General features: G+C 43.1%; 58 protein-coding genes (1 of these 58 only partly in view). 24 read left to right on the top strand and 34 right to left on the bottom strand.

Annotation, left to right across the window (positions count from 1 at the left end; genetic code table 11):
- Positions 1-1,073: 50S ribosome-binding GTPase (locus KAU88_02010; GenBank protein ID MCK4477287.1), on the bottom strand; the 1,073-nt coding region annotated here is incomplete at its 3' end.
- Between the two features lie 331 nt (positions 1,074-1,404).
- Between KAU88_02010 and KAU88_02005 the strand changes: the two genes are divergently transcribed.
- Positions 1,405-1,947, top strand: a complete 543-nt coding sequence (locus KAU88_02005; GenBank protein ID MCK4477286.1) for a hypothetical protein — start codon at positions 1,405-1,407, stop codon at positions 1,945-1,947.
- Here the strand turns inward: KAU88_02005 and KAU88_02000 are convergent.
- From KAU88_02000 to KAU88_01990, 3 genes are all read right to left on the bottom strand, one after another.
- The gene (locus KAU88_02000) at positions 1,944-2,345 is read right to left on the bottom strand and encodes a hypothetical protein (protein ID MCK4477285.1); all 402 of its coding nucleotides are present in this window, start codon (positions 2,343-2,345) and stop codon (positions 1,944-1,946) included. The genes KAU88_02005 and KAU88_02000 overlap by 4 nt on opposite strands.
- Positions 2,346-2,428: 83 nt before the next feature.
- Positions 2,429-4,390 carry a hypothetical protein gene (locus tag KAU88_01995; GenBank protein MCK4477284.1) on the bottom strand — a complete coding sequence of 654 codons (1,962 nt, stop codon included), beginning with the start codon at positions 4,388-4,390 and terminating at the stop codon, positions 2,429-2,431.
- A gap of 175 nt (positions 4,391-4,565) precedes the next feature.
- Entirely contained in the window at positions 4,566-5,162 is a 597-nt protein-coding gene (locus KAU88_01990) for a hypothetical protein (GenBank protein MCK4477283.1), read from the bottom strand.
- A gap of 563 nt (positions 5,163-5,725) precedes the next feature.
- Between KAU88_01990 and tuf the strand changes: the two genes are divergently transcribed.
- The 5 genes from tuf to KAU88_01965 all read left to right on the top strand — a co-directional run bounded on the left by tuf (position 5,726) and on the right by KAU88_01965 (position 9,171).
- Positions 5,726-7,030, top strand: coding sequence for a translation elongation factor EF-1 subunit alpha (tuf, locus tag KAU88_01985; protein ID MCK4477282.1), 1,305 nt, complete (start codon positions 5,726-5,728; stop codon positions 7,028-7,030).
- A 117-nt stretch (positions 7,031-7,147) separates the two neighbouring features.
- The gene (locus KAU88_01980) at positions 7,148-7,852 is read left to right on the top strand and encodes a hypothetical protein (GenBank protein ID MCK4477281.1); all 705 of its coding nucleotides are present in this window, start codon (positions 7,148-7,150) and stop codon (positions 7,850-7,852) included.
- 480 nt (positions 7,853-8,332) lie between these two features.
- The gene (gene rpl7ae / locus KAU88_01975) at positions 8,333-8,713 is read left to right on the top strand and encodes a 50S ribosomal protein L7Ae (GenBank protein MCK4477280.1); all 381 of its coding nucleotides are present in this window, start codon (positions 8,333-8,335) and stop codon (positions 8,711-8,713) included.
- A 1-nt stretch (position 8,714) separates the two neighbouring features.
- Positions 8,715-8,948, top strand: a complete 234-nt coding sequence (locus tag KAU88_01970; protein MCK4477279.1) for a 30S ribosomal protein S28e — start codon at positions 8,715-8,717, stop codon at positions 8,946-8,948.
- A gap of 25 nt (positions 8,949-8,973) precedes the next feature.
- The gene (locus tag KAU88_01965) at positions 8,974-9,171 is read left to right on the top strand and encodes a 50S ribosomal protein L24e (protein ID MCK4477278.1); all 198 of its coding nucleotides are present in this window, start codon (positions 8,974-8,976) and stop codon (positions 9,169-9,171) included.
- Between the two features lie 169 nt (positions 9,172-9,340).
- On the opposite strand, the gene KAU88_01960 is transcribed toward KAU88_01965, so the two are convergent.
- Positions 9,341-9,538, bottom strand: coding sequence for an SPASM domain-containing protein (locus tag KAU88_01960; GenBank protein MCK4477277.1), 198 nt, complete (start codon positions 9,536-9,538; stop codon positions 9,341-9,343).
- A gap of 238 nt (positions 9,539-9,776) precedes the next feature.
- Between KAU88_01960 and infB the strand changes: the two genes are divergently transcribed.
- Positions 9,777-11,558 carry a translation initiation factor IF-2 gene (infB, locus tag KAU88_01955; GenBank protein ID MCK4477276.1) on the top strand — a complete coding sequence of 594 codons (1,782 nt, stop codon included), beginning with the start codon at positions 9,777-9,779 and terminating at the stop codon, positions 11,556-11,558.
- 72 nt (positions 11,559-11,630) lie between these two features.
- On the opposite strand, the gene KAU88_01950 is transcribed toward infB, so the two are convergent.
- Genes KAU88_01950 through KAU88_01940 form a run of 3 tightly spaced genes read right to left on the bottom strand, consistent with a single transcriptional unit; the run spans position 11,631 to position 12,846 of the window.
- A complete protein-coding gene (locus KAU88_01950; GenBank protein MCK4477275.1) occupies positions 11,631-12,482 on the bottom strand; it encodes a class I SAM-dependent methyltransferase family protein in 852 nt (283 codons plus the stop codon).
- A 24-nt stretch (positions 12,483-12,506) separates the two neighbouring features.
- Positions 12,507-12,692, bottom strand: a complete 186-nt coding sequence (locus KAU88_01945) for a hypothetical protein (protein ID MCK4477274.1) — start codon at positions 12,690-12,692, stop codon at positions 12,507-12,509.
- Positions 12,676-12,846: a DNA mismatch repair protein MutT gene (locus KAU88_01940; protein ID MCK4477273.1), complete on the bottom strand. Its 171-nt coding sequence runs from the start codon at positions 12,844-12,846 to the stop codon at positions 12,676-12,678. Before KAU88_01940 ends, KAU88_01945 begins: the two co-directional genes overlap by 17 nt.
- 286 nt (positions 12,847-13,132) lie before the next feature.
- Here KAU88_01940 and KAU88_01935 point away from each other — a divergent pair, with 286 nt between their 5' ends.
- Positions 13,133-13,303, top strand: a complete 171-nt coding sequence (locus KAU88_01935; protein ID MCK4477272.1) for a DNA-directed RNA polymerase subunit P — start codon at positions 13,133-13,135, stop codon at positions 13,301-13,303.
- On the opposite strand, the gene KAU88_01930 is transcribed toward KAU88_01935, so the two are convergent.
- From KAU88_01930 to KAU88_01920, 3 genes are all read right to left on the bottom strand, one after another.
- Positions 13,300-14,262, bottom strand: coding sequence for a 2-phospho-L-lactate transferase (locus tag KAU88_01930; protein MCK4477271.1), 963 nt, complete (start codon positions 14,260-14,262; stop codon positions 13,300-13,302). The genes KAU88_01935 and KAU88_01930 overlap by 4 nt on opposite strands.
- Before the next feature lie 56 nt (positions 14,263-14,318).
- The gene (locus tag KAU88_01925) at positions 14,319-14,609 is read right to left on the bottom strand and encodes a hypothetical protein (protein MCK4477270.1); all 291 of its coding nucleotides are present in this window, start codon (positions 14,607-14,609) and stop codon (positions 14,319-14,321) included.
- A gap of 104 nt (positions 14,610-14,713) precedes the next feature.
- A complete protein-coding gene (locus tag KAU88_01920; protein MCK4477269.1) occupies positions 14,714-16,846 on the bottom strand; it encodes a hypothetical protein in 2,133 nt (710 codons plus the stop codon).
- 219 nt (positions 16,847-17,065) lie between these two features.
- Here KAU88_01920 and KAU88_01915 point away from each other — a divergent pair, with 219 nt between their 5' ends.
- The 5 genes from KAU88_01915 (at position 17,066) to KAU88_01895 (ending at position 21,752) form a co-directional block, all read left to right on the top strand.
- Entirely contained in the window at positions 17,066-18,247 is a 1,182-nt protein-coding gene (locus KAU88_01915; protein ID MCK4477268.1) for a hypothetical protein, read from the top strand.
- A 431-nt stretch (positions 18,248-18,678) separates the two neighbouring features.
- Entirely contained in the window at positions 18,679-19,623 is a 945-nt protein-coding gene (twy1, locus tag KAU88_01910; GenBank protein MCK4477267.1) for a 4-demethylwyosine synthase TYW1, read from the top strand.
- A gap of 65 nt (positions 19,624-19,688) precedes the next feature.
- Positions 19,689-20,327, top strand: coding sequence for a hypothetical protein (locus KAU88_01905; protein MCK4477266.1), 639 nt, complete (start codon positions 19,689-19,691; stop codon positions 20,325-20,327).
- 12 nt (positions 20,328-20,339) lie between these two features.
- Positions 20,340-21,050 (top strand): deoxyribonuclease V, encoded by a 711-nt coding sequence (gene nfi, locus KAU88_01900; GenBank protein ID MCK4477265.1) that lies wholly within the window; start codon positions 20,340-20,342, stop codon positions 21,048-21,050.
- A gap of 30 nt (positions 21,051-21,080) precedes the next feature.
- Positions 21,081-21,752: an HDIG domain-containing protein gene (locus KAU88_01895; GenBank protein ID MCK4477264.1), complete on the top strand. Its 672-nt coding sequence runs from the start codon at positions 21,081-21,083 to the stop codon at positions 21,750-21,752.
- Here KAU88_01895 and KAU88_01890 read toward each other — a convergent pair whose 3' ends face one another.
- From KAU88_01890 to KAU88_01860, 7 genes are all read right to left on the bottom strand, one after another.
- Positions 21,753-22,250 carry a metallophosphoesterase gene (locus KAU88_01890; protein MCK4477263.1) on the bottom strand — a complete coding sequence of 166 codons (498 nt, stop codon included), beginning with the start codon at positions 22,248-22,250 and terminating at the stop codon, positions 21,753-21,755.
- Between the two features lie 84 nt (positions 22,251-22,334).
- Positions 22,335-22,895, bottom strand: coding sequence for a 2-oxoacid:ferredoxin oxidoreductase subunit gamma (locus KAU88_01885; GenBank protein ID MCK4477262.1), 561 nt, complete (start codon positions 22,893-22,895; stop codon positions 22,335-22,337).
- Entirely contained in the window at positions 22,880-23,749 is an 870-nt protein-coding gene (locus KAU88_01880; GenBank protein MCK4477261.1) for a 2-oxoacid:ferredoxin oxidoreductase subunit beta, read from the bottom strand. The genes KAU88_01885 and KAU88_01880 overlap by 16 nt, the downstream gene beginning before the upstream one ends.
- Positions 23,746-24,903: a 2-oxoacid:acceptor oxidoreductase subunit alpha gene (locus tag KAU88_01875; protein ID MCK4477260.1), complete on the bottom strand. Its 1,158-nt coding sequence runs from the start codon at positions 24,901-24,903 to the stop codon at positions 23,746-23,748. Before KAU88_01875 ends, KAU88_01880 begins: the two co-directional genes overlap by 4 nt.
- Positions 24,887-25,183, bottom strand: a complete 297-nt coding sequence (locus tag KAU88_01870; protein ID MCK4477259.1) for a ferredoxin family protein — start codon at positions 25,181-25,183, stop codon at positions 24,887-24,889. Before KAU88_01870 ends, KAU88_01875 begins: the two co-directional genes overlap by 17 nt.
- A 13-nt stretch (positions 25,184-25,196) precedes the next feature.
- Positions 25,197-27,605: a hydrogenase iron-sulfur subunit gene (locus tag KAU88_01865; protein ID MCK4477258.1), complete on the bottom strand. Its 2,409-nt coding sequence runs from the start codon at positions 27,603-27,605 to the stop codon at positions 25,197-25,199.
- A complete protein-coding gene (locus KAU88_01860) occupies positions 27,595-29,028 on the bottom strand; it encodes an FAD-dependent oxidoreductase (protein ID MCK4477257.1) in 1,434 nt (477 codons plus the stop codon). Before KAU88_01860 ends, KAU88_01865 begins: the two co-directional genes overlap by 11 nt.
- A 177-nt stretch (positions 29,029-29,205) precedes the next feature.
- Between KAU88_01860 and KAU88_01855 the strand changes: the two genes are divergently transcribed.
- From KAU88_01855 to KAU88_01840, 4 genes are read left to right on the top strand one after another with little or no spacing between them, the layout of a single operon-like run.
- Positions 29,206-30,234: a hypothetical protein gene (locus tag KAU88_01855; GenBank protein ID MCK4477256.1), complete on the top strand. Its 1,029-nt coding sequence runs from the start codon at positions 29,206-29,208 to the stop codon at positions 30,232-30,234.
- 17 nt (positions 30,235-30,251) lie between these two features.
- The gene (locus KAU88_01850; GenBank protein MCK4477255.1) at positions 30,252-31,025 is read left to right on the top strand and encodes a LamB/YcsF family protein; all 774 of its coding nucleotides are present in this window, start codon (positions 30,252-30,254) and stop codon (positions 31,023-31,025) included.
- Positions 31,026-31,034: 9 nt separating this feature from the next.
- The gene (gene pxpB / locus KAU88_01845) at positions 31,035-31,748 is read left to right on the top strand and encodes a 5-oxoprolinase subunit PxpB (protein ID MCK4477254.1); all 714 of its coding nucleotides are present in this window, start codon (positions 31,035-31,037) and stop codon (positions 31,746-31,748) included.
- On the top strand, positions 31,726-32,682 hold the full coding sequence (locus KAU88_01840) for a biotin-dependent carboxyltransferase family protein (protein ID MCK4477253.1): 957 nt from the start codon (positions 31,726-31,728) through the stop codon (positions 32,680-32,682). Before pxpB ends, KAU88_01840 begins: the two co-directional genes overlap by 23 nt.
- A gap of 167 nt (positions 32,683-32,849) precedes the next feature.
- Here KAU88_01840 and KAU88_01835 read toward each other — a convergent pair whose 3' ends face one another.
- The 3 genes from KAU88_01835 to KAU88_01825 all read right to left on the bottom strand — a co-directional run bounded on the left by KAU88_01835 (position 32,850) and on the right by KAU88_01825 (position 36,690).
- The gene (locus KAU88_01835; protein MCK4477252.1) at positions 32,850-33,155 is read right to left on the bottom strand and encodes a hypothetical protein; all 306 of its coding nucleotides are present in this window, start codon (positions 33,153-33,155) and stop codon (positions 32,850-32,852) included.
- 255 nt (positions 33,156-33,410) lie between these two features.
- On the bottom strand, positions 33,411-34,976 hold the full coding sequence (sdhB, locus tag KAU88_01830; GenBank protein ID MCK4477251.1) for a succinate dehydrogenase iron-sulfur subunit: 1,566 nt from the start codon (positions 34,974-34,976) through the stop codon (positions 33,411-33,413).
- A 13-nt stretch (positions 34,977-34,989) separates the two neighbouring features.
- Positions 34,990-36,690 carry a succinate dehydrogenase/fumarate reductase flavoprotein subunit gene (locus KAU88_01825; GenBank protein ID MCK4477250.1) on the bottom strand — a complete coding sequence of 567 codons (1,701 nt, stop codon included), beginning with the start codon at positions 36,688-36,690 and terminating at the stop codon, positions 34,990-34,992.
- A 285-nt stretch (positions 36,691-36,975) separates the two neighbouring features.
- Here KAU88_01825 and KAU88_01820 point away from each other — a divergent pair, with 285 nt between their 5' ends.
- Together KAU88_01820 and KAU88_01815 are read left to right on the top strand one after the other, a co-directional pair.
- Entirely contained in the window at positions 36,976-37,224 is a 249-nt protein-coding gene (locus KAU88_01820) for an Lrp/AsnC ligand binding domain-containing protein (GenBank protein MCK4477249.1), read from the top strand.
- An 80-nt stretch (positions 37,225-37,304) separates the two neighbouring features.
- Positions 37,305-38,636, top strand: coding sequence for a DUF1743 domain-containing protein (locus KAU88_01815; protein MCK4477248.1), 1,332 nt, complete (start codon positions 37,305-37,307; stop codon positions 38,634-38,636).
- Between the two features lie 339 nt (positions 38,637-38,975).
- Here KAU88_01815 and KAU88_01810 read toward each other — a convergent pair whose 3' ends face one another.
- The 10 genes from KAU88_01810 to KAU88_01765 all read right to left on the bottom strand — a co-directional run bounded on the left by KAU88_01810 (position 38,976) and on the right by KAU88_01765 (position 48,188).
- Positions 38,976-39,746 carry a hypothetical protein gene (locus tag KAU88_01810; GenBank protein MCK4477247.1) on the bottom strand — a complete coding sequence of 257 codons (771 nt, stop codon included), beginning with the start codon at positions 39,744-39,746 and terminating at the stop codon, positions 38,976-38,978.
- A 7-nt stretch (positions 39,747-39,753) separates the two neighbouring features.
- Positions 39,754-40,152: a hypothetical protein gene (locus KAU88_01805; GenBank protein ID MCK4477246.1), complete on the bottom strand. Its 399-nt coding sequence runs from the start codon at positions 40,150-40,152 to the stop codon at positions 39,754-39,756.
- A gap of 13 nt (positions 40,153-40,165) precedes the next feature.
- Positions 40,166-41,242, bottom strand: a complete 1,077-nt coding sequence (locus tag KAU88_01800) for a hypothetical protein (GenBank protein MCK4477245.1) — start codon at positions 41,240-41,242, stop codon at positions 40,166-40,168.
- Positions 41,243-41,260: 18 nt separating this feature from the next.
- Positions 41,261-42,769, bottom strand: coding sequence for a type II secretion system F family protein (locus KAU88_01795; protein ID MCK4477244.1), 1,509 nt, complete (start codon positions 42,767-42,769; stop codon positions 41,261-41,263).
- Between the two features lie 11 nt (positions 42,770-42,780).
- Positions 42,781-44,361, bottom strand: a complete 1,581-nt coding sequence (locus KAU88_01790; protein ID MCK4477243.1) for a type II/IV secretion system ATPase subunit — start codon at positions 44,359-44,361, stop codon at positions 42,781-42,783.
- Positions 44,358-44,816, bottom strand: coding sequence for a hypothetical protein (locus tag KAU88_01785; protein MCK4477242.1), 459 nt, complete (start codon positions 44,814-44,816; stop codon positions 44,358-44,360). Before KAU88_01785 ends, KAU88_01790 begins: the two co-directional genes overlap by 4 nt.
- Positions 44,817-44,818: 2 nt before the next feature.
- The gene (locus KAU88_01780; GenBank protein MCK4477241.1) at positions 44,819-45,661 is read right to left on the bottom strand and encodes a hypothetical protein; all 843 of its coding nucleotides are present in this window, start codon (positions 45,659-45,661) and stop codon (positions 44,819-44,821) included.
- A 177-nt stretch (positions 45,662-45,838) separates the two neighbouring features.
- Complete coding sequence (locus tag KAU88_01775; protein MCK4477240.1) at positions 45,839-46,411, bottom strand: hypothetical protein; 573 nt, start codon at positions 46,409-46,411, stop codon at positions 45,839-45,841.
- 169 nt (positions 46,412-46,580) lie between these two features.
- Positions 46,581-47,132, bottom strand: a complete 552-nt coding sequence (locus KAU88_01770) for a hypothetical protein (GenBank protein ID MCK4477239.1) — start codon at positions 47,130-47,132, stop codon at positions 46,581-46,583.
- A 138-nt stretch (positions 47,133-47,270) separates the two neighbouring features.
- On the bottom strand, positions 47,271-48,188 hold the full coding sequence (locus tag KAU88_01765; protein ID MCK4477238.1) for a TrmB family transcriptional regulator: 918 nt from the start codon (positions 48,186-48,188) through the stop codon (positions 47,271-47,273).
- 245 nt (positions 48,189-48,433) lie between these two features.
- Between KAU88_01765 and KAU88_01760 the strand changes: the two genes are divergently transcribed.
- The 4 genes from KAU88_01760 to KAU88_01745 all read left to right on the top strand — a co-directional run bounded on the left by KAU88_01760 (position 48,434) and on the right by KAU88_01745 (position 52,938).
- On the top strand, positions 48,434-50,650 hold the full coding sequence (locus KAU88_01760) for an AAA family ATPase (GenBank protein MCK4477237.1): 2,217 nt from the start codon (positions 48,434-48,436) through the stop codon (positions 50,648-50,650).
- Positions 50,651-50,902: 252 nt separating this feature from the next.
- Entirely contained in the window at positions 50,903-51,556 is a 654-nt protein-coding gene (locus tag KAU88_01755) for a hypothetical protein (GenBank protein MCK4477236.1), read from the top strand.
- A gap of 30 nt (positions 51,557-51,586) precedes the next feature.
- Positions 51,587-52,135 (top strand): hypothetical protein, encoded by a 549-nt coding sequence (locus tag KAU88_01750; GenBank protein ID MCK4477235.1) that lies wholly within the window; start codon positions 51,587-51,589, stop codon positions 52,133-52,135.
- Positions 52,136-52,254: 119 nt separating this feature from the next.
- A complete protein-coding gene (locus KAU88_01745) occupies positions 52,255-52,938 on the top strand; it encodes a hypothetical protein (protein MCK4477234.1) in 684 nt (227 codons plus the stop codon).
- 7 nt (positions 52,939-52,945) lie between these two features.
- Here the strand turns inward: KAU88_01745 and KAU88_01740 are convergent, their stop codons facing one another.
- Together KAU88_01740 and KAU88_01735 are read right to left on the bottom strand one after the other, a co-directional pair.
- The gene (locus tag KAU88_01740; GenBank protein MCK4477233.1) at positions 52,946-54,664 is read right to left on the bottom strand and encodes a hypothetical protein; all 1,719 of its coding nucleotides are present in this window, start codon (positions 54,662-54,664) and stop codon (positions 52,946-52,948) included.
- 33 nt (positions 54,665-54,697) lie between these two features.
- Positions 54,698-55,606 carry an AAA family ATPase gene (locus KAU88_01735; protein ID MCK4477232.1) on the bottom strand — a complete coding sequence of 303 codons (909 nt, stop codon included), beginning with the start codon at positions 55,604-55,606 and terminating at the stop codon, positions 54,698-54,700.
- 334 nt (positions 55,607-55,940) lie between these two features.
- Between KAU88_01735 and KAU88_01730 the strand changes: the two genes are divergently transcribed.
- Positions 55,941-56,462 carry a hypothetical protein gene (locus KAU88_01730; protein MCK4477231.1) on the top strand — a complete coding sequence of 174 codons (522 nt, stop codon included), beginning with the start codon at positions 55,941-55,943 and terminating at the stop codon, positions 56,460-56,462.
- Between the two features lie 77 nt (positions 56,463-56,539).
- On the opposite strand, the gene KAU88_01725 is transcribed toward KAU88_01730, so the two are convergent.
- Positions 56,540-56,996, bottom strand: partial view of an MFS transporter gene (locus KAU88_01725; protein ID MCK4477230.1) — the end only. The gene runs 743 nt beyond the window's last position; the window shows 457 of its 1,200 coding nt (coding positions 744-1,200); its start codon lies beyond the right edge, outside the window — the gene reads right to left on this strand; the stop codon is at positions 56,540-56,542.

Genomic DNA, 56,996 nt, shown 5'->3' with positions numbered 1-56,996 from the left:
GAAAGGCGTCTATAAAAGTCGCTATGAATCTGCTTCGCCAATTCCGCAACTGTAGAGTTTTTCTTCAAAATAAATGGTGCAGGAGAGGGCTTCTTGCTGTTTGGCTCTTTAGTATAAACACGGATTATTTCAAGCGAATTAAACAGTTCTATACCAAGCCTTTTCAATCCGAACCCCGTTTTGCAGGATACTGGAATTATATTAAGGCGACCGCCAACAAACTTTTTCAATCTGCTCAGACTTTCTACGGCTCCTTCAACATCGAACTTATTTGCTACTATGATTGCTGGACGAAACACAACGCTCTCAAAAATCGAGTCTTCAACATCGTCAAGTGTGGCATTGCCATATATTTTTACAATGGCGTTGGAAATTCTATAACTCTTCAGCAACGTCTCAACATCTTTGAGAGTGCAATCGACAAGTTTGCCGATTACGAAAATTCTTAGGCCAATCCCCATATGTCTCCGTTCTACTTCTACCTTGGCGCCAGGTCTTTTAACAAGAATGCGAGCGTTGTCAAGTTCATTCAAGATAAGAGAAAACTGCCCACAAGGATCTTTGACTAAGTCAACCATCAAAATCAAGCCATCTGCGTTCCGAGCCAACGCCAATGTTTGTTGTCCCCATGCCTTTCCTTCGGCAGCACCTCCAATTATTGCTGGAGCCTCAACGATTTGAATTTGAAGGTCTTCAAAAGAAAGCATGCCAGGAACCGGTTCACGTGTTGTGAAGGGGTAGTTTGAGACTTGAACTTTCGCGTTTGTGCCAGAAGCTAGAAGGCTGCTGCGTCCCACATTCGTTTGCCCTAAAATAACAATCTGAGCAGCTCCTTCTTTCTCAATAAAAAACTTCGGTCCTCGCACACCGACTTTTCTGTGTTTTGCCTCTTCTACTTCTCTCCGCAACGTAGCCATTTTGGTTTTAATTTGTGCACGAAGTTTTCCAGTACCCTTGTGTTTAGGAACCAAGCTCAGAAATTCTTGGAGGAGTTGAAGCTTCTCTCTTGGGTTTCTGGTCATCGAAGCCTCGTTCCACTTCTTTTTTGCTTCTGGGGGCAAATTGGTTGGCATTATGGTGTTACTCCTTATGCTCAGGAAAGCGGGCTAATATCTATGTGTTTGGGAGAAAAAATGGTTTTGCAAGTTTTTATTGTTTGCCAAGACAAGTCTAGTCTTGTTCATATTAGTGTATTCTAGAAAAGCAGTCTGCTAGAAGAAGTCTCTTTTACGAGAGAAAAAGAGGAAACTGTATTGCCACGTGTATTTCTCTTCTTCTGCCTTTGGAGAAGAGTCAGCTATCTCTAGTTGGCGACTTAGTGTTTGCAATTAGGATGGACGTTTTTTAGCGTGTGTCAATATTGTTGCTGCACAAGGTAGTTATATCGGCGTTGGCAAGTTTAGTATGTCTGATGACGTTAGATATTGGATATTTGGGGAGTGTGACTCTGTGATTGAGAATTGGATTGCCTCGTTTGTTTCGTTCCTGTTGTCAGTTGTTGGAGTATCATCAGTGACAGAAGGCACGATAATATATGTGCCTTCACTTGGTCACAGGTTTGTTGTTACGTTGTCGTGTGTGGACTTGGTTGGGGTAAGCTTATGGGGGTTCATGTATGTGTTTCTAGTTTGGGTTTACGTCAACCTTGAAGGACGACCTATGACTAGGCGAAAATATGCGGCTCTTGGTGTCGTCGGTTTTGTCGCTTTCTTTCTCGCAAACATTTTGAGAATGTTTGTTGAAATTTTCTATTTGTCATCGATGGGCGCCGGGTATGTCAATATTCTTTCGCAGTGGCAGGCATTTGAGGAACAAGTTGGAATTGGTTTAATGTTTGCCACTTTTTCAATCTTGCTACTAGGTTCTTATGGGATGCTCAGAAAACTCCCACGAATTACGCCGGTAGACTTGCGATCTAGTGGATTGAAGGGTACGGTTTCAAATTAGCTCTCTAATCTTGAAATTAGAATCCCTAGGATGCCGCTTACAGGAGCTGGGACAAGCAATAGATAGCCAGTTGGGCCCAGTTCCACAAGTAACGGGAATTTCCACCTTGCAGTATAGTATACATAAATGATTATCGTTATCGCTCCTGCGAGTATGTTTAATATGCCGCCATTTTTTGGTTGGCCCTTGTAGATGAGGATGGAACCGAAGAGCAGTATCGCGGTTGATGTGACTGCTGCAATTGCGGCGATTATTGCTTCTGTGAGAAAGCTTGGAATCAGTGTTGCGACACGTAGGCAAAAAATGGTTATGTACATCCCTAAAATGACTACGTCTGCTATGCCGATGCAGCCTGTAATGATACTAATCAGAGTTAATATTTTGTCTCCTTTTGACATTAAATTGCCTCGTTGATTGTTGCCAGGGTGTTGTTTGTCTAGAAATTATAAAAAAAGGGGGGGTTTGTTTCTTTTTTTGGCGTTTACGCGGCAACTTTGAGTCTTCTTAGTACTACTACGACTGCGGTAATTGCTGCAATCGCAGAGATGGCGGACAATACTGTGGCAATATATGTGGTCAATTGGGTAGGTACGCCCTCCATTGAAGAAACGATGTCTGTCACTTTGTTAAAGATTTCGTTTACAGTGCCATCCGTATTGTTGAGAGCTGTCTTTAACTCATCCACATCGATTTTGATATCACCGATATCAGTCTTAATTATGGCTACGTCGTCTTTGATTTGCTCAATCCACCCATGGATTTCTTGCTCCCATTCTGTCTCTCCGGAGTGAACGTCGTCGTCTACTCTTGCAAGGATAGTAACTGTCGTTCCGTTGATTTCATCGATCGTTAGTGTAAAGTCGTCTATCTTCCCCTCAACTCTGCCAAGTGTTGTTCTGACCCAAACTACGTTATCATCGATTCTCTCAATCATTGGTTTGAGATAATCAAGCTTGCCTTCGATCCTGAAGATTTCATCTATGGCGTCGGATAAGTCTTTGAAGGAATTGACAACATGCAGAACATTAGATATCGAGTCTCCATCCTGGAAATCTAGACCAATCTCGTATGTTCCAGGTTCAAGGACAGGCATCTGGAAGCCTGGTTTCTCAGCCATTGAACTGAAGAGAACTCCATCTGCGTCAGTTTCCCAGTCAATGACATGCCGGTTGGTTCCCAGCAAGGCGTCTGTGCCATCGATTGTAAAGCCATCTACATAATCGTCCGATTCCAGTCCTGTAGCCATAACCTCGATGACTGCAGGTCCGATGACCACAACAGGTTTGTAGATAATCTCAGGCTTTACAGTAAACTCTTCACTTGCGAAGCGAATTGGTTCTGAATCGTCTTCAGCATAGACTGTATGGCCTCCACCAGGAAGTGTCGGAAACAGAAATGATGTAATGAATCCGCCAGTCGAATTCGTGGTTAGCTCCTTCACTAGCAATTCGCCCGCATATATGCTGACTATAGAGCCCTCGTTAAAGCCGACGCCCTCAACGGTCACACTCGTCCCAAGTTGCTTGCTTTCGTAACTTGTCATGGTTCCTTTGTACCAACCTGTCTCTGAATCCAGCTCTGTTGTGAGCCCCACTGTCCCTTCTTTCGGTGTAAGTTCTATAATGGTTTTAGTAAGGCAATATTCGAAATCGTGAGGAACTGCAGATGCGGGGTTGCCCGACATGTCTTCAGCTCTTGCATCAACTGTGTATAAATATGGTGGAGATCCAGCTGGAACCTCGTCATTATACCATTGATAATACCAGTGATCGTTTTCTATCGCAGCGAAAACCCAATCAGTGTCAAATGTTTCATTGTATACTCTAACTTCAACGTTTTTCACCCCAGATAGGGCGTCACTTACTGTTCCGTTTGTCCAGAAAAAGTATGGCGTAGGGTAATCCTCATTTGTTGCATATACGTCTGAATTGTGCTCTGGATAATCAATCGTTATGTCAGGTTCTGTTAGATCAATCCACTGCGATCGATAATAGGTGCGTCCAAATTCAGCGTTATCACTAGTTGTTATGATCCATTCATATTCACCTTCATAGGTCGGACCGTCTTCAAAAATGATCTTAAACTCAAAGAGCTCACCTGCACCAATATTGGCATTATTAGGGTCCAAGGATTGGAAAATGACTTGCCGAAGCATTACTTCGTATGTAGCTTTCCAACCATCGGGGAAAACGTATCCCACAGGTTTGAAGTCAACGTCACCTGTTTGAGTTGGACGTAAAGGAAACGATACAACAACTTCTACAATAGCGTCAGGTCCATTATTGCTTATATTGAAGATCTTCGTCTCTTCACCGCCGCCATAATATTTTGGCAACACATCAACATCTGCATTGTGATCTGCGCGCACGGATTGTGTGTCTAGCAAAATGCCTACAGTGCTCATTGATAGTAGTAGCATCATCAGTAGTGTAGCTTTTCTCATATCTTCTATTCTCCCTTTAATTTTTTAATACAGCGAGACAAATAATGGGTATATTCAGTATAAATGCTTGCAGCTTACATTATCAAACTAAAAGATACAAAACTTGCCACTCATTAACTCCTGTTAACAAAAATTTATTCCGGAAAACTTAAGAGCGCACGCTTATGAGGCATTGTTAGGAAGAACCTTTCTTTCTGAATTCCAATACAATTAACCCTTTTGAAACATCGTTCTTAACAGTTTCATAACCTAAAACGTGAATTATACCCTCCAAAAACTTAGAGGCCAGCTCAGTATACTCTTTGGAACTCCATAAAGACACGCAATTCAAAACAAGAGACTCACCATTTTCGCGAAGCTGAATTTCGCTGGAATCCCAAGTACAAGCATCCAACAACCTTTCAAGCATGCCCAATTTCCCTCCATCAAGAAACTTAATCTGCAAATACTTCCCATACCACCGCCCAGAAGCATACCACCTCTCCAAAAGTGCCTCTTTCTCCAACGGATAAAGCTTCTCAATCAAAAATAGCAAATTATCCTTAGCGGTAATAACAGCCCCGCTTTCCTTCTCCACTTTAAGGAGTTTATGAAACTCGACAATATTCTTAAGAGAATTATCCATATAATCCGCCTCAATAGCCTGTTCAATAACCTCATTAACAAAACTATAAACAGTTCGTCCTTTCCTATTCGCAATACCGATGACTTGCTCCGCCAAATCACCTCGAACTGCCATCAGTTTCTTTTCCTTTCTCGATTTTTCAGACAAAACCTTCATCCACCCTTAAAATAAGAATCCAACGTCTTCCCTTTCACCCAAGACATTAAAGCACATATATTTGAGGGCCATAAGACAATAAAAATGTTTCCGTGCATTGTATCCCTAACCAATCAGTGTGTGTACGTGAATAAACAATTCACAATGAAGGAGCTTCTCCTATTGCATATTCAGAAGCCTCATTGCGAGAACATAAAATCAGTTCAGACCTGAATCAAATGCAAGCTGGCAGAGGAATTTCGCAAGATGTTCAAAAAACTCTAGCCTTCGCGTTTGCGATAGAATATGCGCACGCGTTGCCCCTACGGACAATTTGTGGACACTGCGCCACTACTTCAACATCAAAAGCCGAGCAGTATCCATATATTAAGCCCACGCGAGGGAACATATGATTTTTTTTCATAGCTCATGGTGTTTAGCAACGCTTAAGTTCTGAATATTGTCAAAGTTGATTCTTTGAAAGTAAACTTAATATTGCCGAAAGAACAGTGGTGTAAATCGAATTTCACCAATAAATTAGAGGAAAAGTAAAAACAATATATGGAGGAGAAAAAATGAGCAAATCAGAGAAACCACACCTAAACCTAATCATTATCGGTCACGTTGACCATGGAAAATCCACAACCACTGGACACTTGCTCTATGAAGCCGGAGCCATCGACGAGAGGGTAATGAAATCTTACGAAGAAGAAGCAAGAAAATTGGGCAAAGAAACTTTCAAGTTTGCATGGGTCCTAGACAACCTTAAAGAAGAACGAGAGAGAGGCTTAACAATCGACCTCAGATTTCTCAAATTTGAAACCAAAAAATACTTCTTCACAGTCATTGACGCTCCAGGTCACAGAGATTTTGTCAAAAACATGGTCACAGGTGCAAGTCAATCTGACGCTGCAATACTGTTTGTTTCGGCGAAGAGGGGAGAATTCGAAGCGGGCATCGGTCCAGGCGGACAAACACGAGAACACGGCTTCCTAGCCTTCACACTAGGTTGTCATCAGCTGATAGTAGCAGTTAACAAAATGGATGACCAAACAGTTAACTGGAACCAAGAACGCTACGAAGAAATCAAAAGTGAGATCGGTCGCATGCTTAAAATGGTTGGCTTCAAAGTTGAGAAAATTCCGTTTGTACCAACATCTGGCTGGACAGGGGATAACTTAGTCAAGAAAAGCGACAAAATGCCCTGGTACAAAGGACCAACACTCTTTGAAGCTCTAGACGGTTTCGATGTTCCACCAAAACCACTCGATAAACCCTTACGTTTGCCAGTGCAAGATATTTACACGATTAGAGGCGTAGGCACAGTACCAGTAGGACGCGTTGAGACAGGAATCTTAAAAGAAGGTGACACCGTTATCTTTATGCCATCGAACGTTAAGGCTGAAGTTAAATCTATGGAAACGCATCACACAAGGGTTCCAAAAGCTGAGCCAGGAGACAACATAGGTTTTAACGTGAGGGGTATAGAGAGAGATGACGTGCACCGAGGAGACGTATGCGGGCATCCAGACGATCCACCAAGCGTCGCCAAAGAGTTCATTGGACAAATTATAGTAATCTACCATCCCACCGCAGTTGCAGCTGGCTACACGCCTGTCCTTCACTACCACACAGGACAAGTCGCATGTCGATTCACCGAGCTCATCAAGAAAATTGACCCTCGAACCGGTCAGACAGTTGAAGAAAAACCAACATTCTTGAAGACAGGAGACGGCGCCATTGTCCGTTTAGAACCTCTACATCCAATCGCTGTAGAGACTTACAACGACTTTCCGGAGTTGGGACGATTTGCGGTGCGAGACATGGGCACTACAGTCGCTGCGGGTGTAATCAAGGAAATCACAAAGAAAGGTCCTTAAAAACTGTAAATTCTTCCTTTTTTTCTTTTTTCACAGAAAGCACAATACTAATTCTTCTCAACATTTTATTAGTCAGTGAACACACTTTTGATTATTATTTACGATTGAGTTGAGAGAATGTCTGGAACCGAAACACTAGTGCCGTATATTAGAGAGCCGAAAAAAGAACCGCAACCTATGATAATAGTTGATAGCCACGAAGCAAGTAGCGCTTCAAAAATCGTCAAAGGATTGGTAGAGCGGGGAGCCAAAGTTCAAAGCCTTCCGCTGCCAAAAGGCGATTATGTTCTCTCAGACCGTTGCGCTGTCGAGCGAAAAACAGTCCATGACTTTGCGTATACTCTAACACGCCGCTACTTATTTGACCAGCTTTTTGGGTTAAAAGAACTATATCCAACCGCCATTGTTCTGCTTGAGGGATATCTACCGATAATTTACAAGTTCACCCGCATCAACCCGTCAGCAGTTTGGGGCGCCATGTTTGCTTTGGCAAAACAGGGAATTGCGTTGGTTCATACTTCAAACTATAAGGAAACAGTTGACTTTCTGTACACTGCTGCTAAACAAGAACAAATAATTGAAAAGCGGATTCCCGTGGTACATGCTGCAAAGAAAATTACAACGTTGGCTGATGCACAGCTTTACCTCATTGCAAGTCTTCCCAATATCGGTCGCGAAAAAGCGTTAGCTATCCTTAAATCTTACCAAACTCCCATAAACGCTCTAATTAATGTGGATGGTTGGGCAAAAGACGTGCATGGTCTCGGACCTATAATCAGCAAAAAGGCAAAGAAAGTTCTAAACACACCATTTAAGGAGTAGAAAAGCGTTTTGACGGTAAAAATCGCACCCACAAAGAAAGTTGTTGTTTTGGGACTTGACAAACGCCCATTAGACGATCTTATCTAGTGTGCATCAACCTATAGCATAAATCGTTTGATTTGGATAGACGGACATCTTATATGCGCTGAAGTTTACGAAAAAGCTTTCGAACACGAAATAGCCAAGCGTGAGTTCCCAATCAGCCAAGTCTGTTATACGGAATTTCCGAAATACAAAAAATTTTACGAAGTTGAAAAAAGGGGTACATCTTCCAATAGTTAACGTTACAGGAGTAAAGCTTTTCATAAATCTGCTGAAAGCAATTCTCAAACTCGATAAGAAACACAACACACCGCTAAAACATCCCATTTAGTCCAAAACTTATATGCTTTAAGCCGCACTACCATACGCACAAAATAACTAAACCTTATAAAGAGGAGATGCTGAATAAGCTCTTCAACATGAAAAGGGTGAAGGCTAATGTCCAAACCATTCTACGTGAAATTCGAAACCCCAACAGAAGTCTCAGATGCAGCCTATGAAGCCCTGCAAATCGCAACTCAAACCGGCCAAGTCAGAAAAGGAACAAACGAAACAACAAAAGCTATCGAACGCGGCATTGCAAAACTAGTAGTAATCGCAGAAGATGTTGAACCCCCAGAAGTCGTTGCCCATCTTCCCATCCTTTGCGAAGAAAGAAAAATTCCATTCATATTCGTTCCGACAAAAAAGAAAATAGGCGCAGCTGTAGGCATCGACGTCCCATCTGCATCTGTATGTATTCTTAAAGAAGGAGACGCTGCAAACCTCGTCAAGGAAATAGTCAGCAGAATCGAGGGACTTCAACGAGGCAAACAGTAAAATGAGCAGAAAAGAAGAGAAGAAAACAGAAGGGTTAGAACACATTCCCGCTGAAGTCATCCAAGTCATAGGTCGCACAAGCTCAACCGGTGAAATAACACAAGTACGAGTGCGCATACTCGAAGGCAAAGACAAAGGGCGCATAATTACTCGAAACGTCAAAGGCCCCATTCGAGTTGAAGACGTATTGATGCTGAGAGAAACGGAACGCGAAGCAAGAAAAATGCGGCGTTGAAAAGAGAAAACTGGGGATACGACAAATGCCGAAATCAAGGCCATGCTCCTTCTGTGGACATGAATTTCAGCAAGGCGTTGGTCAAATGTATGTTAAAAATGACGGCACTATCCTATGGTTCTGTTCAAGCAAATGCCGCAAAAACAGCTTGAAACTGGGTAGAGATTCAAGAAAACTGAGATGGACAAAATATTTTGGCAAAGAGGAAAAAGGTAAAGCTTAGAGCTAAGACGTTATCGACGTAACTAAGAGAGCACTAACAATTCCTTCCCAAGTTTCTTTAGTATCAATACAAGTAATGTCTGGACCGTCAAGGTCGCCGTTGAAATAGCTATAGGAACGAGCGCGGCAACCCCCACAAATGTACTTATCTTCGCAGATTCCACATCCAACTAACGTCCTTCCACTTCAGATGATTCCAAATTTTCTCTTGTTCTAAGCTTCCAAAACATTTCGTCGTCGTTCCAAATATCCTCCAAATGGCCTTTCATGATATTTCCTCGAACAGCATCTGTGCCAATGGGGAAGAAAACACATGATTTGATGCCACCATTTGGTTCTAGAACATATAGAACTTTCCGGCGTCGCATCTGCTTAGAAAGCTAGGCACATTTTCCACGCCTTTCTTAGCTGCATAGTGAGCAGAAACAGCGAAATCTTGTCTTTTTTCTCAACCCACAAAAAGTATCATCACAATTTTCGTTTAGAGAACAGTTGCATTAAAGAGTGGCTGTAGAAACATCGTTAAGCAAAATAGTTTATATCAAAGAGACAGCATTTTTATGAGGCTTTCAGAGTGAGCCTGAAAAATCAATATTGGGAAACACTATGCCAACAAGACAACCTATAGTTTGCGTGCTAGGACACGTTGACACTGGAAAGACTCTTTTGCTAGACAATATTAGAAAAAGCAGTGTCCAAGCACGCGAAGCAGGCGGCATAACCCAACACATTGGCGCAAGTTTCTTCCCTCTAGACACACTTATGGAGATATGTGGTTCATTGCTAGATCGATTGAAGGGAAAAATTCAGATTCCAGGTCTTCTGGTAATTGACACTCCTGGACATGAGGCTTTTGCTAACCTTAGAAAGCGAGGCGGAGGCGCCGCCGATATCGCCATTCTAGTAATTGACGTATTAAAGGGCTTTGAAACCCAAACCTACGAGTCTCTGGACATTTTAAAGGCTAGAAAGACGCCATTTCTGGTTGCTGTAAATAAAATTGACCGCATACCAGGATGGATTTCTCATCCTAAAAAACTCTTTTTGAAATCCCATCAATCTCAAGACCGCTATGTACGCGAAGACCTTGACAATCGTCTTTATACAATTATGGGCACTTTCTCCACGTTAGACTTTCAGTCTGAACGTTTCGATAGAATAAAAGATTTCACGCGAACAATCGCCCTTGTGCCCGTTAGCGCAAAAACAGGGGAAGGAATTCCGGAACTTCTTTCGGTTCTTGTGGGGTTAACGCAACAGTATCTTAAGACACAACTGCAGGTAACGGAAGGCCCTGGGAAAGGAACGATCTTGGAAGTAATGGAAGAAGCGGGGCTTGGAATGACTGTTAATGCTGTTGTTTATGATGGGATTCTTCGGAAAGGAGATACAATTGTGATTGGAGGCAAGGGGAAGCCGATTGTGACGAAAGTTCGTGCGGTTCTCTTGCCTAAGCCTTTGGATGAAATAAGGGATCCTCGCGACAAGTTTTCTTCGGTGGATTCTGTTTCTGCTGCATCGGGGATAAAGATAGCCGCCCCAGATTTAGATACGGCCTTGGCTGGAGCTCCGTTGTATGTCATACCTTCGGAAGAACGGATTGAAGAGTTTGTCAGGATGGTCTCTGAGGAAGTTGAGAAGGTAAAGATTGCAACAGACGTTGAAGGTATTGTGTTGAAGACTGATGCGTTGGGCTCCTTGGAAGCTATCGCAGAGAGTTTGAAGCGGGAAAATATTCCTATACGACTAGCAGATGTCGGCGATGTGTCAAAACGTGATGTTGTAGAAGCCAACGTTGTAAAAGAGCACGAGCCGCTTTTTGGAACTATTTTAGCGTTTAATGTAAAAGTATTGCCTGATGCTGAAGAAGAAGCTAAAGATCGGAGAGTCAAAATCTTTCAACACAACGTAATCTACCATCTAATAGACGAGTTTGTGGAGTGGCTACAGAATGAACGCGACAAACTATCTCTTGAAGAGTTTGACAGCCTCGCTAAACCAGGCAAAATCCGAATACTGCTAGGATACATTTTCAGAAAAGCGAAACCTGCCATTGTAGGAGTGGAAGTTCTAGCGGGTCGAATAGAACCAAGGGTTGTCCTTGTTAAAGAAGACGGGGAGGATGTGGGAGAGATTATACAGATTCAAGATCAGGGAAAGGCGGTTTCTGAGGCCGTAGTTGGTATGCAAGTGGCTGTTTCTCTGGATAAACCTGTTGTTGGACGCCATATTAACGAAAAAGATGTTCTTTATGTTCGGGTTCCAGAAAATCACGCCAGAGCTCTGCTGACAAAGTTTCAAGACCGCTTGACGACTGATGAGCTTGAAGTTCTGAAAGGGTATGTTGAATTAATGAGAAAGAAGACAACTCCCTTTTGGGCTGCATAAACATCATAAACAGACGTCTATCTGGCCCCAAAAGGCTTTGACATCTTCTGATCCAACAGCTATAATTGCGCATTACTTTTTAACTTGAATATCGATGGCTATTTGATACCAGTTGGGCCCCGTTTGTCGCACTATGCGACCGAAGGGTAATTCGAAGTTGACGTTTTGTTGCTTTAGCTTTTCTCCAACTTGTGTTTTTGCTTTCTCAATAGGATTTTCTTCTTTTTTCGCATGTTCAAAACTGTAGTAATGAATCCAGCCGCCTTGGAGCTTAACTGCTAAGAATGCGGAGTCGATATATTTGTACGCCTTTTCAGGTAGCGGCATTAGAATTCTATCAGCTATATTTTTTAGCATTTCCTCAATTGTTGTTCCTGCGTCTCCTTCTATAGGAATTACCGTGTTAACCATTTTATTCAGCAGAACGTTTTCCCGCATATATTTTACTGCAACGGGGTTTATGTCAATTGAATAGATCTTTGCAGCTTTCGAGTGCCTAGCAATTATTACCGAGTAGCAACCTACGCCGGCAAACATATTCACAACAACTTCATTATCCCTAACTAAGTTGGCAATCCGCATTCTTTCAAAACCAAGTCGAGGAGAAAAATAACATTTTCCTACATCAACTTTTAACAGGCACCCATGCTCTTTGTAAACAGTCTCGGTCTTCTTCTTCCCTGCAATCCATTCAAGCTTGCGCAATCTAAAATCCCCGAAAACGGGGCTTGACTGTCGCCAAACAGCTTTAACATGTTTGTGTTGTCGCATCAAAGCCTCAGCAATCGTTTCGTTGAGCGGCAGCAGTTTATCTGGAACCTGTATGATAGCAATGTCTCCAATGATATCATAAGATTTGTAAACTAAGGCAAGCTCCTCAGGCGAAAGCTTTCCTCTGAGAATAGCCTTCAAATTGCCCTTCATAACCTACACCTTTGTACGCGTATTTTAGTTCTCTTCTATTTTTGTGAAACATCCTCTCTGTATCGAATTTAGTAACGCTTCAAGATACTTCTTTCCCTGAATCATGTTTATTGCGTTATCCATCTCCTTTTCTTGAATCTCTAAAACTATGGGGACGTCAAATCGGCATTTGAGAATAACTTCAATTGATTTTCTATTGCGCGTGCACATCTTCTAATTCTCTCTTCAAGGCTGTTTTTGTGAATTCTCCAAGTTCAACATACCCTCTTGGAAGAAACGCGTGTTTATCTCCTTCTGTAAAGGCTGTGAGAATTTCATTATCCTTGAACATAAGGGCTCTCGTTATTATTTCTATAATCGACATCCCAAGTCACTTTCTTTAGACGTTTTAACTTGTCCTATCCTTATTCTATAAGAATACACTTTTTAAGTTCTTGTCTGGATTTTTCGCTTGCGAAACACATCTTTGCACGAGATCAACAGAAATATCAACATACAAAGCTATGAAAAATAATGTATTTCGTTCTTAAATGAGGCCATAATTACTGAGAGAAGTCCGATTAGTGTTTGCACAGAAAAATGGATTTTAGGAAGAGTCAATAGATTTAAATTGCACATTAGCTACCCATCGTTAAAGAGAGCGAAACACTATGTCTGAAAAAACAGGTGACGGAGTTGTTTACGAGTGCGTGAGATGCGGGGCAAAAGTGCCCACTGAAGAGTTGGAGCTACGCGGTGGAGGAGTCAAATGCACTTTCTGCGGATACCGCATTTTGAAGAAAATTAGGCCACCTGTTATAAAGCGGGTTTCCGCAGATTAGTATGCAGTGGGATCAAGGGCGTCCAAAGCTAGGCTCGCCAATTCGACCTTGTCTTCTAACGAGCGCATGATCGTATTAGCTGCAATAGCCTTCATCCCAAGCCTTTCAATCTTTTCTTTCTCTACCTCGTCAACTTCGTCCAATATGAACACATTAAGAAAGTCGCGGTATAGGAAAGCAACAGAGTAAGCTGAAGCCTTTAGCCCTAGCCCCCGCATTAACTTGTCTGCAGGTCCCTTTATCGTGCCACCTCCAACAATTGGGCTTATGGCGACCACTTTCGCTGTGGTTTCCTTCAAAGCCTCTCTGATTTTCTTGACTGCTAGAATTGGACCTATGCTTACTATCGGGTTGCTTGGACATACTATGATTCCACTGGCATCTTGTATAGACTCAATAACTCCTGGAGTTGGATGTGCCGACTCGGCGCCTTCGAAAATCACATCTAGAACCTTATCTTTTGCCCCTCTTCTCACAAGGTATTCTTCAAAATGCATTTTACCCACATTTGTAAGTATTTGTGGGGCGATTTTTCCGTTGGTCATAGGTAGAATATTCACTTTAAGTCCAAGAGATTTGCAGAGTTTCTGTGTAACTTCGCCTAGGGAGAAGCCGTTTTTCAGAAGTTGTGTCCTGTAAATGTGTGTAGCAAGGTCTTTGTCGCCAAGCTTGAACCATGTTTCCAACCCATATTTTTGAAACATGTTAAGGCAGTTGAACGTGTCGCTTTGTATTCCCCATCCCTGCTCTTCATTCACAATGCCTGCTAGAGTGTACATTATGATATCGGGGTCTGGGGAAATGTGTAAACCGTGAAGTTCTATGTCATCACCGGTGTTGACAATTATCGTTATGTTCTCTTGTGGTAATATTCTAACGAGACCTTGAAGAAATTTGGCGGCGCCGATCCCTCCTGCAAGACAAGTTACCCGTTTGATCAAAGACACTACCCTAGCCATATGTTGCGGTTGGTTAAGGTTTAATGTTAACTGTTTATGTCTCTGTAGAGGGGGTTTTAGAAAATTTCTTTTTCGCCCACCTTTCTCAGAGTTTTTCCGCGAAGCTTTACAGGGGGTCCAACAACGTCTTCCATCCGTTTTTCGGTTGTTTTCCGTTTTATGGTTTCTCCACATATACCGCTCGGCAGTAGTCTTCGTTTAATGCACGTTGCGTAGTTGCAATTTGCGACGTTGCATTTTTCATCGGTCCACCTACACCAAACATCATTGCCTCTATAGATTATAGCGTTTTTTCCGCATTTGAACAAATTACATCGGGGGGAACAATATTTTACTTCACCCAACATAGACACTACCTTAGTGTAGTTTCATACAAAATCCAATTTTGGACGTTTTCACGTTTCAACGAAAATGGCTTAGGTATTTGAGTATTATAAACTTTTCCAATTCGCTACTCCTTTTTGGCAGTTGATTTGACTCTGCGATAAATGAAGGCAAGCAGAAAAATAGCAATCAGCAATGACATGAAGACTGCAGTAATGAAAAGGCTTGTTTCTGTTATGAAACCGCCGATTGACACGATTCCTCCTATTTTTAATGTAGTCGTTCTCGACTCTTGAAGATAAAGTGTAGTGATTTCACATGGTTTTTCACTTATGTAAACAAAAATTTTGTAGTTGCCACCGACGAGGTTTGTAAATTGTGCGCCTCCTCCTGCTCCAGTATTTAAGGATAAAAGAACTGTTCCTTCACGTTCTATTGTGACGTTTGCGTTTGGTATTCCTTGTCCGAAAAAGTCTAGTACGTTAATGTCAAGTGTTAGATTGTAGAGCCTGCAATAAACTGCAAGAGTAGTTGGCTGGTTTATGAGGAGTATTGTTGTCTGGTTTAAGAGTATTTCGTCTTTATACACATCCACTATGTACTTTCCAAAAGTAGAATTGAAGGCAACTTCTCCATTCGCCCCCGTGTTTTCTATTCCCACCAAGCCGCTTAGCCCAATGCTCCATTCATAAACCTTCACTTGTGCATCTTGCAATCCCGAGCCGTTTCTGTCATAAACGTTTATAATGAGTTCGTATGTCGGGCAGGTTATGTTGAGCCAGCTCGTGGATGTCAGGTTTATTGTGGCGGTGTCGAATATGTAGGTGTAACGATTTGCTTGTATGGTGTAGCTAATGTTTGTGAACATGTTTTGAAATATGCTTATGCCTGTTATGTTGGTTTCAGAGAAGAGTGGAGTGGGGGTTATGGGAATATTTAATCTCGAGATATAGGTGAAGTTTACGCGTGTACCGACGAATGGAAGTACCATTCCTTCTACGCCTTTGACTGCTACTTTGATGTGAGCAAGGGAACATGTAATGTTTACAGCTGAGTCTCCAGTAAGGTTTCCAGCTAAGCTTATCCATGATGTTTCACCTACTTCTGCCTTCGGTCCATCCGAGGGATTCCAAAACGCCTTGAAAGTATAATTCGCTGCTTCCAAAAGGAAAACTGTAACTCCTTCTTCGTTTGTAGTTTCATTTCTAACGATTGGGGGGCTGGTAACGTTCCACGCCTCAACCAGAATACCCTTCACAGGCTCTTTGTCTAAATTAAACGTCTTAACCTCGCAAGCAAAGGACTTCGAAACAACTGTGAAATTTTGGCTGTCCGCCACTGGTTTTTCAGTCCCAAGCGGTTTTGTATCTTTTACATCAACTCTGTAAAGTCCTATGCTAGCGTTTGCGGGAATTGTCCAGTTCGCTGTTATTATCCCAATGGATCCTGACGCGTTACTTGGCGTAAGTTCAACTGTTCCGTTAGGGTGGGTTATCTTAATCGTTAAGAACTCGACCGAAGTGTAATTTGCAGCTTGAATATAGACTGTTTGAAATCTGTGATACTCCAAGGCATCCGTCAATCCTACAGTAAAGGTCACTGATGCAAGAGTTGCATTAAGCGTATCAATTAGTGACATGTTGTAGACACCGATGAAGAAAGTATTAGCATCCCCTCCAAAGTCTACAGGGTATATTTTGCTAATGCTGCCATAACCGAATTGATCTGTCTGTATAAGAAATTCGGGCGATGAATAAGTAATATTGGCTGGGTCTTGCACGGTTATGCTTGCACGTGAAGTTTTGTTCGCGTCTCCACCTGTAATCTCAGCTAGAAGAGTTACATTTACACCTTCCTGCAACTGCTTTGGCGCTTGCGGTGTTATTGCCTTGACAATGTATTTTGTATTAACAGTGAAGTTCGATACGGTGCTTTCCGTGGCATTAAGAACGTCTCGCAATTGTATCTGATGGTTACCAAAAGTGCTACTTGGAACTGGAAATACGTCCTCTACAGTTATTAACGTTGCATTTCCGCTTTTAACTGTTGTTCCATCGAACAGAATTTCATAAGTGCCATTTATTGTATTAATTTGCCCAGTCAAATTGACAAGGTCCCCGACAAACCCTTCGTCCTTAGAAAGTTCACTTATTGAGACTTCAGCATAAACTTTCGGTGTAGGTAAGGCTGCGAAAAAAGCTGAAACGAGTAGAATTATTAAGAAGGTTGGAGCTCCCTTTAAGTGAAATTTTCTGTGCATGTTGTTCCCTCATGTTATGGCTATACGAAGGTTTGACACTTCTTAGTAAAGAGGATGTTTTAAACTTTTATCTGTTCTCACTCTCCGAGCATATTATCATTTCCTTTTTCGCTAAACTCAGACATCTTAGAACTAAGTAGAAGGCTAAATCTCCTTGATGTTTCCACAAGCGGTAAATATCTGAACGGATAGAAAATTCGATGATTTAAGGTGACGTAAATGATTGCGGATATTCTGGACCTAGTGCAAAAACATGAGCAATGGCGTGAGAAACAGTGTATCAACCTTATCCCTTCAGAAAACATTATGAGTCCTCAAGTTCGCTCCTTACTTTCCTCGGAACTAGCCCATAGATATACTGCACGAAATCATTTCTACATGGGCACCCACTTCGTTGATAAAATAGAAAAAGATGGAGAAGAAATCGCAAAAAAACTTTTCAAAGCAGAGACCGCTGATTTGCGCCCTCTTTCGGGACACGTAGCAGACTGGATTTTTTTAGCCAATTTCACAAAACAAGGTGACATTTTAATGTGCGTCTCCGCAAAAGATGGCGGGTATCCTGGAATTTGGCAAAAAGGGTTACCCAAAGTTCTTGGGATAGAAGTTAAAGCCTTTCCTTTCTCCAAAGAAAAAATGAACATAAAGACTGAAAAAACTGTGGAGACCATCATCAAAGTCAAACCCGACGTAGTGATTTTTGGAGCCAGCCTCTTTCTCTTCCCCCATCCAGTTCTTGAAGTAGCTAAAGCAGTGAAGGCAGTTGGTGCACACATGGCGTTCGATGGCTCACATGTCATGGGGTTAATAGCTGGCGGGAAATTCCAAAGCCCACTTCAAGAGGGCGCTTCAGCGCTTTTCGGTTCAACCCATAAAACCTTCTTTGGACCGCAAGGAGGCATAATACTCGCAGATAAAGAATATGGAGAAACCATGAAAGAGAAGATTTTTCCAGCCTTTGTGGACAACGCTCATTGGAATCGAATAGCCGCTCTAACTCTAGCATTGGCGGAAATGAAAGAGTTTGGAAGCACCTACGCTGAACAAGTCATTAGCAATGCACAAACCCTTGCAAAAGCACTAGATGACTTTGGGTTTCCAGTTATTGCCTCAAGTCTTGGTTATACGAAGTCGCATCAACTTCTATTAGATTATGGAGGTTATAAGCAGGGGCAGGAAGTGGCTGAGAGGCTTGAGAAGGCAAACATAATTGCAGACTGTGGAGTAAGACTTGGCACTTGCGAAGTAACGAGGCGGGGGATGAAGGCAGCTGAGATGGAGAAAATAGCAGAATTCATAAAATCTGCAATCATCGACAAAGAAGACCCAAAAGAAGTTAAACAGTATGTAGAAAAGTTCTCAAAAGAGTTCCAAAACATAGAATACTGTTTTCCGGAATAAAAATGCAGGCTGCAAGTTAACTGTACTCTTATTTGTGATCCAATATTTTTAATTGCTCAGATCCTTCAGAAAATGCTGCATAGCAACCTTCGATTCCACGAGCACTCTTTCAACTACTTAAAATTCGAAAACTTGACCTGTCAGACAACTGCCGCACGCATCACTTTAGCAACGGAGGTTTTGCATTTCCACCGCCACATTGCGCTGGTGGCTCAGAAGAAGTGAAATATCCGCGGCCATTCTATCGGTCATAACAATAACAATAGCGTACCACAGACGCATCAAAAAACTAAAAGGAAAACACCATAGCTCTGTCTGTATCAAGATATCGTATGTAGAAATCTGCACATCAACAATAAGACACCTTTTTATTAACGCAAAACGGATTGATTCTCCTAGAAAATTTGAGGACCCTATCAATGCAATCTCAGATTCCAAAAGAACTCCTTCAACTGATGAAAACCCAAAAATATCATATGATAGGCCAGCACTCAGCTGTCAAGCGTTGCCGATGGCTCTACAACACATTAATCCACAACCACCCTTGTTACAAACAAAAATTCTACGGAATAAAGACCCACCAATGCATACAGATGACGCCAACAGTCTTTAACTGTACAATGCGATGTCTGTTTTGTTGGAGGGCTCAAAGCGGAGACAAAGGATTAAAGTGGGAAGAGACAGTGTTGCCAATCTGTGATGAGCCTGAAGACATTGTAGAGGGCTGTATAAGAGCACAAATGAGACTTTTGAGCGGCTACAAAGCAAACCCCAAAGCTAACAAGGAGAAGTATAGAGAAGCGTTGACGCCGAGACACGCTGCCATAAGCCTAGCTGGAGAACCAACACTCTATCCACGGCTTGGAGACTTGATTAAATCCTTCCACAAAAGAGGCTTCACAACATTCCTCGTGTCAAACGGGACAATACCTGAAGCGTTGTCTAAATTAAGCGAAGAACCCACACAACTTTACATTTCAACATGTGCCCCAGACAAAAAAACTTACTACGAAACTTGCCGACCTCAAATCCCCAATGCTTGGGAGAAGTTAAACGAAACTCTTGCTTTGCTGCCAAGCTTCAAATGTCCCACCGTTATGCGTATAACGCTAGTCCGCCATCTCAACCTTAAACACCCGGAATTCTATGGCAAACTAGTGGAAAAAGCCAGTCCCACTTATGTGGAGCCAAAAGCTTATATGCATGTTGGATTTTCACGGCTGAGACTAACATATGCAAACACGCCGCTACATGAGGAAATCCAAGACTTTGCTGCTTCATTGGCTGAGGAAACCAGTTATAAGGTGCTTGACGAATCAAGAAATAGCCGAGTGGTTTTATTAAGTAGATTGGAGAAACCCATCAAGCTGGGATAGCATCAAAAAGACTATAAAGACACCTTTACGAATCACTCTGCAAAGCAATTTTGGAGCATGTACACATGCCACTAAGAAATATTCTGAGCAAAATACACAAAGAATTAAGGGAAAGAGAAGAAATCAAAGATGAACTTTATGACGCCATGCGAAAGGCAACCCGTCTTTCGAAACAAGCAATCTTCTTAGTGCATAAGGAACGGTTCAGGGAAGCAGAGAAGTTGCTAAAGGAGATAAAAAAGTTTTTCACAAAACTCGATGATATCCCCCCAGTTCATCAAAAATTTCTCTATGCAGGCATTGTGGATTCAGCTTTTCAAGAATACACCGAAGCCCACATTTTCCTCGAATTAGCGCAAGATGGAAAGTTTGTCGGTCCCAAAAAAATCGGTGCTCCATCCACTTCATATTTGCTTGGATTAGCAGATGTTGTAGGTGAGCTTAGACGCAGAGCCTTAGATCATCTCAGAAAAGGAGACACGAAGGTTGCTGAGAAAAGCCTTGAGACAATGGAACTCATCCACGACGAGCTTATGGTCATGGATAAGGCTTTGCAATTTCTTTCTGAGCTAAGACGAAAAACTGACATTGCAAGAAGAATCATAGAAGCCACCCGCGGAGACGTTACAATTGAAGTACGGAGAAGCTCGCTCGAGCGCTCAATTAAGAAGCTTGAAAAAACTATTAGTGCAAAAGAAAAGTAAGGTCGCCATGGCTTGTCTTCGCAAAAATCTAAACGAGTAAAAATCTCAACATCGTTTTCTGTTAAAAAGGCTCACGCAGCGCAGTCAAAGATCTCAAAACGCATAATTCGACGAGACACCCTTCCTAATAAAATACAATATGTTGCCGGAGTGGACGTAGCTTATACAAAAGAATCGTCAATTGGCGCCACTGTAGTCCTTGACTATAGCTCGCTTTCCCTCGTTGAATCAAAAACAACCAGCGTCAAAACGAAGTTCCCCTACATTCCAACACTATTATCATTTAGAGAAATTCCCCCGGCATTTGCGGTTGTCAAGAAACTTCGCTTGCAACCAGATATTTTCCTCGTTGACGGACAAGGAATAATGCATCCTCACAGACTTGGACTTGCCAGCCACTTAGGACTTGTCATTTGCAGAGCAACTGTCGGTGTAGCGAAGCGCCCACTGATCGGGAAGGTAGGTGAATTTAATGAAGCAAACTGGGCGCCAATAACAGATAAAGAGGAAATAGTGGGAGTGGCGCTTACCACTAGAAAGGGGACAAAACCTGTCTACGTCAGCGTTGGACACATGGTTTCGCTGAAAAGAGCTATAGAAATCGTCAAGCACTGTACCCCAACCTATCGAATTCCAAAACCCATCCGCCTAGCTCACGCTTTAGCGGCGAGGGAAAAACGGAAAATTCAAAAAGAGCGAGTAAGCAGAGAGAGAAGAGAGTGATACGTTTTGAATTCCCGCCTAAGACGCGTTTTGAACCAAATAAAGGACAGAAGGCTTCGAGAAAAAGTTGCAGAAATAGTTGAAAACCCGCAAATCGAAATTAGCGGAACAATTTATTCTGGACTACCCCTCAACACTTCTCCTGCCAGTCTCTCCCGTCACCACAGCTATCCCGGAGGGTTCATTGAGCACATTCTTGCCACAGCAGAAATTGCATTAACACTCTGTGATGTTACCAAGAAAGTATACGGAGGCAAAGTGAACCAGAACCTCGTAATGGCAGGCGTTGTGTTGCACGACATTTTCAAACCATTAACTTACGAGTCGAAAGGTGAAGGCTATTCCACTTCACACATCGGGGAACGCCTAGACCACTTGTCTCTCATCACCGCCGAATTGATTCGAAGAGATTTCCCACTAGATTTAGTTCACATAGTTTGTGCTCATCACGGAGGTCAAGCAGGACCGATGTGGCCTAGAACAGTTGAAGCATTAATCTGTCATCTGGCAGACCAGGCAGACTCTCGGCTAAGTGGTGATGTGTTGCGGGCTGCGAGGTATCTCTCGAGAACAGCTACAGGGGAGGAGCATATGTTGTTGACGTCGAAGGAAGCCTTCGAAATTGTTCATTCGAAAACAGTCGAAGGATGGGAAGGGGTAAGCAAAGCTGTAGAGAAAATCAAACGAAAAAGGCAGAGTTGACTATAATTGAACAATCTTCGCTTCTCGAGTTACTGTATCCAATAGAGCTATCGTAGATTTTCCGCTTAAGTAACCGCAGACCTCCCCAGGATTAACTACTGTTGTTTTGCCTTTCTTGTACGTTCGCGCTTCATGCGAGTGTCCATAAACCACCACGTCATAACATTCAATGTTGACAAGCGATTGAAAAAGCTCTTCTTCTCCACCGTGCAGTAATGCAATTTTCAACCCATCGACTTTAACCTCAGCGAAGTTGCCTCGAATCTCCGCCGCTTCAATGTCTGCGAATCGTTTCTTCAATAGTTCATGGTCGCCATCGTTGTTTCCAAAAACACCAATTAGTTTTGCTTCTAACTGTTTGAAACGCGCTACGGTGAAGGGTGCAATATAATCACCTGCGTGAAGCACTAATTCTACCTTTTCTCGGTTGAGTCTCTCTATTGCCTTGTCGACTAAAGGCAGATTGTCATGCGTGTCCGATATTATACCTACTTTCAACTTTCTTTCACCTATTGACGAGTCGGGCACTTACTTGAAAAGCTTTTTTCATTGAAATCTTTCCATTTTGACTGGAGAAATAGCTTACTCGCTGTTGCCTTGGCTTTTTAGAAGTTGTTTGCCATAGCCATGGCCTTTTTCAAAGGCCGCCATATTCAGTTTCTCAGTTCCTCTTGGGACATTTCGTAAAACAGCTTTTTTCATGGCTTCCGGCGTGACTATGTTTGTGATGGCTGTTAGAGCGCCCAGCATAACCACGTTTGCTACTATTGTTTTACCCATTTCTTCTGCGAATTTCGTTGCCGGTATATCATATATTTTTGTGCTTGCTGGGTCGCTTCTATCTGTTACCCTGTTAGGGTCAACAAGGATTGTTGCACCTTTCTTTGTGGTGCTGACGTATTTGTGGTAGGCTTCCTGTGACATTATCACTACTATGTCTGGGTTGTCTACTTTTGGAAAGTCTATCTCTTCATCTGCTATGACTACTTCGGATTTGCAGCTGCCGCCTCTTGACTCTGGTCCATAGGATTGAGTTTGCACGGCGTTTTTATCGCCGTAAATGCAAACTGCCATGGACAGTATCAAGCCTGACCGGATGATGCCTTGTCCTCCGAAACCTGCAAACCTTATTTCCGTTCGCATTTGACTTTTCCTACTTTGAGTTTTTTCTGCACCTTAGCAGTCATTTCTCGGAATAACCTGCCATAACTTGGCTTTTCAATATCGATAAACTCGCCCACTATAATTTGGTCTTTTGTTATTTCTGCTTTTGCAGGATCGTAACCATGCCGAACTTCCGACACCAGCTTAAACCGTTTCATTACGTCAATGGCTGTTCCAAGCTTGTTGTAGCGGTCATAAATCTCTGGACACGGCGATATGACTTCAATGAAGGAGAAGCCTTCCTTTTGCAGCGCCTTTTCTATCGAGTTTCTTAGTCTTCTCACTTGAAGCGTTGTCCATCGGGCAACGTACACGGCGCCAGATGCTGCAGCTAGATGAACTAGGTTGAAGGGATGTTCAATGTTTCCGTAAGGAGTAGTTGTGGTCCATGAGTCTAAGGGTGTAGTTGGACCATACTGGCCGCCAGTCATTCCGTAGTTGAAGTTGTTGGCGCAGATAACTTTGATATCCACGTTTCTACGGGCAGCGTGGATGAAGTGATTTCCGCCGATAGCGAAGAGGTCGCCGTCGCCGCTGATGACTACGACTTTTAAGTCTGGATTGGCAAGCTTCACTCCTGTAGCAAAGGCTATGGCTCTACCGTGCGTTGTGTGGAACGAGTCAACGTTGACATAGCCAGCTGCGCGACCAATGCATCCGATTCCCGAAACGACAACTAACTTGTCCAAGTCCAGCTTAAGTTCGTCGAGAGCCTCAAAGAAGCTGCACAGCAGAACGCCGTTTCCACAGCCTTCGCACCAAATGTGTGGCATCCTTTCCTGTCTCAAATATTTCGCCAAGGGATGCCCTAACATCAAATTTGACTCGGTCATTTCAGAGCCCTCCTCATAGCTTCTACGATTTCTGAAGGTCGATGAGGTTCTTCACCAAATTTTGAAAGGAGAAAGACTGGAGTCGTCTTTGCCGCTCTTTCAACTTCTCGAACCAGCTGTCCATAATTCATTTCAGGAACAATTATGACGCTAACTTGTTTAGCAATTTCAGCAACTAGTTCTTCGGGGAAGGGCCAAATGGTGATTAGTCGAAGCAGCCCCGCTTTTATCCCCTCCTCTCTGGCTTTTCGCACTGCACTTAAAGCTGCGCGGGAAGTAATGCCGTAAGCAATAACTGCCACCTCAACGTCCTCCAACATTACTTCTTCAACTTTGATTATTTTTCCAGCATTCTTGCGTATCTTGTCGCACAGTCTTTTGACAAGTTTGGTCTGCTCTTCGATACTTACCGTTTTGGGCGCACCTTTTTCGTCGTGTGTTAAGCCAGTGGCGTGGAAGCGGTAGCCTTCTCCGAAGCAAGCCATGGGGGGAACTAGGGTTCCGTCCGGTTTGAAGGGGTGGTATTCATTCGGTGGCACTTTGGGTTTTTTGCGACTGACAAGAGTAATTTCTTCGGGGGGCGGAATCCTGACTCGCTCCCACATGTGACCAATAATCTCGTCAGCTAGCAACATGACTGGAACACGATAGGTTTCAGCGAGGTTGAAACATTCTATTGTTAAATCGAACATTTCTTGAACAGATGAAGGAGCTAGCGCGATAATTTCATAGTCTCCATGGGAACCCCACTTCGCTTGCATCACATCTTGTTGCCCAGGCATGGTTGGTTGGCCAGTGCTGGGACCACCACGCATTATGTCTACGATAACAAGAGGTGCCTCAGTCATAACAGCTAATCCTATGTTTTCTTGCATTAAGCTGAATCCCGGACCTGATGTTGCAGTCATGGCTTTCTTACCAGCGTAAGAGGCGCCGATGATAGCGGCAAGGGAGCCAATTTCGTCTTCCATTTGAATGTAAACACCGCCAATTTCTGGCATTCGTCTAGCCATTCGCTCAGCAATCTCAGTAGCAGGAGTTATGGGGTAGCCGCCAAAGAATCGGCATCCAGCGGCAATTGCTCCTTCAGCGCATGCCAGATCTCCGCTCATGAAATGTGTTCCTGTAAGAACCGCTCTATTCTTTTTCTCCATTCTCACAACCTTCCTTACATTTCTTTTCAATGGTAAAAATGGCAAACTCAGGGCAGATTGCCGTGCAAAAGCCACAGAGAACACATTTACTCTCATCCACCACTTTTGGCAAGTATGCTCCCCTCTTGTTAATCTCGTCGGATTTTTCTAATACATTCTTTGGACAGAATTCGATGCAGAAGCCACAGCCCTTACAGAAATCCTTTATGATGTGGATTTCTGCCATGGGAAGCTTGATTTTTTCAGTGTCTAAAGGTTTTCTCCACAGTTTTTGAGGCATAACCAATTCCACCCTAGCTTCCTACAAAGCCTTTTTTTGAATTTTCCAGTTCCTCAGGCGTTAGCTTATTCAATGTTGCTTCCATTCCGCGTACTTTAGATGCGAATCTTTCGCCTTCAGCAGCAGAAGCCCACAGAAGCTGAAGCCTCTCTTTGTCAACTCCCAGTCTTTCCATTTTCTTCCACAATCTCTCTACTCTTTTTTGCGTTTGAAAGTTAGCGTCGATATAGTGGCAGTCGCCTGGGTGACACCCAGCGACTAACACTGCCCCTGCGCCTCTGGCAAATGCGTGTTCAACAAACTTTGGTGACACTCTTCCTGAGCACATCGTTCGAATTATGCGTACGTTTGGCGGATATTGCATTCGACTGACCCCTGCGAAATCTGCCCCTGCGTAAGCACACCAATTGCAGCAAAATGCAATTATCTTCTTGTCAGCATCTTCTTCCGTCAACGCGTCAATCTGAGCTAGGATTTGGGCGTTTGTGAAGTGGCGCATGTGTAAGGCGTCAAATTGGCATTCGGCACCACAAGTGCCGCATCCAACACATGCAGCCTCAATGACCTCGACTAGCTTGCGCTCTTTATCCACAACAATCGCATTGTAAGGACAAACTCGGGCGCATAGTCCACAGACTGTACAGTTTTCAGGAATAGGCTCGGGCGTGATGGCTTCAACAGTTACTTTTCCTTGTGCCATCAGGATGCCGGCGCGTGCTGCTGCAGCGCTTGCTTGGGTTACGCTGTCTTTTATGTCCTTTGGAGATTCGGCGCAGCCTGCTAAGAACACTCCCCCAGTGGGGGCGTCTACAGGTCTAAATTTGGGGTGAGCTTCCATGAAAAATCCGTCAGGAGTTCTAGACAGCGTGAAGAGGCGTTGAATAACGTTACTGTCATGACAGGGTTCGATGCCGACTGAAAGAATCACCATGTCCGTTTTGACTTTGTACAGCTCTTTTTGAAGCGTATTTTCTCCAATTATCCATAAGTTGTTAGTTTTCCGGTCTTCAATCACTTCTGCCGGCAATCCTCGAATAAATATTACACCTTCTTCTTTCGCCCTTCTATAGAGATCTTCAAAACCTTTTCCAACAGCCCTTATGTCCACGTAGAAAACGTATATCTTAACGTCAGGCCAGTGTTCTTTGATTAGTAGGCTGTCTTTTATCGTGTTCATGCAGCACACATTGCTGCAATAGAAGTTTCCTTTTTTAGACCGTGAGCCTATGCATTGGATGAAGGCAACCGATTCGGGAATTTTCATGTCACTTGGGCGAATAAGGTTTCCTCCAGAAGGCCCTCCCGCGTTGATTAGTCTTTCAAATTCGAGTGACGTTAGTACGTTCGGGTAATGAGTGTATCCGTAGTTTAGCAGTGAGGAAGGGTCGTATACGTCGGCGCCTGTTGCCACAATTATTGTACCGACTTCCAATTCCAAGGTTTCGGGTTTCATGTCGAAGTCAATGGCTAGTCGTTCGCAGGCTTTTATGCACTTGTCACACGCCATGACTCCTTCTTTGTTGAGGCATATTTCACGGTCAATTATGTAGGTAGATGGCACCGCTTGAGCGAAGGGTGTATAAATTGCCTTCCTCGTTGCTAAGCCTATGTCAAACTCGTTTGGCGCGGTTACGGGGCATACTTCTGAGCAATCGTTGCAAGCGCTACAATCGTCCGTTACATATCTCGGCTTTTTCAGCACTTTTACTTTAAAGTTTCCAATGTATCCTTTAACCTCTTGGACCTCACTGTTTGTTAATAACTCGATATTGGGATGATGACCTACGTCGGACATTTTTGGTGCAAGAATACAGATTGAACAGTCCATCGTGGGGAAAGTTTTGTCAATCTGCGCCATCCTTCCGCCGATGCTTGGCTCTCTTTCCACTAAATACACTTTATAGCCCGTATCAGCCAAGTCTAAGGCTGCTTGAATTCCCGCCACTCCACCACCGATTACTAACGCTTCTCTGAGTATAGGAACTTCGGTTTCGATTGCTGGCTCAAGAAGAGCAACCTTCGCCACCGCCGCTCTAACTAAGTCCTTAGCCTTCTCTGTAGCCGCTTCTTTATCGTGAAGATGTACCCAGCTGCAATGCTCTCGTATGTTTGCCATTTCGAAAAGATATTTGTTCAATCCAGCCTCTTCACACGCCTTTCTAAAAGTAGGCTCGTGGAGGCGTGGAGAACAAGAAGCAACAACTACACGGCTAAAGTTGTGCTCTTTGATATCATTTTTAATAAGCTCTTGGCCTTGGTCAGAACACGCGTATCGCGTGTCTTTTGCAACAATTACGTGGGGAAGAGCAGCGGCGAACCTTGCCACTTCTTCACAGTTCACCGTGCCCGCTATGTTTAGTCCGCAGTGACACACATAGACGCCGATTCGCGGCTCTTCTTCAACTTTCTTTTCAGTCGCCACGGTTTCTTTCCTCTTTTTCCTCAATCTCCGTTAAATATTGGTTGATGGAACACGCGGCTCGTTTTCCAGCAAGGATAGCCTCTATCACAGTTGCTGGTCCAGTGACCGTGTCTCCGCCTGCAAAAACTCCTGTCATGCTGGTTTCCATGGTAATCGGGTTAACTAGAATTCTGTTGCCTCTGTCCACTTCTACTTCTTTTGGCAAGAAAGTAGTTTCTGTTGTTTCTCCAATAGCAACTATTATCGTATCTAGTTCTAGAGAGAATTCGGAGCCTTCAATTGGCATTGGTTTTTTTCTGCCAGTTTCATCCAGTTCTCCCAACTTCATTTTAATACACTCCAATCCCTCAGCTCTTCCTTCTTTTTTTAGAATTCTTTTGGGTGCCACTAAAAATTCGATTTTCACACTTTCCTTTTCTGCTTCCATAACTCCCCAAGGGTTAGCTGGCATCTCCTCTCGTGACCTTCTGTAAAGAATAACAACTTCTTTGGCTCCTTGGCGAAGTGCGGTTCTAGCGGCGTCGACGGCAACGTTTCCACCGCCAATTACTCCTACTTTTTTTCCAAGGCTGACTTTTTGTTGCATGTTTACTTTCCAAAGAAAGCCCAAAGCGTCAATAACTCCTTCCAGCTCTTCGCCTTCAATTCCCAATTTTCGACTCTTATGGGCGCCAACTCCAACAAACACAGCTTTATATCCGTCTCGCCAAAGCTCATCAAAACTAATGTCTTTCCCAATCCTTGTGTTGGTTCTTATTTCCACGCCCAAATCTTTCAAACATTGAATTTCACTTTCTAGCGCCTTTCTGGGCAATCTGTACTCTGGCATGCTTTTCCTTAACATGCCTCCAGCCTCTGGAAGAGCTTCAAAAATCGTAGCCGAGTATCCTTTTTCTGCTAGTTCGCAAGCAGCTGTAAGTCCTGCTGGGCCTGAGCCGATGATTGCAACCTTTCCCTTGTGGCCAGTGGCTGTTTCTTTTTTTTTTGCTTGCATGCGCTGCGCGGCTAATTTTTCCAAAGCCTCAGTTATCTTTTCATCACCCACTTCTGCACGTTCAGGGTGAAAACAAGTGTACCAGCAGATAACTGGAAAAGGTACATTTTCTTCTATTATTGCAACCGCCTCTTCGAAACCATTAGAAAGTCCACGTTTTGCGGCTTCACTTTTTAGAAGTTGGAATATTTCTGGCAGTTTTAATCCTTGGGGGCATCGTTTGTAGCATTTGTAGCACCACGCGCACAGCCAAAGCCTATTATCGTTCAAAGTCTTTTCGGGTTCTGTAAGAACCTTTTGCAAAAGACTCCTAGGGTTGTAATGCGTTGACAACAGCTCTACCATAGGACAGCTTGCGGTGCAAATGCCGCACTCGAAGCAGTATTTTGTTTTTTCACGGATTTCCTTTGGGATGAGCATTGGCTTCATTAGACCTCTTGCTCCGTTAGTCGTTCTATTGGTAGTTCATTTGTTATTCTGGAAATAGAAGCGACGTCTCCGATATAAAACTTTACAAACGTAAACCTTTTGTCCAAAGCTATCAAATACACGCTACGAAACACCTATATCCAAACACAAAGCAACAAAAATAAAAAGGTTGAGAAATTGGAGAAAATAAAGGCAGTTTTATACGGCGTAGGAGCAGTCGGTAGCCTCATAGCAAAACATCTCCTCCAGAAAAAAGGAATAGAAATAGTTGGAGCCATCGATGTGGCGAAGGAAAAAGTGGGCAAGGATTTGGGAGAAGTCTTAGGCATAGGCAATCATGTTGGAGTGATTATCTCAAGCAACGCCAAGGCGGTGCTTTCAAAGACAAAACCAAACATCGTGGTGCACACAACTTCATCTTATCTGAAAGACGTTTTTCCACAGCTTGCAGAAATCGTGAAACAAGGGGTCAATGTGGTGTCAACGTGTGAAGAACTCTCTTATCCCTATCTTTCAGAACCACAACTGGCAGAAAAACTTGATGCACTAGCCAAGAAACACCAAGCCACAGTTCTAGGCACAGGCATAAACCCCGGCTTTCTAATGGACACACTAATCATCACCCTTACCGCAGTCTGCCAAAAAATAGAAAAAATAAAAGCGGTTCGAATCATGAACGCCGCCACTCGACGAGTACCTTTCCAAAAGAAGATTGGTGCAAGCCTTACCACAGAGGAGTTCCATAAAGCAATCGAAAGGAAAGTGATTACGGGACATGTAGGCTTAGAACAGTCCATCTCAATGATTGCGGCAGCCTTAGCTTGGAGGCTGGAGAGGATTAAAGTTGATCCGGTTGAGCCTGTTATCGCCAAGAAACCTGTTAGAAGCGAGGCCATCGAAGTTAAGGCTGGTTACGCGGCTGGCTTAAGACAAGTGGCAAGAGGATATAAAAAGGGAAAGGAAGTGATCACCCTTGAGTTTCAAGCATACATCGGCGCAGAGGAAGAATATGACTCCATATCAATTGAAGGCGTTCCAAACGTAAACCAGAAAATCATACCTTGTGTACACGGTGATATAGGCACTGTGGCGATGGTGGTGAACGCAATTCCCAAAGTGATTAATGCATCGCCGGGTTTAGTTACCATGAAGGACTTGCCTGTTCCTTCTGCAGCAACAGAAAACATGCGTAATTTCCTTCATTAAACTCAAGAGGCTCGTGCATGAAGCCTAAAATCGACATCAACTGCGATCTCGGCGAAAGCTTCGGTAACTTCAAAATAGGATACGATGCAGAAATTATGCCTTTCATAACCTCCGCCAACATCGCTTGCGGTTTCCACGCAGGCGACCCAGTCGTTATGGCTCGAACCGTGAAGTTGGCAAAAGAAAATAGAGTTGCGATAGGCGCGCATCCTGGGTTCCCAGATTTGTTGGGGTTCGGTCGCCGCAACATGAGCCTCTCCCAAGAAGAAGTAGAGAACATCATTATCTATCAGGTAGGCGCTCTTGCAGCTTTCGCAAAAGCCGCCAACAAGAATTTGCAACACGTTAAACCTCATGGAGCTCTCTACAACACTGCGGCCAAGAACGAAGCTTATGCAAACGCCATCATCGAAGCTTTACGTGCTGTGGACCCTAAACTGATGCTTTTTGCTTTGGCAAACTCTAAGATGGCGAAGATGGCAGCTGAGGCAGGTTTGCGCGTGGCTCATGAAATCTTTGTTGACAGGGCTTACAATCCAGACGGAAGCTTAGTTTCCAGAAACACAGCAGGAGCAGTGATTGAAGAAGCGAAACTTGTGGCTGAGAGGGCGGTAAGGATAGTAAAGGAAAAAAGTGTAACTGCTATCGATGGTCAGACTGTAAAGTTTGACGAAGTGCATACCATTTGTGTTCACGGCGACACGTCAAACGCTGTGGAGCTTGCGAAATCCGTCAAGAAAGCGCTTTTGGCTGCAGACGTTGAAGTTACGCCTGTAGGCACTTTCGTCTAGGTGCAAACTATGTATCAAACTGCGAAGCATATGCCTGTGGGCGATAGGGCGTTATTGGTTGAGTTCGGCAACACCATAAGTCTAGACCTCAACAGGAAAGTGCACACCTTAAACCGTGCAATTTCCCAACTTGAGCTAAAAGGCGTGGAAGAGTGTGTGCCAACCTACCGTTCGCTCCTTGTTTACTATGACCCGTTGAAGATAAGTTATGAACAGTTGGTTTTCAGATTAAGAGATTTTGAAGAAAGACTGGACGAGTTTAGCGTTTCAACCCGAAAACGAGTAATTGAAGTGCCAGTAATTTACGGCGGCGAATGTGGCCCCGACCTCGCCTACGTGGCTAAATATCACAACCTAGACAAGAAAGAGGTTATTCGGCTACATAGTGATAGAGAATACACGGTGTACATGATTGGCTTTATCTCGGGTTTCCCATACTTAGGCGAAGTAGCCAACGAAATCGCGACACCGAGATTTGAAACGCCACGGTTGCGAGTTCCAGCAGGATCTGTGGGAATAACTGAAAAACAGACCGGTATATACCCGTGTGAGTCTCCCGGAGGATGGCAGATAATCGGTCGAACTCCCCTAAAGCTTTTCGACACAAAAAAACATCCACCAGCCTGGATACAGCCCGGTGACGCTGTGAAATTCAAACCCATTGGAAAAGAAGAGTTTGAAGACTTCAGGAATAATAAAAATGAAACTATGCAAAGTGATTAAGCCAGGCCTTTTTACGACAGTTCAAGATGCAGGACGGTATGGTTTCCAAAAGTATGGTGTGCCGATTTCTGGAGCGATGGATAACTATGCTTTTGTTGCAGCGAATCTTCTAGTAGACAACAAGCCCAATGATGCATGTATAGAAATAACTTTGCAGGGTCCAGCGTTTGAATTTCTCAACACTGCTCAAATTGCAATATCAGGTGCGGCTCTCTCGCCCACTGTAAACGGGGAAAAGGTTGTTTATTGGCAAACGTTGCAGGTTTGCAAGGGTGATGTGCTTTCTTTTGGGCATCCGCGAAGTGGGTGTAGAGCATATCTAGCTGTGAAGGGAGGAATTGATGTACCTTTAGTATTGGATAGTAGGTCAACCTATGTTCGTGGTGGATTTGGCGGTTTTCAAGGAAGGCGGCTTAAAGCGGGAGATGTTATTGAAGCATATGAGCCTGGTATATTACTTAAGTTTGGCTTCTCAATGCCTCAAGAGCTTGTTCCGTGCTATAGCAACAAGTTAGCGATTGAAGTTGTGCTTGGACCACAATCTGACTACTTCACAGACATGGGCATAGAGACCTTTCTGTCAAGCATCTACACTGTAACCACAGAGTCTGATAGGATGGGTTATAGGCTTGATGGCTCAAGGGTGGAACAGAAAGGCTCACTGGATATGGTTTCAGACGCTGTACCAGTTGGGGCAGTTCAGGTGCCTGAAAGCGGTAAGCCTATTATAATGATGCGTGATGCACAGACAACTGGGGGTTATCCGAAAATCGCCGTGGTTTCCACTCCTGACGTTTCTCATCTTGGACAAGTCAAGCCAAACGACAAGATGCGTTTTTTAAAGATTTCGCCAAGCATGGCACGAGCAAAACTGTTAGAATACATGAGAACTCTCAGTCAAATGAAAAGCGAGCTAGTAGAGTCGAAGCTGTAAAGATTTTTTTTGGGTAAGTTTTACATTTTTTAGGTTTAGACAGCTGAAGAGCCGAATCGTAACGCGCGCGAGGGTGTTTAGAGATTGCATGTTGTATGCATGCGTACTACATGCTGTGCTGAACCTATAATCACAGCGTGCGCATATTCGTCATTAATCACATTACTCTAGCTCTCACGGTTTTTAGCTAGAACCAACTTCTTTTCAAGGTGTTTAAGGCGTAATTCTGCCTTCTCTCGCACGGAAGGGTTTCCCATATTCTTTATCTCTGGTTTTAACTTCAAAATGAGCAATTTAATAGCTTGCAACTCTGAAATGTCGAGATTTCTCCCAATGGATTCGCAACCCATGCCGATAAAGTTTAAGGGATATGGTTTGTCCTTCCAAAAAAGCCAAACCTTCAACATCTTAATTTTTACGCCGTCTTTTTCGAAAATCGGTTGAATTTTTATTCCGATATTTTTTTTATTCATTTTTCATTCTCTCTCAGACTTTCGAGGTGTAAGGTATAATTCTATCCGTCCTTGATATGCATGTTCCAAAGTAATAGCCCTTGTGCGCTACCGAAGAATAGTAGCATGCATCTAGATATATATGTGAGATTTATAAAGCCCAGAAAATTGATTCCTTTTATGCGCGCGCTTTTTGACAGGATAATAGCTTCTTTTTGGAATGATGGTACCCTATCAAATTGGAATGCGCGCATCGAAGTCCACTAATTTAATGTACTACATGGCTTCTTCTAGAAGCTCTAGAATATCCTTCACCACAATCTTGTCTTCCACATCTAACACTTTCACCGCATCTTCCAAAGTTGTAACACAGAACGGACATGCTGTGGCAATAACTTCGACACCAAGTTCTAATGCCTCTCTAACACGATCAATACTAGGCCTCTTTTCAGGAGGGGCATCTTCAGTCCAAGTTCTTCCAGCTCCTCCACCACAGCAAAAGCTGTTCTCCCTTGTTCTCTTCATCTCAACAAGTTCTAAACCGTTTATTAACTTCAAAATCTGTCTGGGTGCTTCGTATATTTCGTTGCGTTTGCCTAGGAAGCAAGGATCGTGGTAAGTGATCTTTTTGTTAACGGGTTTGGAAAGTTTTAGCCTGCCATTTTTGATGGTTTCAGCGAGAAATTCTGTATAATGCTGAATGCGAAGCCCTTTATCACTGTATGGCTTGTCACTTTTGAAAGTGTTGTAACAGTGAGGAGACAGCATTATAATTTTCTCTGCATTGAACTTTTCAAACGTTGAAATGTTATGTTCGGCAAGCATTTCGAACAATCCTTTCTCGCCAAGTCGTAATATGTGATCTCCACAACACCATTCTTCAGTGCCAAGTGTTGCAAAGTCAACACCTAAACTATTGAATACTGAAACCATGGATTTGGCAATTGCTTGACTTCTCTGATCATAAGCTGATGCGCAACCCACAAAGGACAAGATGGCAGCTTTTTCAACGGTTGGAAACGTTTTAACGTTCAAGTCCTTAGCCCAGTCCATTCTTTTACTCGGATGCATCCCCATCGGATTATGATATCTGACAACGCTTGTAAGTACGTCCTTGACTGTTCTCGGTATATTACCTGTTTCTACCACGAGGCCGCGTTCGTCAACTATCGAGGATGAACAATCAACCTCTTTAGGACAAAACATTGTACACGAGTTGCAAGAGGTGCATAGCCATATGTTGTCAGCCATAGCCTTCAACCGTTCAGTTGTGCCTTCATCTCTTGAATCTGAAACAAACCGATAATTGGTAGCATAAGCGGAAGGCCCTAAGAATTTCTCGTCTATTGCGGCTGGGCATGCAGAATAACATATAGAACACTTGATGCATAGTGTCAAGTCCCAGTACTTTTTAAGATCCGTTGGTGATTGTATAAATTCGTCAGGCTTCTTAAACGCCTCCTCAGGCTTGATTAAGACGGGGGTTATTCGGTTGTATGTGTCAAAGAATTGTTGGATGTCCACAACTAGGTCTTTTATGACGGGCATGTTTTGGAGCGGTTCGATGACCAAGGTGTCAGAGTTTAGATGCAGTACTTGTGTGTAACAGGCCAGCATGGGTTTTCCGTTAACCATAATTCCACAACTTCCACACACTCCCATTCTACATGAATGCCTAAACGTAAGCGCCCCATCAAAATTGTCTTTGATATACATAAAAGCATCAAGCAAGGTCATCCCCTTGCAGACGGGTACTTTGTGCGTAGATATGTAATGCCTTTCGTTTTGGGGATTGAAACGGTGTATTTTGAATTCAACAGTTTTCTCAACTTGAGAATTCACGCATATTCATCTCCTAATAGGCTCTTGCGGCAGGAGGCCACCTGGTTATGGTAACTGGAATGTACTCGAGTCTGGGGCCTTCCTTTGTGTAGTAAGCAATAGTGTGTTTCAGCCAATTTCCGTCATCACGCTTGGGACAGTCAAGTCTGGTATGAGCTCCTCTCGATTCTGTTCTAGCAAGTGCGCCTGCTATCGTAGCTTCAGATAGGTCCAAGGTGAAGTCAAGCTGCAAGGCTGCTACAAGCCCAGTGTTGAATTGCCTATCTTTGTCTTCAACCCTTATGTTTTTGAATCTCTCCTTGAGCCTCTTTAGTTCCTTCAAACCGCTCTCCAGTTCGTCGCCTTTTCTGAATACCCACACTTTCCCACTCATGATACCTCTCAACTCATCTCTGATAACAGGAACTTTTTCGTCGCCTTCGCTGCCCAAAATTTCGTCAAAAACTCTTCTTTCCTCTGCCAAGATTTTTTCACGTGGAATTTCTCGAAAACTGTTTGAAAGAGCGTATTTGGCAGCTTCTTCGCCAGCAACAAATCCAAAAACTAGGCAATCAGACGTCGAGTTAGTGCCGAGCCTATTTGCTCCATGCACATTTAAACAAGCGCATTCGCCAGTAGCGTAAAACCCTGAAATTGGCGTTTCCGTCTTTATGTTAGCATGAATTCCTCCCATAGAGTAGTGAGCTGCTGGCCTGATAGGTATTGGTTCCTTTACAGGGTCTACTCCACTCAGTTTTATAGCAACGTCGCGGATAAGAGGTAACCTCTCGTTTATCTTCTCCTCGCCCAAATGTCTAAGATCTAAGGCTATGTAAGGTCCATAAGGGCCTTCTAGTCCACGTCCCTCCTGAATCTCTATTGTCTCTGCTCTGGAAACAATGTCTCGTGGAGCTAACTCCATCTTTTCAGACGCGTAGCGTTTCATAAAACGCTCACCCTTAGCATTGACTAAGTATCCCCCTTCGCCACGGGCGCCCCCAGTAATCAATATCCCCGATGGAACCATCCCTGTGGGATGGAATTGGATAAATTCCATGTCTTTTAGAGGTACACCCGCTCGATAGGCCATAGTCATCCCATCTCCAGTCGCCGTATGGGAAAATGTTGTAAACTGATATACACGTGCATAGCCGCCAGTCGCCATTATGACGGCTTTGCTGCGAAAGATGGCCATTTCACCAGTCTTCAGTTCTATTGCCGTCAAACCTGCTGCAACGTTATCCTCAACGATAAGGGAAGTAACAAACCATTCATCATAGAATTTTATGTTATCATATGCCTTAGCTTTTCCATCCAATGCATGCATCTCGTGAAAGCCTGTCATGTCAGCTGCAAAGCATGCTCTTGGAAAACTGTGACCGCCAAAAGGACGTTGATTTATTTTTCCATCCTCGGTTCTGCTCCATGGGAGCCCCCAATGGTCTAATGTAATGATCTCCTCAGGAGCTTTCCTGACAAAGAACTCTACAACGTCTTGGTCTGCGAGAAAATCCGACCCTTTAACGGTGTCCCAAGCGTGTAAATTGTAAGAGTCACCCTCTCTTAGCATAGCAGCGGTGCCGCCTTGTGCGCAGACCGAGTGCGAACGTACGGGATAGACTTTAGAAATTACGGCCACGTCGATTTTTCTGTTAACCTCGGCAGCGGCAATTGCAGCTCTAAGGCCAGCCATGCCAGCTCCCACTATAACTATATCATGAGTTAACGTTTCCAACAATCTCACCTTATACTTGCTATTTGAAGAGAAACACTAGTCCGCAGACCAACGTTTATATTTTTCCAAAATTGCATACAAAATAGCTATCAAGGGGTTTGGAAACAAAGAATTCATCATCACTATGCTTGACACGAAGCCAGAGGAGTCAACCCCACAGCCCCCAGCCACAAAGAAGTCTGTGGAAATTCATGAAGCAAATGGATCAATACATTGATGCTCAGCACCGAAAGTAGCAAAATATTTTAGGTTACACCTCTAAAATAGGAGATGAGGAATGATAAATTGCCAGTAGCTTTTGTGCTAATAAACACCGAAATCGGCTCAGAAAGCGATGTGCTAAACACCTTAAAAGGAGTTCAAGGAGTGACAGAATCCTACGCAGTCTATGGAGTCTACGACGTAGTCGCAAAAATCACCGCAGATACTATGGACAAACTCAAAGAAATAGTCACATGGCACGTGCGACGACTCGACAAAGTCCGCTCCACACTAACCATGATAGTAGTCGAAGAACCAGCAGCCTCCACATAAAACAATCCTTTTCTCTTTTTTCATCTTCGGCACAGACTTTTTATCACAGATTACAAACATTCAAACACGCTGAATTGCTAATGGTTACCTTACATGTCGGCTTCGACGACACAGATTCTCCAAAAGGCGGATGCACCACCTACATAGCTGCCTTACTCGTAGAGAAACTGCAGAAACTAGGCGCTACATTCAATGATTACCCCAACCTCATCCGCCTGAACCCCAATGTACCTTGGAAAACCAGAGGAAATGGTGCCCTCTGCCTGCGAATGACATGCAACGAAAACATAGTAGACACGGTCTTTGAAACCGTAGCTGACACTGTAGAAGAAAACTCAGAATTGGGTTTCAAAGACACAGATCCTGGCATCGTCTTTTTTCAAGGCGCTGAAATCCCCCGAGAAATCAAGATTTTCGCTAAAAAAACTATTCAAAGCATCGTCAAAATGGAGGATGCTTTAAAGCTCATAAGAAGGTTCAAGGCAGAAGCGTTGGGCTACGGAACAGGGTATGGTATAGTCGGCGCCCTAGCCGCAATAGGTGAAACTTTGGACGGAGACCACACTTATGAAGTAATAGCGTATAGAACACCCGAAAACCGAGGTAGCCACCGACGATTAGACTCAGCGTCCGTCAGAGAAATGGACCGGAAAACCAGATCCCAAACCTTCAACAATATCGACCCTGAAACCAAACGTATCCTCATTACCCCCAGAGGTCCAGATCCTATTCTCTACGGTGTCAGGGGAGAAACTGCAGAAGCAGTTGTTCAAGCCTATAAAATGATTCGACCGTTGGAGCCGATAGAGAGATGGGTTGTTTTCCGGACAAATCACGGAACAGATGCCCACCTGAAAAAAGTCAAAACAATAGGCGACATCCAGCCATACTATCCGATAATTGTCATTGGTATCGTAGCTTCGAGGCCTAAACTGGTTCCTCGGAGACATAGGGTATTCTCGATAAAAGATGAAACAGGCAAGGTGGACTGTGCTGCGTATGAACCAACTGGTATTCTGCGGAAGATTGCAAGACAACTAATCATTGGAGACGTAGTGGAAGTTTGTGGCGGAGTCAGGCCAAGCTCCATAAAACATCCGTTAACGATTAATCTTGAAAAGTTACGAGCCCTCAAACTTGCACCTAAACTAGCATCTCACAATCCGAAATGTCTGAGATGCGGTAAAAAAATGAGTTCTATGGGGGTAGGTCAGGGATTTCGATGCTCAAAGTGTGGGTTTCGCTCTTCGGATCTGCAAAAGAGGGTGGTTGAAGAAAAGCGAGACATCACCAAAGGACTTTTCATTACTTCTCCGCGGTCGCAGAGACACTTAACCAAGCCTTTGAGTCGTTATGGAAAGGAGAAGATGGACAGACCTAAGAACATATTAGCATGCTGGCACTGCCCGTAGTCTATTCTTCTTTTGCTTTGAACATTTCAAGAAGCAGATTATACAGTTCTTCTCCGCCTTTGACCTCGGTGAAAAGCTCTTTTTCAGCCCTCAAGATGCGACCAGCAGTATTGTAGGTTTTGCGCCACTCCAACTCTTTTCACATTAGTTTGTAATTTCTGAGTTCAACTCAAGCTCTGAACGTTAGAACGAGAAACATGCCCACAGTGACTATCAGGTTCAATAGGTATATCTGCAGCAAGTTCAACATTAACCACCTTTACAACAAATCTTAACGATCAATAGAAGATTTAATTCTATCTCCCAATGGGCACGCCCTTTGAGTGATAGCCTACTAGTTCATGTAACACTCGTGCACGTTGCGTTTGCTTGGACATATATCCCTCTTATGTCGTACACTTGAACAGAGACGTTTACGTTTTCTCCGGGGATATCTGCCTCAAAGGATACTAGATAAGTTCCATTTCCATAATCAGCAAAACTATAGCTACTTTGTTTGTCTGCGCGCTGCCAAGAACCAGAATCTTCGTATAACACAGTGACGTTTTCAGCCAGTGCAGGGTTTCCTTCATTCAGCACGTTGCAGGTAACGTTTATTTGCTTCACGCCGTCTTGCAACGTTTGATATATGCCTTCCACGACAAGTGACGTAGTTATGTTCACAGCGTAGGGCAATTTAACATTGACTTGGCGATCAGAAAGTGAGAAATCAAAGTTGGCATAAGCACTTGTGATGCCAAATCCATCAGTGTCCCATGATAGACGGCTTCCGTTAGTGTATGGCGGCGCATTTCTAAGTGTATGATTGAGAACCGGCTTACCAAACATGTACAAGCCACCCGTGAAGGATGCCCATCTTTCCAGATTTGCGGAAAGAATTGGCCCCTCACCTCCAACCGAGATGTTAGCCAACGCGCCGGTAACTACATGTTTCGAGCCGAGTTTCACAGCTAACACAAAATCGTTTACCCTTATTGACTCGATTCCATCCAGAGATCTGCCAACTTCGTAGATGTAAAGCTGCGTCGATAACAAAACAAGACTTACCACTAAGACTGCCAACACTAGAATTTGCCCCGAACAGTGTCTTTGATTTTTTCTTCTTTTCACAGTTGGTTCACCTTGCTGTTGCTAGTTGCAAGCGAAGGAGATAATAGCTGCCTTGTGAGGTTGCACTGGCGCAGGGATATTGAATGGAAACTACGTTTTGGTTTGGCATTATGCCGTTTGAGATGGAGACGTTGTTGACTGGTTGCAGATTTTCGTTGTAAACTGTGAAATTGTAGGAGACGCCTACTGGCAACAGTGTATTCAATGCATCTGCCAAAGTAGTCCAGTTTCCATCGTCAACAAGTCTGCCGAGTTGACCATCATTGTCCATAGATACAAGCAATTGCATTCCCATAGTTGTCAAGTCGTTGTCCTTACCAGGGTTGGATGCAGGAGAAATCAGAGTGGTCATGGTCAAGGCTGAGAACAACAGCAGAACTGACAGAAACGCTTCAACGATTCTCATCTGTCCCCTATTGTTAGGCATCGTAGTTTTGCACGCTCCTACACGTTATAATAGACTCGTAAAGGACTGAGTTTATGCTAACAATGTAAGTTAAAGCTGCAGTCTTCGACATAGTGGTCAAATCGACAAAGTCTGCACCAATTTCTAATGGTAACTGTGGATATGCAGTCCATTCTGCAAAAGAAGTTGAACCATTGTTTCCATTGAGCACAAGCATCATAGGACTGACGTCTAGAAGATGTGGAATACTATATTCAACTGCTTGGTTTCCAGCAGCGATTTGTGAGAGGTTGAAATGATAGTTGCAGGTGAAGACGTAAGCGTTCGAAATCTCTACTGTCTGGTATTGAAAAGAGACGTTTAAGACGTAGTTTAAGGGGCTGAGTTGGAGAAAAGTTCCATTAGGTTCGGGAGTTTCAGAGTTATGACTAAAGGAATGCACGTTAAAAGCCATCATTCGAGAATCCGCTTTTGCTTTCGCAAACACCATAAATAACGCCATTCCGTTAGGCGAATTAGGTAAGGTAGCGTTTACAAGGTCTACTCCGTTAGAGCCAGTTGAAGAGGAAACGTTGTTGCTGTATGTTTCGACAACTGTGTAACACTGCAACCACGCCGAAACTGGAAACCCGGATTTACTTGTGGAAACCTGAAACGTATAGGTGGTTTCTGTTTCTCCACTTTGGTTCGAGACTAAATTTATGGAAACCTCAAATAGGGGATGAATTTTTATGTTTAGAGATATGTCTTTGGTTCCTAAGGCTGCTGAAATCTCTTGGTAAGTAATTGAGTGGATGCTGTTATTGTTCAGTCGGGAAACTTTGTCTAAATCAAGTTCATAAGGCCTTTGAGTTTCTGATGCCAAACCGAAAGCTGTTGGAGCAACGTCTGCCATTTTTCCCCAATTGGACGGCTTACCTGTGCTTAGAAGTAGGTATTCAGCCAAACCTCTGCAACGTTCCATTCCGTTCATGTTTGATAGATCGTTTATGTAGGGCTGCATAACCTTAGCTGTGCCAACCATTGCTGAAACAATGAGAATGACCATTAGCGAACATGCAAAAAATGTGTCCACCGAAGATGCAGGCATCTCTTTAAAGCCACGCTCCTATCCTGATACAGCTCCAAGCATCCCAGCAAGGTAGTTTTGAGACAGAATGAGAGAGACATAGCCAGTGACTGCAAGCATCGCTGAATATTTAAAGCCCGCCGCAAAAGTGCCTTCGCTTATTTTGCCTATGAAAAAGCCGGACATCCAGCATTGAAGGATTATACCTATAGAAAATATTAGGATTTGATGTTGCATAGAGCCGAACGTGGCTGGTGAAGAGCTTGGCACGGTGATTTGGGTTAGGACGCCGATTGTTATTGCCACTATGGAGGTTGTGAGGGCTATCAGCACGCTCCAAACGAAGGCTAACATAACATAGGGTTTGAGTGTGGCCCGCTTGTCCGCCTCTATCTCTTTTGTCCTTTCACTATAATTAGATAATATTTCTAACGCGTCTGCAGAACCGCCACCAAACTCTATGGTTTCAATCAAAATTAGGAAGTACACCAAAACTGGCCAGCTTCGAATTTGCTTTGTTATGTTGCTGAAAATCTTTCTAAGCGGAACTCCCCACTCAATTTGGCTGCGAACAAGCTGCAAAGTTTCATTGAATGATCCATATCCTGTCCTTTTGGTGGCGTGGATGATGCTTTTCACAGGTGAAAGACCGATTTTTCTAGACTCGGTTACGTCTCTGAGAAAACTGGGCATGGCTTCTTCTGCGGCAAAGTTTTCTTTTGCGATTTTCCGGTAAGCAAAAGCAGGAGGCAGAGAAATGGCCAAGAGGCAAATTATTACTAGTCCTGGTAAAGTCAACATTTCAATAATGAAACCTAGTTGTGGCAAGAACATCGCAGCGGCAAAGAATCCTGAAGCAGCTCCGCTCGAGAATATAACATTGCGGTAAACTTCTTTGATAGAGAGTAAGTTGCTTTGACGCGCAAGATTAGCTATAGCCATGAAAATTAATGTGGTAAATGGAGTTGCGAGAAAAATCAAAGCATACATGAGGGGTTGTGAAGATGAAGAGGCCATACCTACAGACGTAGACTCAAAAGTGTTTGTTGCAGACATTACAACATACAGAATGTAAATACAAAGTGTAACAATAAGCATAACCGCATACGCCTCAACCAATGTTCCCAGCTTTTCAATCGAACGAAATGCACCTGCACTTTGTACTTCTAGGATTGAATGAAGTTTGTTTCTTAAGAAATTAACCACGTTTATACCGCTTTTTACCGAGGAAACATAGCCCCCAAGGAAGTCGTGGTAAGTTTTTGAGGTTGCTTCTTCAGCTTTTCTGTACATCACGGTCAAAGGGTCATATCCTAAAACTTCAACTTGCCGCACCACTTCCTGAGCTTCCTTTTGAGTTTTGGGCAGCAAACTGATTCGACTCATTTTTTTCCACGCATCATAAACGGCGATTCCGCTAGCTGCCATCAAAGTAAACAACATTACAGTGAAAGGCATCTCTTTATCAATCTCGGAGGCCTTTTGCTTTCCAGAAAGCAACGTTATCATTGAACGGAATATATTTAGTGGATTATAGCTAGACGCCAACGTGCTCTCACCTACTCAATCTTTCTCGAACCTTTAGGATTGTAGTAATATTTGCTCAAGACAACATTTACGCTACGATGATCTCGAATATTACGCTCTGCCATGTTTAGCAACGTTTTTTTCCGTTGTTCTAAATCATCTAAAACTTGCTCAATTGAAATATCAAGATTCCTCGCAATCTTAGCTACCAAGTAGCTGTTGCTCAGGTCTTCTTGAAAAGTATCTGTAGAAGCACTCCATGTGAATGCGTCTTTTATCGAGTTTGCATTTTTTATCTCAGCCACTCGAATGAATTTTCTACTGGAAAGCCTTTTCTCACCGCTTAGGAAGATAGGTGTTCTAACATGCTTTACGATAATTGCACAGTTCATTAATGGAATGATGGATGATGGAATGTTCATCGGAGGCTGTGTCAATCTTTGAATCGACGTCTCTACGTCTTCCGCATGTAGAGTGCATAAACCGCCGTGTCCTGTCGCAAGAGCTTGAAAGAGTACGTAAGCTTCTTCGCCCCGCACCTCCCCCACAATAATCAGGTCTGGACGATGTCGTACAGCTGATTTTATCAAGTCGTAGAGTGTGATTTCTCCTTCGCCTTCCACTCCGAATCCTGAGCGGGCAATGGTCGCAGTCCAGTTCTCATGAGGCAGGTTAATTTCAGCAACTTCTTCAACAGAAATTATCTTGTAGTTGGGTCTTATCAAGCATGCTATTGCGTTCAGTGCAGTTGTTTTGCCTGCTCCTGTCGCACCCATGATCATCACCGACATTTTGTTTTCCATCAGAAGCCACAAGTATGCTGCAATGTTCTCGTCTATGGTCTCGTTTTCAATTAAGTCAACTATGGTGAAGGGGTCCTCTCGGAACTTTCGTATGGTGAAGCTTGTTCCTGAGGGGGTTGTTTCTTTTCCATAGGATACTGCCAGACGGTGCTGTCCGGGTAGAGTGACGTCTACTATGGGAAAGGCTATGCTAACGTGTTTTCCTGCTTTGTGAACGATCTTCATGACAAAATCGTCGAGTTCTTGTTCTTCCCTGAAAAAAATGTTTGTTCTAATGTTTTCGTATCGTCTGTGCCAAAGGAAAATGTTTTTGTTGACTCCGCTGCAGCTTATGTCTTCTACGTAGGGGTCGAACATTAATGGATCGATTCTTCCGTAACCGACAATGTCCCGTTCCAGATAGTGCAGTATCTTTCTGAGGCTTATGGTAGAAACATTCTGGAACACTTTTTGGTGCGAGTCAATTATGTCAGGCATTTGGGTGTGGAAGGACTCGCTTAGTGTTTCGTCGCCTTCGGGAGCTTGAAGTTCATATTCCGAGATGTTTCTCATTCTGAAGAAAAGGTCGTTTTCTTCTTTTGTTAGAGGTAGTTCGTCGACAATATACAGGTATGCTCCCGTTTCTTCGTTTTGAACTATAGATGCGTAAGAGAAGGGAGCTTTTAGCGGGTAAGTTTCAGTCTCAGTGTATCCTTCGGGGACAGTCCATCTTTTTAGGTTTAAGTATCCAGCTAAATCTTCTTCTGAAATGCTGAATTTTATTTTTTCTTGCGTTTTTCCTTTTCTTTTTTTTCGCAATTTTACCTTCACACATTTTCCCTCCAAGTATTAAGATGAAGATTGACCGTTGACCCGTTCATGTAACATTTTAAAACTGCTGGACCGTAGCCGCTAGAGTAGTTTCCTAGGGCAGAAACCGTTTTTGGGAGATATACTCTGTTGGCTATGTTGCCTTTGTGTATTGACCCCAAAGCACCTTCAATCCATGCTTTTGAGGTCATGTTGCGAAGTCTAATCCAGTATTGTTTGTTGCCGATGGCTGAAGGTAGCTGCAAAACCGCTTCTGAAGTTGAGTTTGTTACGGTTGTTAATGTTATGAGCTCGTATCCTTTTGATGCTATGCGGCCCAGCAAATTTTCCAATTGCTCCATCTCTGGTATGGTTCTTAAGGTCGCTGCATAGGCACTGAAGGAAGAAATGAGAATAGTGGATACTGCGACCAAAGCGAAGAAGGCATAGAGATAACTTGGCGCTATTGCCGGCATCTTCAAGCTCCTCCCTGTATCCTCTCCAGCTTGACATTGCACACCAAGGTTTCAACTTTTACGAAGGCTCCGCTTGCGTTGCTTGATACTGGAAGTATCACTGCGTCGCTTCTTCCATCCAAAGTTGCTTTAACGAATATGGAGGTTATCGGATAGGAGAAATTGTAGGTTTGCAGGTTGGAGACTACATTTATGCATGTGGATTTGATGTTGAATTCGCCTTGGGCAATCAGGGTTGTTGACGTGTTCAAGTTGATTATGTAAAGTCTAAGCGTGTTTACTGGTTTTCCTTGACTGAAGCCAGTTTCGCTTATGGTTGCTAGAGGGCGATAGGTAAGCGTTAACTCTGGCGAGGGTATTCCAGGCGATAAATAGAGCTGCGCCATTGTAAACGCGCTTTGGTTGATCACTGCTCTCCTATCGCCACTCATATAAAACGTAGACACCGCAATTTCAGCTGATGGTAACTCGTAAACAGCCTTTCCTATGCTGCTATTAAAAACCACAGCGTAGAATGTATCGTTGTCTGTAACGTTTACTAAGAGGCTTTTCGCTACGGGGTATGTTTTAAATATACCACCCGAGTCCTCGAAATGATAGACGCTGGAAGTGCCTGGAAACCACTCTGTAAATCCTATAGAGTCTTCGAAGCAGATCATGTTTTGTTTTGCCACGGCTATGTTGAGAAGTTGTCCTCTTGCTTGGATTTTAGCCACAGAAACGTAGTAGGTTGCTGATACGATTAGAGTGAGGGAGACAAATAACATGAGAAATGAAACAGGCAGTGCAGTTGCTCTTTTTGACAGCAAGAAACGTAACGCTACCTTCCTTTTTCTGCGATTCAATTAACATGCCCTCACTAGCAACCGTAAGCTACGAAGCTTCAACCAATGGTTCTTGAAGAAGCAATAATACGGTTTGTGTGTAAAACAGTACTACACATCAGAATACAGCATACGTATTCAAAGACGCTGTAATCGTCTCATAAAAAATGGGAAAAAAGAAAAGGGTATGCCTCTTTTCTAAGAGGCTGCTTCTACGTTGCTTTCTTTGTAGTACTGAGCATTGGCAGTAAAGACGTTGATGCCCACAGTGACACCGATGTCGCTAACTGAAATGTGATCTGGGTTAGATATGTAGACTATTATGCTCCAGCCAGACTTCAAAATCAAATCGCTTCCAGCAGATCCTTGAGTTAACGTGTAGTTTGTGCCGCCAATGATTACATATGATGGTAGAACACCTGTAGTAGCGTTAGTAGGTGTAACATAAGGTATATCTGCGTTTATGGTAGAAGTGGTTTTATTATACCACACATTAGTGTACGCACATTCTTGTCCTCTAACAGTGATTTTGTCCAGAACCATGTCACGACCGCCCGTATTGATTATTAGGAATCCCGTTTCAGCAAAGACGTTGCCATCATGCCATGTGTGGAGCTTGTAAACTTGCAGGCTTTCTTCTTCTACTCTGGTTGTGGTCACGTTGATGGCGTAGAAAGTAACGACAGTTGCAAGTAGCACTGAGACTACCAAGATTATCAGCGTTGTCACTACGGTACTGAGCCCTTTCTTACTCTTCAAAAGACTTTTCATTTTTTTCTCTCCGTTTATCGGCGAGAGTTTAGCGTTTAAGAAATAAGATAATTTGTGTGTAGAACAATACTACACATCCTGAAAGCGCATTATCCTCGAGTTTGACAAACAGATCAAACTACAGGTATTTGCTTTATATATTCAAAGAAAATGAAAAAAGGAAGGTTTGTTATTCTGATGCTTCCACGTTGCACTCTTTGTAGTATTGAGCGTTGGCAGTGAAGACTGTAATGCCAATAGTAACGCCTATGTCGCTGACTGATACATGGTCAGGATTAGCTATGTATATTACCATGGTCCAGCCGGACTTCAAAATCAAATCGTCGCTAGCTGCAGAGAATGTGTACGGTGTCGTGCCAATAGTTATGCTACCGCCATCCGTAAGCGTCGAATTATATTGAAGATCAGCGTTGATGGTGCTTGTGGTTTTGTTGTAGAAAACCGTACTCCATGCGCATTCTTGACCTCTAACTGTGATCTTGTCCATTACTATGTCTCGTCCGCCAGTGTTTATTATGAGAACAGCTGCTTCTGCAAAAGCTGCACCGTTATGCCAAATATGTTGCTTAGACAGTTGCAAACTCTCTTCTTGAACCCTGGTCGTTGTTACGTTGATGGCGTAGAAGGTGACCACCGTTGCAAGCAGCACCGAAACTACTAGGATAATCAAAGTTGTAACAACTGTGCTGAGACCTTTCCTGTTTCTTAAAACTTGCTTCATAATATTTCCACCTAACAACTATTGATACAAAAGTATGTCGCGGCGAAGTATGTTCGTTTGTGTGTAACGAAACAAGACGCAACGCAACGATAAAAATCGACGTTTATTCTTTCAAATACGGTGACAAAATGTGGTTTTCTAAGATGAAGAAACGATTTTCAAGGGTTCTTCAACCTTCCACAACTCCGAAAAAAGCTTCCCTAAAGCCTTAACGAAAGCCCCGTAATTCGTCCACAAAGCCGCAATTTTCGCCCGCTTCGCTTTTCCGCCATAATTTTCAGTATTTTTTCTAATTGTAAGGAGAAGCTGCTCTTGATCCACCAAAATGAACGTGGGAACATCTTTAACATCTGAAAGCGCATACCTCATATTCGTCAGCCTTATTTTTTCAACAAAAAAGCGGCTTTTCGGCGAATTACATGTCAGAAGTTTAACATCGAAGTCTTTCTTTGAAAGCCTTTCAAGTTTATCCATAAAACCTGAATGGTATAATCTTGCAAGGTCTTCTTCAGAGGCAAAGACGTTGATTTCACCCTGCGCGTTTTGGATTATTTCGTTTGCCTTGAAACCAATCTGCTCTTCACCTTCAAGTATCTGGAAGACTTCCTTTCTGTTCTGTTTCACTTCAGGACGGGGAAGAGAGAGCCATATGTTGATCAAGTCTTTCTTTTTCCTTTCTAACCGCTGGATTCTCAGCTTCTTTGCCTCGATAAGAGCATCTATTGCCCGTTCGAAAGGTGTAGCGATGAATTTCAAAGGCTTCTCGAAAACTGATGATACTAAGCTTCTCTTTTCCAAGTCTCGCAGTATTCTGTAGGTTTCTGTTCTGTGGAGACTAAGTGCCTCAGAAATCTCACTTGCTTTTTGTTCTCTGAAACGAGCAAGGTAAACATAGACTCTGATTTCGTTCTTAGACAGACCGAGCTTTTGAAACATATTCTCAATGAGTTCTATGGATCTAATTGGTCCCTTATCTTTTCTAACAAATTTCCATACCCCAGTGTTTTTGTCATAAAGTTTAACAACTTTTTGGGGGCTTTCTACAATTGTTTCCATGAGCAAACCATCCTTAAATATTCTAAATCTGAATCGAAGTAAGTTCGAGTTCTGAGTTCAACTTCTATTTTATACTTCTGAACTCACAATATGAATTAGAAATCAACAACACATCCAAAATCTGGCAGACATATTCTTGAAAGAGACATATGAATTAGTGGAAAATAAGCTGTATATTAAGATTAGAGACATAGTTTTCTGATGAGACCGCCTCGCATCATTGTGAAAGTTCAGAAGGGAGAATAGTGGATTATTTCGGAGAAGAAATAGAAACGATCCGTGGAAAGAAATGGAACTGGAGAACCTTCAAATCTACCGAAGGCTATCCCGTCTCCGACAACCTTCTTGATTGGGTCATCGGACAAGAACGTGCTTTGAACGAGTGCTACTTGTGCCTTGACGAATGGGTTCACAAACTCAAAAATCTTGAGAAAGAAAAATGGTATGACGCGTGGAAAGACCCTGACAAAGAAAAACCAAATGCCACGAAGGCGGCTCCCCCAGGCCCTTACTTACTTCTGCTAGGCGACCCGGGAACTGGAAAGTCTCTTATCGGCAGGGCACTTGCTGTTCATTTAACTGAGTTATATAAAAAGCATAAAATTCATCTTCAAGATGTTGTTTGTTGGCAAAACAATTTGATTCCCAGCGAACCAAAAATTTCTTGCCACCCTGCAGGTGAAGGAAAAAAAGTAATCTTTAAGCAAAAATTGAAAGAAACCAAAAAACTTTTTCTCCAAAAAGTGGGAATGAAAGCTCTGATTTATTTGATGATCGGAGTGGCATCTATCTTCATGTTCGCGGGTTTTTACTATCTGTTGCAACAAAAACTACAATGGGACGCCAATGTTGCTAACGCGTTTGGGTTACCAGTCCAAGAAGCGTATGGAGGTAACTTTGCCACGTACATACTGGACGCCTTCGTTTCCATAGGCACCACTACATTCCTGCCAGCCGGCATGATGCTCATGTTTCTGATACTAGTAGTTGCTTTAGGACGGTTTGGAATGATGGGAGGCGCAAAAGGTGTTGGGGGAGCTAAGGCTACTAAAGTGCCAAAACTCATAGTGGACAACACCAAGAGAGTTGCACCATTCATTGACGCAACAGGTCATGGTTCGGCACAGTTGTTCGGCAGCATCGCTTGGGACCCGCTGCAGACTGGCGGTTTAGGAACACCAGAACATCAAAGGGTGTCGGCAGGTGATGTCCACCGGGCACATACGGGCATCCTCTTCATTGACGAGATTAAAAACTTGAATCCGTCCCAGACAGTGACTTTGTTAACTGTACTGGAAGATGGACAGTTATCTATTACTTTGAGAAGCCGCTGGGACGAAGGAAATACCGCGGCGATGGCTGTAGCTACCGAACCGGTGCCATGCATGTGCTTTCTGGTAGGGGCTGGAAACTTTGACAGCATTGGACATGTACACCCTGCTCTTATGGACAGAATCTACGGCTACGGCAAGGTTGTTAGAATGAACAACGACATGCCCAACACTGTTGAAAATCGAAGGAAATGTGTTCAATTTGTTGCTCAAGAAGTTTCACGTTTCCATCTAATACCTTTCAGCAGAGAAGCATGTGAAGAGATTATAGATGAAGGACGTAGAAGAAGCAACAAAAGAGACGGATTAACGACAAAATTTCGGCCAATGATATCTATAGTGAAAACTGCTGCGACCTTAGCTATTAGGGAAGGTTGCATAGTTGTTGACAGAAAATATGTGAGGGAAGCTATAGAAAAACATTGCAAAACAATTCAGAAGCAGATCCTTGAACACCAAATAAGCGAAAGAGGCAAACTTCTTGACATTAAACCCGAAGGTGCAAGACTTGGTCGAATTTACGGTCTAGCAGTCGTTGCTGATCCATACAGCGGTGAAATGACGGGCAACGTATTGACCGTCAAAGGGTTTCTAGAGAAGCGTGACAATGGAAATAATAATCACCTGAAAGGATACTACAAAGTAACTGGAATCGCAAAAGGTGGCAAAGAACGGTTTATTACGGACAGCGTCGCAAAAGTCAGAAGTGTCATTTTACAAAAATATGGAGTAGACGTGGCTCAAGACTTTTTCACTCACATAGACTTTGCTCAATCTTACGGCGTTGACGGACCAAGCGCCGGCGTTACAATGACCATTCTACTCTGCTCCTTGATAGAAGGAAAATCAATCCGTCAAGACGTCGCCGTTACTGGCGAAATTAACGTCGGTGTGGATGGAGAAATACCCGTAACAGCTGTAGGCGGACTTCACGAGAAAATCAAGGCTGCCGAGGCATGGGGCTTCAGAAAGGTCATGATTCCAGCGAGAAACTATAAACATTCGATAGATCCCAGAGACTACGACATAGAGGTAGTTGCTGGCGAGACATTGAAAGACTACCTAAAAGAGTGTCTGGCCGATCACCAAAAGCCTTTCAACAATTTTAGAAAAATCGATTTTGGCAAATAAGGTGGACAACACCCACAGAATTTTTTGGGCATACTCGTATTCTATTTTAATGAATGTACAAAAGAAGCAGTCTCTGCAAGCACCCACATTTTACTATTGCTTTTATGATTTTTCTGAATCTAAAGAGAGTAAGCGGACTTTCTAGCGAATTATTGGCAAGAGCTCTTGGTGTGTAAGGCTTTGTCACATACAAATTCTCTTATTTTACGAAAACGTTGTAGAAAACTGTACACGTTCATAGGTGATGATTGAATGGCAGAAGAACTGGAAGAGAAATCGCAAGAAAGCCAAAGTGAAAATGTTCCATGGCAGCCACTTCCTCAAGACGATGCTTATTTTCCATATACAAGCCAACCACAAAACGAAGCAGCAGCAGAGGTAGAAGAAAGCAGGGACACAAAAGAAAAGCATGAAGAGATTAGGAGCAAGTTTAACGAGTTTATGAAAGCAATAAGTGAAGAGACTTCGCAGCTAACTGATTTCGTTTTGGAGGAGAAAAAACTGATAAAAGAGCTCTGCAGTCTTTTAACTCAAATCCTGAAAAATCTTAAGATTTCCTTTAACATCCATCCAGATTGCATATCAAAGCTAAGGGGAGCCAGAAAAATCAAATTTAACAAGGAAGGATACTTGACGATAATTAGAAACGACGATAACGTGGACTCGAAACTTCTGGAAGATTATCCCCCAGACACGATCTTGGCAGTCATGATGGTCATCATTCCAGAGCTTGAAAAGGCAATCAAAACCTACCGAAAGAACATAAGCCAGAGAGTTGGCCTCCTAGAGAAAATCAAACACGAACTAAAAAATCTGCAAAAAGCGGTCTCGCCAGACGAGAAAGAACCCTCTGAAATGCTTCAATATGAAGAAATAAGAAAACCTGTGATAGCAAGGGAGGGCTAGAAACTCTTAACTACGTTTTTGGTGTAGAAGTTGGGAAATGTTGTTACAGAGATACGCAGTTTCTATTCAATAAAAGAAATAAACGAATTTCTAGAAGAAGACATAGAGCAATATAAATTAATGGCAGAAGAATACAGCCAATGGCTTGGCTCTTTCCTGCGAGATTCAGAAGCTGTGCAGGAAAACAAAGAATGGGCTAAAAAAATGGCGGCACTACAAAAGACGAAACCGAAAGGAAAAGCTAAGACAACAAAAAAGAAAGGCAAATCAAAAAAGACAAAATCGTCAACTGATGGTTGGATTCAGTTCAGGGAAATCGTTCTCAGCGCATCTGAGCATAGTGAAGCTGAGATTCTCTTTGAGGCTATAGAAGAAATTAATGGAAAAATAGGGCGACTAGAAAAGGTAAGGGACTCTATAATAGAGCTGGAAAAATCCAGACTTGGCAAAGGCATAATATACATAATTTACATTTGTAATGGTGTTCCAGAGAAAATCGTTCTCCGCCACAAGGAAGACCAAGAATTTGAAAAGAAGTTTCAATATATAGCTGATTTTTCTATCCTGAAAGAGACGTAGAAGGTTAAATTATCGAGTTGCTTTGTGTGTAACAGAGATTTACACACAAAGTAAAAACTGTTGAGGGCCAATGGTGATTGTTTACTGAGTATCTATAAAATCCACTGAATAATGGGGTATTGAATATTTGCCCGTCAAATAGTTCGCCAGCTGTTGCAGTCAGAGTAAAAATTCACAGTTTGCTAGGGGTTAGACTGGCAGAGAACGTCGGAAGTGGAGAGATAGTCAGCTTTGACGTGAATGCGCGAATGGAAGAGAGTGAGCGGCGAATTGGGCAGATTAGTGTGACTTTTGCCTTAAAAGTAGGGACTAAACCGAGCATAGTGAAGTATGAAGTGGACGGGGTAGCTATGCTTCAGGGCAAAGATGAAGAAATCAAAAAAATGCTAGAAGTAAATCCTGAGACACAGATTCCCTTCGTGTTTCAAAGAGTATACCAAAATGTCTTCATGTCTATGTATTTGTTAGCCACTTTGATTGATGCACCTTATCCCCCATCAAATTTGCTTCATTCGAGTCAACAGCCAATGTCTATTGCACAGATCAGTGCAAGTATTGCAGCCACTACAGCTACAGAAGAGAAAACTATGCAGACAGTAGTCGCGGCGCCAAGAGAAGAGAGGACTTTGCAGCAGCCCCCGACAAATACGGCACCGCAAGAAAGGACAGCAGCACAGCCGGCTGTGGTGCCACGAGAAGAGACGACAACACCTATAAAAGAGCAAAAAGTTGGAGCTACTGCAGAAGCTCAACAAAGTAATTTAACGCAGCGGGATAGAAAGGAGCAGGCTCCAGAAACGTAAATTTCTTCTAGGTTTCGAGTGCAGCTGCTGAGGCTTTCATGTAAATTTTTGAGAATTTCTTTATGAGGTCTTTTTGGCTGTAGACAGCGCTACTTATTTTGAAGAAGTTCTTCATTCTTTCGCTTTCCAAGCCAACTCCGATTACTATTACGCCTTTCTTCTCTAGTGAGCTGATGCTTTTTGACAGTACACTTGATATGTTCGGATAACCGTATGGCCATCCATCAGAGAAAACTATCAAGAATCTTTGCTCGTCAAATCTATGCGCAAGGATTTCTCCTGCAACTTGAATAGCATCAGGCATGTACGTTAAGCCACTGAATTTTAGTCCCCCGATTCTTGCGCGTACTCTGCGAGAATACGCCTCTGAAGAATCCTTTAATATGTAGAAACGATCGCTGAAGGCAAAGAAAGACCAGGAATTTGGGTCCATCAGGAGTTCTTTTGTAGCTTCCGCAACGCATATTGCCAGTGCTCGACCAAGTTCACCCTTAATTTTCATGCTTGCACTTGCGTCATAGAGAATTCCCCAAGCAAAACTTCTGCTCAAATATTCATTCTTCATGAAAACGTCTGTCCTCGGACTCCTGCTTGCAATCTTTTGGATAACTTCAGTGAGGTCTAATTGTCCATGTTCTTTTCTAGGGTCTTCGTCTAGAGCATCCATGGCAACTCTAAGACTGTCCAAGAGTCGTCGACTCCCCCCCTTAAGAAGAATTCTAGCCCTCAGATATTTAGTATAATCTTCATTTGGAAAACTGGCAGATTTGAATCTTGTCCCCAGTATGTATTTCTCGATTCTCGCCAGTATTTTCTGTTCTCGAGTTTTTTGATGCACCCACGAGTCGAAAGCTTGCAGAGCCTCTGCGTTTGTTTCTTTTTTCCAGTATGACTCAATTGGTCCTTTGGACAGATGTATTCCTCCTAAAGTTTCCAGAGATTTCTTGAAGATTTGTTCAATTTTAATCTCATATGGTATCTCGTGTTGAGAGAACACAGTGCATGGGCCAATTTGTTCAGTATGTGGTAGGGAAGGAGCTTCCAAGATAGGTCCATGGGATTCGAGAATCTGGGTTATGTCATTTGCAGTTTCGTTAAAAGCTTCGCTGATTTTAGCTTCTTTTCCAGCCAACGATACAGCAATTTTTTCTTCGAGCGAACTCAGTCGGGTAAGTATATGGTTGACTGTGTCTTCTTCTTCTGGACGAAGCATCCCTTTTACAACGCCTATGTTAATCTTTGACAGCAAAGCCGCCATTATTCGAGTGGCTGAATTGAAGATTCTTTCAGCAGACTTCATTTTTGTAAAGGCAAAAGAATTTGCGAAAGCCAAGTCGACGAGCTTGTCTTGATGCCTAGCTGAAATATAGGCTTTGACGTAAGCATCATGGACTAGAGTTTCGGAGAAAGATTCGACGAGTGTGCGTTTTGATGTTGATGCAACTGCATTTTCATCGTCAATTGGCAGTAAAGTATGGACAGTCAAATGGGAAACACAGGCTCTGAATAATCTTCCAACTTTGACTTTTCCAGAGTTTTCTTGAAATTCGTATCCTAAGAAAGATATGTGTCCATCTTTTGATATGGAAGGTGCGGGCAAAGCTATGTTGAAGCCAGCGTCATCCCAAGTGAGAGTTGGTTGCTGAAGTTTTGAGTCTAAGTTGATTCTTGTTTTCTTGTTATCTTTTTGAAGGGAGACGTCCCAGGCATAATCGAGGAATCCCATGTAGATTACCGCATGTTGGGATATGATTCTAAATCATTTTGGTTTAGGAAAAACTGATTCGATGACTCTTCTAATATCGTCTTGCACTTCAGTATTATCACTGGTCAATGCAATTATGGTTTCTTCAGCAGCTACATTAGGAGTGTTGCCGTCGTAAATGAGAGTAGCCCAGTTTATCAGATCACCTAGAGATGGTCCGTAAGGGACGTCTCCTGCCTTGTATTGTCTACGTAACTCGGCGCCAACTTGAACGATTTTATAAGCCATATCTTCGCTAATTTTAGAGCGTTTCAGAAGCATATTTACTTCGAGAGGTGAAATTTTGTCGCCAACGCTTGTATAGCCGAAGTTTATCCATACAGCCAAGCGTCTTCTCATAGCCGCGTTCAACGGTTTGGTTCCTGCAAACTCTGCTGAATAAGGGTTCATGCTGATGATTAAGTATCCATATTTGTGTCTGTCCACAACTTCGTTGTCTTTCTCGTTCAGCACAAGATGACCTCGAGTGTCAAGAACTGGATTAAGCCGTGTAGCAACATCTTGCTTCATCATGTTGGCCTCGTCGAGGTACATTATTCCCCCCGCTCTTAGCCATCTAGTAACCATCCCGTCGATCCAGTTCTCTTTTCCAAGGCCAATAAAGCGCCCAATTAAGTCATATGAAGATGTTTGAAGGCCGCAGTTGACTTCCCAAACTGGCAATCCGCAGAGTTCTGCCACTAGATAAACGATGTGAGTTTTTCCAGTTCCCGATGGTCCTATGAGAGAGCATTGTTTGAAGTAGTAGAGTGCACGGACGATGCGTTCCACGTAGCGTTGTCCACTGTCAATGTATTCAGGAGTGTTCTTAGGAATCATGTCAGCAAGATGAGCAAAGCTATAGTTGGGATGAAGGTCATATTTTTGGATTTCATATTTGTGGTAAAGGGGAGACTGGGACATGGAGCGTTCTCTGTTTATGGACACTGTTATTTTGTAGTTGTCCCGTCGAATAGAAGTAACTCTTTGAATTCGGCTAGTTTCCTCTGCCTTTCTTAGACCTTGGTGTCCATAACCCAAAACAGCTTCGCCTCAATGGTATAGAGAGATGGCGGAAGGGATATAAATATTACGTACTACGACTTGCGATACGCTATTCTTATCTCAAACTTTGAACAACATACCTTAAACGCGTTCAGTTTGAGATCTCTTAAATAATTAGTGTATGTAAATAGACGCAACATACAAGGGCTTTTAGCAATCTACCCGTGAGAAGCTAAGTAAGGAAATGCTCCTTATGAGTCAAGAAGGTAGTCCACCACAAGAAATAGCACAATTACCGTTCCAAGAAGAACAGAAGAAGACTAAGCAGGTTCAAATATCCCTTCAGGAACTCCTTGATTCATTAAAAAGTGTACAAGATGATATTGGTCAAATCTGCGAATTAACTTCTGAAGAGAAAAGGCTCGTAGCGGTATTCTTCGAATCATTGTCAAAACTTATGCAACCACTCGCAGCAACGATGTCGATTTCCCCAACAGCGCTTCCGGAAGGAATGGGGAATGTGGTTCAGGCAAACATAGATCCCACTGGCCATCTCATAATTTTACATGGGGATGGGAAAATGGAATTAAAGGACTTGAGTGAAGAGGCGAATCGTGATCTTATGATCAGTGTTATCAAAGATGTGATGCCGAAGTTCAAGCAACTCTCGGATGCTTACAGGCAAAGAATCGAAGATAGGATTAGATTCCTATCATCGGTCACTAGGGAGCTGCAAAAGATATCTAAGGCGTTCTCGACAGCGACAGCTCAGTGATTTCACATGTAAACTTGATTTTCACAGATAGTTTGAGTTTCCTCTTTTCTCTATAGTGTACACTGCGTAGCAAGACATTATTCTTTGAATGGTTTAATCTGGGCTAAGAAAGCGAGCAGTAGAGAGGCTGCAATAGTTATTAAAAAAGGCGTTTGCGGCGAGCTAGTATATAATATGCCACCTACATAAGGCGCTGAGATACTCACAACCTGAGTCGTTGTCTGAACAACTGAAATCCATCTAGCTCGCGAGTCAGGCGGAGCGATAGCCCCCACGGTAGCACCAATGAAAGCCCACATGGGAAAAGATGCGCCACGTAGAAACATAGCAATCATAAGGGTAGCGAAGTTGTTCACTGAAATGAAGATGCTTAACGCAAAGGCTACAAAAATCATCGAAAGAGAAATCGATGCTGTCTTTCCATATTTGTCACCGATTTTTCCCACAAGTAGCGACAAGGTGGACCCTCCAAAGTAAGTAAATGAACCTAAAATTCCGATCTGAACAGCATTGTATTTGTACACGTCTTCTAGA

It is taken from the genome of Candidatus Bathyarchaeota archaeon (assembly GCA_023131225.1).
Taxonomy (GTDB): Archaea; Thermoproteota; Bathyarchaeia; order Bathyarchaeales; family SOJC01; genus JAGLZW01.
Note: the sequence above shows the minus strand (reverse complement) of the source record. Positions and strands in the feature narration are given on the sequence as shown.

Coding starts and splice junctions, on each gene's coding strand:
- KAU88_01800 (MCK4477245.1), bottom strand. CDS start 41,242: ATGCCTGCATCTTCGGTGGACACATTTTTTGCATGTTCGCTAATGGTC.
- KAU88_01815 (MCK4477248.1), top strand. CDS start 37,305: ATGGTTACCTTACATGTCGGCTTCGACGACACAGATTCTCCAAAAGGC.
- KAU88_02005 (MCK4477286.1), top strand. CDS start 1,405: ATGTCTGATGACGTTAGATATTGGATATTTGGGGAGTGTGACTCTGTG.
- pxpB (MCK4477254.1), top strand. CDS start 31,035: ATGTATCAAACTGCGAAGCATATGCCTGTGGGCGATAGGGCGTTATTG.
- KAU88_01885 (MCK4477262.1), bottom strand. CDS start 22,895: ATGCGAACGGAAATAAGGTTTGCAGGTTTCGGAGGACAAGGCATCATC.
- tuf (MCK4477282.1), top strand. CDS start 5,726: ATGAGCAAATCAGAGAAACCACACCTAAACCTAATCATTATCGGTCAC.
- KAU88_02000 (MCK4477285.1), bottom strand. CDS start 2,345: ATGTCAAAAGGAGACAAAATATTAACTCTGATTAGTATCATTACAGGC.
- KAU88_01775 (MCK4477240.1), bottom strand. CDS start 46,411: ATGAAAAGTCTTTTGAAGAGTAAGAAAGGGCTCAGTACCGTAGTGACA.
- KAU88_01755 (MCK4477236.1), top strand. CDS start 50,903: ATGGCAGAAGAACTGGAAGAGAAATCGCAAGAAAGCCAAAGTGAAAAT.
- KAU88_01730 (MCK4477231.1), top strand. CDS start 55,941: ATGAGTCAAGAAGGTAGTCCACCACAAGAAATAGCACAATTACCGTTC.
- KAU88_01915 (MCK4477268.1), top strand. CDS start 17,066: ATGATTGCGGATATTCTGGACCTAGTGCAAAAACATGAGCAATGGCGT.
- KAU88_01950 (MCK4477275.1), bottom strand. CDS start 12,482: ATGAAGGGCAATTTGAAGGCTATTCTCAGAGGAAAGCTTTCGCCTGAG.
- KAU88_01765 (MCK4477238.1), bottom strand. CDS start 48,188: ATGGAAACAATTGTAGAAAGCCCCCAAAAAGTTGTTAAACTTTATGAC.
- KAU88_01970 (MCK4477279.1), top strand. CDS start 8,715: ATGAGCAGAAAAGAAGAGAAGAAAACAGAAGGGTTAGAACACATTCCC.
- KAU88_01905 (MCK4477266.1), top strand. CDS start 19,689: ATGCCACTAAGAAATATTCTGAGCAAAATACACAAAGAATTAAGGGAA.
- KAU88_01920 (MCK4477269.1), bottom strand. CDS start 16,846: ATGCACAGAAAATTTCACTTAAAGGGAGCTCCAACCTTCTTAATAATT.
- KAU88_01880 (MCK4477261.1), bottom strand. CDS start 23,749: ATGACCGAGTCAAATTTGATGTTAGGGCATCCCTTGGCGAAATATTTG.
- KAU88_01805 (MCK4477246.1), bottom strand. CDS start 40,152: ATGAGAATCGTTGAAGCGTTTCTGTCAGTTCTGCTGTTGTTCTCAGCC.
- KAU88_01930 (MCK4477271.1), bottom strand. CDS start 14,262: ATGGCTAGGGTAGTGTCTTTGATCAAACGGGTAACTTGTCTTGCAGGA.
- KAU88_01960 (MCK4477277.1), bottom strand. CDS start 9,538: ATGCGACGCCGGAAAGTTCTATATGTTCTAGAACCAAATGGTGGCATC.
- KAU88_01740 (MCK4477233.1), bottom strand. CDS start 54,664: ATGGGATTCCTCGATTATGCCTGGGACGTCTCCCTTCAAAAAGATAAC.
- rpl7ae (MCK4477280.1), top strand. CDS start 8,333: ATGTCCAAACCATTCTACGTGAAATTCGAAACCCCAACAGAAGTCTCA.
- KAU88_01875 (MCK4477260.1), bottom strand. CDS start 24,903: ATGGAGAAAAAGAATAGAGCGGTTCTTACAGGAACACATTTCATGAGC.
- KAU88_01840 (MCK4477253.1), top strand. CDS start 31,726: ATGAAACTATGCAAAGTGATTAAGCCAGGCCTTTTTACGACAGTTCAA.
- KAU88_01945 (MCK4477274.1), bottom strand. CDS start 12,692: ATGTGCACGCGCAATAGAAAATCAATTGAAGTTATTCTCAAATGCCGA.
- KAU88_01860 (MCK4477257.1), bottom strand. CDS start 29,028: ATGAAGCCAATGCTCATCCCAAAGGAAATCCGTGAAAAAACAAAATAC.
- KAU88_01735 (MCK4477232.1), bottom strand. CDS start 55,606: ATGTCCCAGTCTCCCCTTTACCACAAATATGAAATCCAAAAATATGAC.
- KAU88_01870 (MCK4477259.1), bottom strand. CDS start 25,183: ATGCCTCAAAAACTGTGGAGAAAACCTTTAGACACTGAAAAAATCAAG.
- KAU88_01940 (MCK4477273.1), bottom strand. CDS start 12,846: ATGTCGATTATAGAAATAATAACGAGAGCCCTTATGTTCAAGGATAAT.
- KAU88_01925 (MCK4477270.1), bottom strand. CDS start 14,609: ATGTTGGGTGAAGTAAAATATTGTTCCCCCCGATGTAATTTGTTCAAA.
- KAU88_01770 (MCK4477239.1), bottom strand. CDS start 47,132: ATGAAGCAAGTTTTAAGAAACAGGAAAGGTCTCAGCACAGTTGTTACA.
- KAU88_01965 (MCK4477278.1), top strand. CDS start 8,974: ATGCCGAAATCAAGGCCATGCTCCTTCTGTGGACATGAATTTCAGCAA.
- KAU88_01785 (MCK4477242.1), bottom strand. CDS start 44,816: ATGCCGGCAATAGCGCCAAGTTATCTCTATGCCTTCTTCGCTTTGGTC.
- KAU88_01935 (MCK4477272.1), top strand. CDS start 13,133: ATGTCTGAAAAAACAGGTGACGGAGTTGTTTACGAGTGCGTGAGATGC.
- KAU88_01980 (MCK4477281.1), top strand. CDS start 7,148: ATGTCTGGAACCGAAACACTAGTGCCGTATATTAGAGAGCCGAAAAAA.
- KAU88_01835 (MCK4477252.1), bottom strand. CDS start 33,155: ATGAATAAAAAAAATATCGGAATAAAAATTCAACCGATTTTCGAAAAA.
- KAU88_01995 (MCK4477284.1), bottom strand. CDS start 4,390: ATGAGAAAAGCTACACTACTGATGATGCTACTACTATCAATGAGCACT.
- KAU88_01850 (MCK4477255.1), top strand. CDS start 30,252: ATGAAGCCTAAAATCGACATCAACTGCGATCTCGGCGAAAGCTTCGGT.
- infB (MCK4477276.1), top strand. CDS start 9,777: ATGCCAACAAGACAACCTATAGTTTGCGTGCTAGGACACGTTGACACT.